We start from the raw sequence: 41,895 nt of genomic DNA, 5'->3' as shown, positions 1-41,895 counted from the left end.
GCTGGGGCGTGGGCTGGGGCGGCCTCGGCCGCGTTGTTTTCGTTCTCGTTCGTATCGGTCATGTCCCCAAGCCTACTTGTGCAACGCACCGAGCATGCCGGCTATCTCGCCGGGCGTGACGGACGGCACATAGGCATGTGTGACGGCCAGCCCGATCTGCGCGAGTTTCGCCGCGTCCGGATAACACACGTACACCGGTTCCTCGCTCGGCTGGAACTTGCGTTTGAAGTTGAACAGCGAATGGAAGCCGTACGCCGGCTCCATCCAGTCGGCCACGAGCTGAAGCGCATGCTGCAGCACCTCCACGCCCTCGTCCATACGCCCGTCGGCGCCTGGCAGCGTGTTGTCGCGCTCCGGGTTCATCCCCGCCAGCGGCGCGGCGGACAGGCTCATGAACTCGACCGCCTGCTCCGGCGCGGCCTCCCCCTCGTCGCGCAACCGTTCCGCCATGCGCGCAATCAGGAACTCCATCACGCCGTTCGGACTGTCCGGACGATGACGCATGAAGTCGAGCGTCCATCCGACAATCCGCCCGTCACGCCACGTGGGCAGCCAGCTGGTCACGCCGAGCACGCGGCCGTCCGCATCCACCGCGTACAACAGGCGCACACGCGGGTCGCGCAGCTCCTCGACGCCGCCCAGCGTGAACTTCATCTCCGGCAGCGCCTTGCCCTGCGCCCACTCCTCGGAGATGTCCTCTATCTGCTCGCGCACGTCGAGCGGCGCGTCGAGGAACGTGGAGCACACGTCCACGACGCCCTGCCGTTTCGCCTTGTTGATGGCGGTGCGGATATCCTGCCATTTCTTGCCGGTGGTCTTCCACTGCCGCGGGTCGACGACCATCTCGCCACCCACTTCGATCGACTGCCAACCCATCGCGAGCAGCCGGTCGCGTTGCTCCCGATGCACCGCATAGAACGCGGGCGTCAACGACCGCGACGCGCAATACCGCGAAAACGCGACCAGATCGTCATCCCACTCGGACGGGTCACCGAACGGACCGGTGCAGGTGAGCGCCACGCCGCCCCACACGCGATACGCGACGGCGGACCGCTTGGAATCGGACATCCAATACTCGTTGCCCTCCCACGTGGTCATGAAACTCATCGATTCGCCGCCGGCTTCGACAAGCCGTTCCGCACGGGCGCGCGCACGCTCGTCGACCGCCGTCACGTCGCCCATCCAACGCACGACGACCACCAGCACGACGATCCAGAACACGAGTCCCACACCCTGGTACACCATCGACGCAAACGGCGTGACCGGCACGAACGCAAGCCGCACGTGACTGAGGAAACCGATCGGCAGGAACCGTCCCGGCAACTCGGCGAGCAGCGCCGCGGCCGTGGCGCGCGGCGCGAACTCGCCGGGCATCGCCAGACCGTACAACAGGTACACGGCCACGCACGCAAGCAGCGCAAGCACGCACGTCGCGACGCCTCCGGCCAACCGCCGCCACCCGACACGCACCGGGAACCGACGCAGGCCCACGAGCAGCGCCACGGCGAACGCGAACGGCGGCAGCGCGTTCGCGACGCACGCGGCGAGCGCGCCATGGTCGACGAGCGAATAGACGCCGTTCGGCGCGAACCGCAGCGGGACGACGAGATAGTAGGCGACGGCGACGCCCGCCGTGACGAGATTGACGGCGACGGAGGCGATCGCGGCGAACCGGCGGCCGCGGTACAGGCCCCACGCGAGCACGAGCGTGACGGCGGTGGGCAGCAGCGAGCGCAGCACCGCGCCGGGCATCGACGTACGCAGCAGGTCGAACTGGAGGAAGCAGTCGGCGCGCGTGGCACCGGCGACGCAGCGGGCGAGCGTGCCGTCATCGGCGGCGGCCGGACTCATGATGAGCCCCAACGTGCTCAACGGTCCGGCATGCGTGTGCGCGGTGATGGCGATCACCGGGCCGAGTGCAAGCACGACGGCGATTGCGGCGTACAGGCGACGGATCTCGTATGAGGTGCCACGCAGCCAATGCCAACGGGTTTCGGCGGCGACGGCATCGGCCGCGGCGGGCGTCGCGTCGAGAACGCCGACACGGCGTTCGTGCTGACGCATCGCCACGCCCGCGACATGTCCGACGACCGCCGCGGCGAGAATGCAGTAGCCGCCGGGATTGCCGCTGTACAGCAACGTGACCAGGATCGCCGCATAGCCGACGAGCCGGATGCGCTGCCGCCACAGATGCGTGCAGTACGCGCTGGCGGCCATCAGCGCGCCCACCGGCAGGGTGAGCGGGCTCAACACGAACAGGATGCGTTCGACGATGCGCGTGTCATGCAGCAGCATGCCGGTCCCGGCGCACAGCGTCAGCCCGACGATCACACCGCCGAGCGCGCAGCCGACCGCGACCGCGACGGTACGGCCGCGCCCCAGCCAACGTTCGGCGATGGACAGCATGACGAGCCACAGCAACGCATCGATGACGAGCTGGACGACGCCGCGCGCGAGGAACAGCGAGCACAGAAGCTTGCCGAGACTGAACTCGGCCATGCTGGTATGCAGACGCAGTGGGAAATCGAATCCGACGACCGCCGCCGCGATCCACGCGACGAGATTCACCGCTACGAACGCCAGAGTCGCACCGACCGCGAACCGATGGGCGTCCACCCACCGCCGTGCGTCCCCGGCGAGCGCATACCACGCCCGGCCGGGCTGTTGGGGCTGGGGGCGCTGCGCCGCCTTTCCGTCCATTCCCGCGTCTTCACTCATTCCTGCGTCTCCGCTCATTCCTGAACCTCCACTTGCGGATAGTCCCCGACGTTCTTCGTCATCGCGCCAAGCCCGGTACGCGCGCCGAACCAGTCGACGCCGGGACGCCACACAGCCTGCACGGCATGCCAGTCATGCCCGGTGCCGGGGACGACGATCTCCGTCACCTCGCTCACGCCGGCCTTACGCGCAGCCGCGGCGATCGTACGCATGTTGCGTACGGAATCGGTGTCGCGCTCCCCCGCGCCGGCGAACAAAGCGAGCCCGCCCGCATCGTCGGGATCGAGCGCGGCGAGCGCGTTGACCGGCACCTGCGCGTCGTAGTCGGCACGACGGCCACGGAAGTAGTTCCTCGTCATCTCGGCCACGGAACCGTTGGTCGGCTTCAGTTCGCCGTCGACGGGCAGCATCGCGCCGTACAGGTCCGGATGGCGCGGCGCAAGCTGCGTCGTGCAGGTGCCGCCCTGCGAGAATCCGCCGATCGCCCACATGCGCGGGGCGGTCGCGACGGGCAGCGTACGTTTCGCCCACGCGACGACGTCGCGCGTCAGATACGTTTCGGCATCGCCTTGGCTGGTGTCGGCGCACAGGCTGTTGTGCGTGTCAGCGCCGTTCTGGTCCGGCACGACGACGACCGGCGCGAGACCGTCATGCGTGGCGGCGTACGCGTTCATCATGCCCGCGATGTCCCCCGCCACAATCAGACGCCCCGGACTGCCCGGCTGTCCGGCGAGCAGTTCCATGACCGGCAGACGCGGCGGCGTCTTCGCGAGCGCGGCCGGCGGCAGATACACCATCGCCTTGCGCGCCTGGAAATGGGATTTCGTGTTCGGGATGGTCACGGTCAGTATGCGGCCGTGCGCGGGATGGTCCGGCGCGTCGTGGCGCGCGGCGGCGGCACGCCACTGCGCGACCGTCATCGACGCATGGTGGACCGTCACCGACTCAAGCGACGCGTAGGGCGTGTACCCGACGAGGCTGCCGACGGTCTGGTATTCGCCGAAGGTCGCGTCGATGCTGAGACCGGTGGCGAGCAGCGTGAGGGGGATGAGGACGACGGCGATCGCACGGGTGACGCGGCGGGCGACGGCGCGGGGCGCGCGGCGGCGGTTCGCGACGACGATCACGGCCGTGAGCGCGCCGAGGCCTGCGAACCCGCAGGCTGCGGCGATGATGACCGGCCAGCCGAGCGAAACACCGAACACCATGATGCCGTCGGAAAGGAACCAAGCGAGGAGAAGACCGACGAGGCCGGCGGCGAGTGCGGCGGCGGGGACGGCGAGCACGGAGCGCACGGGGCGGAATGCGGCGGCGCGGGATGCGGGGGTGCAGGGTGCGGGGGAATCGGCGGAATCAACGAACTTGCCGGGCGCCGAGCGAAAGAGCGCGATGACGAGTGATATGACGAGTGCGACTGCGGCGCATGCGGTGACCGCGAACACGGTCCATGGCAATACGCCGTGCACCAACGACACCTGCAGCAGCCATGCCGATGACGCCGTGTCCGATGTTGCGCCCGACGTTGAGACCGGCGTTGCGCCCAATGGTGCGCCCAACGTCGTGCCCAATGCTGAGACCGAAGCAGAACCCATCCCGATCATCCCCATGACATACTTCGCAATGCGCACGCAAGCCTAACGCGCGATTCACAAAAGTCGGAGGAATCCCATGGATCTCATGGCGAGTTCTCATGATGTCTTCAGCATTATCGGAAGCCTCGGCGGGGACAACCCGGTGCCCCATGATCCGCCCGCTTCGCGAGGCCCGGCCCATGGCTCCGCGAAGCCAACCCAGCCAACCCAGCCGACCCGGCCGAACCGGCCCAACCTCACATAGTCTGGGCGTTCTCGATGAGCGCGGCCTTGAGATCGGATTCGAGCTGACGCATCTTCACCTGCGCGGCGGCGCGGTTGGCCTTGCCTTCGCGCTGGATCTGCACGGTCTCCTTCAGCGTGGCGATGAGCTCGGAGTTGATCTTCTCCAGCGTCTCGATGTCCACCACGGACCGCTGGTTGGCCTTCTCCGCGTCGACGGCGCCCTTGTGGAGGGCGGCCGCGTTCTTCTGCAGGAGCTTGTTGGTCACGTCGTCGGCCTTGTGCTGGAGGTCGAGGGCCTTGCGCTGGTTGGACAGGCCCAGCGCGATCACCATCTGCGACTTCCACACGGGGATGGTGGTGGAGATGGTGGTGTCGATCTTGTCGACGATGGTCTGGTCGGCGTTCTGGATGATCTTGATCTGCGGCGCGGTCTGCAGGGTCACCACGGAGATGCGGTCGAGGTCGTCGAGGCGCTTTTCGAAGCGGTCGAGCTTGGACTTGAAGTCCTTGAGGATCTGCGCCTGCATGGCGTCGCCGCTTTTGGCCGCTTCGGCCTCGAGTCCGGGCAGCTGGTTGGCGCGGAAGTCGGCGAGCGCCTTCTTGCCGGCGAGCACGGTCATCTTGAGTTCGCGGTACTGCTGCGCGTTCTGCTCGTACATGGTGTTGTACATGGAGATGTCGGCGACGAGCCTGGCCTGCGCGGCTTCGAGCTTGGTGATGATCTCGTCGATCTGCGAGTCGACCTTCTGGTAGCGGCGGCGCAGCTTGTCGATGCTGACGGCCACTTGGCCGAGGATCGGGATCTTGCGGAATCCGCCGAGTTCGGCCTCGTCGATGGTGACGAGCATGGTGTTGAGCAGTTCGCCGGCCTCGCCGGTGTCCTTGGAGCGGGTTTCGGAGAGGATTTCGTCGGCGAAGGTGCTGGTGGCGCGTTGCGCGTCCTTGCCGTAGGTGGATTCGATGCCGTCGCGCGTGAAGTCGATCTGTCCGGCCATTTGGACGATGGCCTGCTGGTCGGCGGGCGGGAGTTTGGCGATCTGCTGGTCGGCGTTGAGCGCGGTGTCGGCCTGCGCCTGCGCGGCGGTGGGGACGAGCGCGTTGTCGCCGGCGCCGTCGAGTCCGGCGAGTGCCGGGTTGGTGACGGTGTTGCCTTTGGTGAGGTCGGCGAGTGAGAGTTGTGCCATGGCTGTGTTCCTTTCGTTGCGATGGCGTTGCGATGACGTGATGCGTCTGGTTGCGATGCGTCTGGTTGTGATGCGTCTGTTGCGGTGCGTCTGGTGGTGTCCGTGTCTGTCGGCCGATTATGGGCCGACGGTCGGGGCTTCCCGCCCCGGGGGCAGCGTCACTGCGGCTGCGGCGTCACTCCTTTGAGTATTTCGATGAGCTGCTGCATGGCGTTGTTCCGCGGCAGTTCGGAGACGGCGGTGATCTGGTCGAGCGTGCCGTTCACCTTGAACCGTTTGATGGAGTCGGTGCCCATGAAGTTGGCGGAGCGGAAGCCGTGGCGTTCCCAGGCGAGTTTCTGCACCTTGTTGGATTTGAGCAGGGTGAGGAGCTTCTCGCCTTTCTTGTCCAAGGCCATGAGCGTGTGGGTGCTCCAGACGGTGGGCGTGGGGTAGACGATGACGACGTCGTCTTTGATCTGCTTGTAGGCGTCGGGTTGGTTGACGGCGAGGTCGAGGATCTGGGATTCGTAGCCGACCATCATGGGTTTGGATCCGACGCCCAACGTGAGGAACTGGTTGAACGAGTCTTCGGAGCTGGTCTCCATCCATCCGGATTTGGCGAAGATGCTGGCGATCTTGTCGCCGTCGCGGTCGAGCGAGTCGGTGGTGGCGGGCTGGCCGCCGTTCAGCACGGTGGCGATGAGGGCCGCGTATTCGTTGCCGGAGTTGGATTGGACGGGGTCGGTGGAGTCGATGCGGAACTGTCCGTAGCCGGCGGTGTAGCCGAGGTCGGCCCACGTTTTGTCGGCGAGCATGGCGTCGACGGCCTTGGCCATGTCGATGCTGTAGACGCCGTCCGCGCTTTTGCTCATGATGCCGCCGGAGACGAGGCCTTCGGCCACGGCCTTGTGCGTGTAGAGCACGATGGGCGAGTTGAAGACGATGTCGCTCTGGGTGGCTTTGACGCCTTGCGCCGAGCCGTATTCGACGGCCGCGCGCGAGGAGGGGAACAGGTAGTCCATGCCTTTGGAGTCCGAGGTCATCATGTTGAGGCTGCCGGCCTTGCGGTAGTTGACTTCGAGGCCTTGTTCGGCGGCGGCGTCCTTGAACTTCTGGTCGTCGAACAGCCCGATCTTCTCGCCGCCGAGGTATCCGTTGACCTGGGTGAGTTGGACGGGTGCGGCGGGTTTGGGTTGCGCCTGCCGCCAGACGAGGGTGCCGCCGATGATGGCGACGACGGCGAGCAACGCCACCAGTCCGATGATCTTCGATTTCGACAGTGTCATTGCTTCCTCTCTTGTTCGGACGTGGATTGTGCAGGTTGCGCCGGCTGCGACGCGACGTCGTAGCCGTCCATGCGCGCCAGCCGTTGGATGGCGTCGGAGTCGGCGGCGATGCCGAGCGTCTTGGCGCTGACGGCGCGGCTGAGTTCACCTGCGGCGGTGCGTTCGAGCACCTGCAGCGCCTCGATGGTTTCGACGCGCGCCTTGGCGGCCTGGTCGCGCGCGCCGGACGATTCGACGTCGACGTAGGCGTGCAGCAGCTGTTCAGTCTGTTCGCCGTAGACGGTGGTGTAGTGGCGCAGCGTGGCGTAGGCGGAGGTGTCTTTGGTCACGTAGGCGACGAGCGAGCGTGTGGCGGCGATGAAGTCGTTCGCTTCGGCTTTGACCTGCGGGTCGCGCACCTGTGCGGCGAGGCGTGCGATGGAGGCGAGCCGCGCGTTGGTCTGGTCGATGGTTTCGGCCGCCTTCTGCCCGTTGGGCAGGGCGGAGGCGAGCATGTGTCCGATGCGCCGTTCCGGTTCGGTGAGGGTGGAGCCGGCCACGTAGCCGAGGGCGGCGAGCAGCAGGGCGACGACGAGCCCGAGGATGCCGCCGCCCGCGATGCCGAATCCGAGGGCGGCGAGGATGAGGCCGGCGATGACGCCGCAGACGATCTGGAGCATCAGTTGAATCCCTTGACGGTGCGGAACACGGCCGCGAGGTCGCCGGAGCGGCCGTCGAAGACCTTCGCGTTGGAGAGTTTCGCGATCTGGTTGAGCTGGCTGGGGTCGGCGTCGCCGAACATGATCGGGAAGATCGGCACGTCGAGCTTCTCATCCTTGTATTCGCGGAAGCTGGCTTCGCGCTCGTCCACTTCGGAGCGGCCGTCGGTCATGAGCACGATGGCGACGGTGTATTCGCGCGCCTTGCTGCCGGTGGGCAGCTGCTTGAACGCGGCTTCGAGCCCCTGGTAGATGTCGGTGCCGCCGCTTGCGGCCGTGGCCTGCGCGGTGTGGAGCAGGCTGCCGGTGCTGGTGCCGTCGGCGCGGATGGGGTCGTGCGGTTCGCTTTCGAATGGGATGAGGATGTTGACGTCGCCGTCGCCGGGCTGGATGCGCGCCTTGCGGGCCTGGTCCACATCGAGCGCGGCGTTGAGACCCTGGACCACGCCGTCCTTGCCGTCGCCGGACATGGAGCCGGAGTAGTCGACCACCCAGACGGTCCAGCTGGGCTTGCGCAGCGAGGTCTGGTAGATGTCGAGCGCCTTGGTGATGGTCTTGGCTGCCGGCATGGTGATGGTCTTGAGCATGCTCGGGTCGGTGTCGATGCCCCATTCGGAGCGGAACGATTCCTTGACCTTGGCGTCGGAAGCGTAGGCGAGCGCGCCGCCGAGCCCGGTGCGGCGGCCGGCGCGTTCGAATTCGAGCTTGGATTCCTTCGATTGGAGGGCATTGGCGAAGCTGCTGTACGCCTGCTTCACGTCCTGCTTCTGGCCGCGGTCCACGTAGCCGAGCGGGGAGTCGGAGACGGCGATGCCGTCGGACGGGTAGACGGCGACGAGCGGGTCGTGGCCCTGCTTGGTGAGGGTCTTGTCCGCCTGGATGACGAGCGATTCGTAGTTGACCATGGAGTCGAACCGGTCGGGGTTCTTGACGACCATGTCCTTGAGCCAGTCGGAGGAGCCGGAGGAGCGGTCCACGCCCTTGAGGAGCGTGGTGACGTTGGTCTTGAGCGTGTCGTCGGCGAGGTCCGCGTCACTCAGGGGGCCGTCGCCGCCGCGCAGCGCGGTCATGAACGCCAGGTAGGCGGAGGCTCCGGAGTTCGACTGCGTGGCGGAGGTCATGGAGAATTTGAGGTCGCCGGAGGAGACCTTGGCGAGGATGTCGGCGGTGGAGACGGGCTTGGTCTTGCCGCTCGAGTCCGCCCAGCCGAGCTGTTCGGCCTTGGATTTGGCGATGCCGAACACGATGGGCGTGGTGGAGGTGCTCTTCGCCTCCTTGACGAGATGCTTGGTGTCGCCCATGGAGATCCACATGGAGGAGGCCGGCCAGACGGCGTCGTAGCCGTCGGCGCCGGATTCCAGCACGTTCATGATGTCCAGCGAGCCCATGTACTTCATGGTGACGGTCACGCCGGATTCGTCCACGGCGTGCTGGATGGCGGTGGCCACCTCCTTGTTCTCGGATCCGGAGGCGATGGTGATGTCGCCGGAGGATTTGCCGTTCACGGGGGTGAACCGTTGCGTGTTGGCGTTGGAGGCGCCGTCCGCCTGGTCGTTCTGGTTGTTGCCCGTCGAGCACCCGGCCAGCGTCATCGCGGCGGCGCAGATGAGTGCCGCGACTGCGGCGATGCGACGGTGAATCCTGGATTGCGTTCCCATGTCTCCATTGTCGAACGCCGGTCTTACGCCGCCGGGACCGCCAAGCGACATGCAGGTGAACTCTGGGTGAAAAACTACACCCGACTACATAGTCGCAGCTTCCTCCACTCCTTCCGCCGCGCCGTCTACTCCACTTCGGCGAGCACCGGGTCGCCGAAGAATGCGAGGATGCGTTCCAGATACGGCCCGTACACCGCGTTCGGCATGGAGAACACCTCGTGTTCGGAATCGGCGAGATGCACGATGGCGGCATGCCCGCCGCCGTCCTTCACGCGGTTCACGAACTCGGTCTGCGGCTGGTTGCGCACCCAGATGTCATGCCCGCACTGGAACAGCAGGATGGGCGTCTCGACCTCGGCGCAGGCGGCCGGGCTGAGCACGGCGCGGTTCATATGCATCGCCTGACGCACCCATTCGAACGACGCGCAGTACGTCTGGTATTCGGGATGCTCGCAACGCAGCCGATGGTACCACCGTTCGCGAGGCTCGCTGGACAGCTGGTAGGGGCCCAGGTCGAGCACGCCGTCGAAGTCCTTCTGGCCGAACACGCGGTGACGTCCCAGACCGCACGCGCACAGCGTGCCGACGAGCGCGCGCGTCAGCCACATCGGCATGCCGGTCTGCGGGGCGATCATCGGCGCGGACAGCACGGCCCTGTCGAACAGCGTGGGATACCGTTCCAGCACGGCCGCGCCGATGCCGCCGCCCATCGAATGGCAGAACAGGTTGAGCGGCTGCCCGTTGGCGTAATTCTGGCCCACGGTCTGGGCGAACGCGGCGAGGTCGGCCACGTAGCGACGCCAGTCGTCTATCCACACGAGACTCGGATTGTCCACGTCGCGCGCGGACTTGCCGTGACCGCGATGGTCCATCACGCACACGGAATAGCCGGCGAGGAGGAAGTACCAGACGAGTTCGTCGTACTTCTCGGCGAACTCGGTGAAGCCATGGCTGATGACGATGGCACCGCGGAACGTGGCCGTGGCGCCCTCCTCGCGTTCGCCGTCGAACTTGTTCGCGTCGTAGCACAGGTAATGCAGCTGGCCGGAGCGGCCGCCGGTGTCCATCGTGCCGGACAGGGGCGCGAGACCGGCGGAGCGCTCCGCCTCCGAAGGATCGAACCAGCCCTCCTCGCGGCAGGCTTCGAGCGCGGGGATCACCGTGCGCTCCATCGTCTCGGCGTAACGGCTCTCGTCGATCATGTTCAGCTGCGTCATGGGTTCATCTTAGGACACGGGGTGAGCCGCGCGCATCCGGCACTTCACGCCCGCGTGCGCGGCTCCGACGGACGGGCCGCGCACGCGGCGCGCCGGCCGGCCAGCCAACCCGGCTGACCGGCCGGCTCAATCAACCGGCCCGGTCAGTCGGCGAGCGCCTCCTTCAGGAAGTCGCGCTGCAGGATGAGCAGGTTCTCCGCGACCGTCTCGTCGTTCGTCATATGCGTGATCCCGGTGAGCGGCAGGAACGTGTGCGGACGCCCGGCGGCCATGAGCGCCTGGGACAGGCGCAGGCTGTGGGCGATGGTCACGTTGTCGTCGGCGAACCCGTGGATCAGCATGAGCGGTCGCGTGAGCTTCGGCGCGTCCGCCACGATGGAGTTGCGCTCGTACACCGCCGGGTCGAGGCCGAGATAGCGCTCGGTGTAGTGGGTGTCGTACAGCGTCCAGTCGGTGGGCGGGGCGCCGGCGCACGCGGCCTTGAACACGTCGGGCGCGTCGAGGACGGCGAGCGCGGACAGGAACCCGCCGTACGACCATCCGATCATGCACACCTTGTCGAGGTCCGGAGCGGGGATCGGCGCCGACGACGCGGCGGAACCGCCGCGGGAGGCGTTGAGCGCGGCGACCGCGTCCGGCAGGGCGCGGACGGCCTCGACCTGGTCGGCGAGAGTCACGTCCTTCATGTCCTCGAAGATCTCACGATCCCACTTCGGTCCGCGGCCGGTGGTGCCGCGGCCGTCCGCGGTGACGACGAGGAAGCCCTGATCGGCCCACCATTGCGCGTCCCAGTAGAACGACTGCGCGGCGACGACCTGCTGGAAGCCGGGACCTCCGTACGGTTTCATCAGGACGGGCAGCTTCTCGGCACGCGCGTACGGGCTGTCGGCGGAAGGCGCGACGATCGCCGTGTACAGGCGATGCGCGCCGAGACGCGTGAACGTCACGTTCGGTGCGAACCCGGGTTCGGCGGCGTGGCTGGCGACGGGCGCGGCGAGGATGCTGAGCTCCATGTCGTCGTTCCCCACCGCCACCGCGGACTCGTCGCGCGACACCTCCTCGTCGACCGTGCCGGCCGCGGCGTCGATGTCCGCCGGCGTTTCGGCGGCATCGGACGGCAGCGCGTAGGAGTGCGTCATCGTCGCCTTCGCATGAAGCATGTCGCGGCCGGAGATGACGACGCCCTCGCCGGCACGGCTGGCCGTCCAGACGCCGGGACGCACGGTGAGCGGGGTGACCGAACCGTCGAAGCCGAAACTCACCACGTCGAAACTGCGCGCGTCGTGCGCGCCGACGACGGACTCGTCCGCGTCGGCGGTTTCGGACAGACGCCACTCGACGGGCTCGTCGGGGGCCGTCTCGGGCGTGCGCTGGACGACGGCGAGCACGTCGTCGTCGGTCACGTCAAGCACGTGACGCACCTGCCAGCCGGCGGGCGTGAACGCCTGGCCGCCCACGGTGAGACGGTTCGTATCCGCATCCATGTCGTTCGACGCGCACACCAGACGGCCGTCGGGCGTGAACGCGGGCGTACCCGACACGAGGTCGATCCACTGCTCGTTCTCGTGCCGCTCCAGCACGCGCGGATAGCCGTACCAGCGCTTGCCGGACCTCACCGAAAGCACCTCGTCGCGGGTCTGACGGCGGTTCTGCACGAGCACGAGCGGATCATGGCCCTTCGTCCAGTTCACGGCGGCGACGTACTCATACGACTCGCGGTCCCACTCGACGTCCTTGGTGGCGGTGATGCCGGCGTAGCGGCCGTCCACATCGAACGCGAGCGAAAGCAGGGTGAGATACACGTCGGCGTTGCGGGTGAGCGCACGCGGGTAGCGGCGCGGCGCGGCCGGACGCTCCGGGTCGGCCGGATCGCTGATGTGCCAGACCGGCTCGTCGGCGGTATCGAAGGACTCGAACAGCACCTGACGGGAATCGGGCGACCACCAGAAGCCGTCGTAGCGGTCCATCTCCTCACCGGCGACGAACTCGGCCAGGCCGACACGCCACGTGTTCTCGGCGGGATTGCCGTCCTCGTCCTCGACGGAGACGCCGTAGATGGCGGTGACGCGGTCGTCGAACGGGGCGTCGGGGTCGGCGAGGATGTCTGTGTCGGCGGTGGCGGCGAGGGCGTCGGTGTCGTCGGGGGCGTCGCCCGGCCAATCGCCAATGTCGACGAGCATGAGATGCTCGCCGGTGGTGTACAGCACATGCTCGCCATCCGGGCTGATGCGCGGATTCAGCACCGGCGTATACAGGGCGGGGTCCTCGTCGAGCCATGCGCCGGCGAGCTCGCGCGTGCGGACGGTCGGCTCGCCTTCGGGCAGGCGGGGGGCGTTGATGTTCCTGAACGCCTCGTCGTCCAGGTCATCCGAATCGGTCCCGTTCAGGTCGTCGGAGTCCCACAGGATCTCGGTGAGGAACAGACGTCCGTTGATGGTGAAGACCACACGATCCGCGTCCGCGCACACCGAATACGACACGATGCCCGTGCCGCCCTCGCGTGCACGCTCGCGGCGGGCGCGCTCCTCGGCGGGCACGTCCTCGCCGTCCGCGTGCGCGCCGAGCAGGTCGCGCGGATCGGCCAGCTTGGTTTCATGATGGTCGCCGTACGCGTCGAACCAGCTGAGCCATAGGGCGGTCACCAGGTCCTCGGGACCGTCGGAGCGCAGGAACAGGGCTTGGGAGCCATCGGCCATGACGTGCGCGGAGCGCGGAGAACCGCACGTGAACCGCAGGGTGCGGGCCTTGGCCCGGGGGAAATCATCGAGTGCATTATTCATATGTCTCACGGTACTCCGATTCGCCTCGCGAACCGGTCTCCCCCGCGAAACGACCTCCCCCGCGAAACGACCTCCCCCGCGAAACGGTCCGGCGCGCGGCGGATTGTTGGCACTCTGATTAAGAGGAGCGCCGGCGCATACCGAGGATGTACGCCGTCGCGCAATCGAGATGGTGACTGGACAGGAGCCGTCATGCCGCGAGGCGGCCCGTCAGCGGGCGGCCCGGTCGCTGACGAGCAACTCGGCCATCGCGTCCGCGAGCTTGGCGTGGTTGGCGGCGTCCATGTGCAGCTTGTCGAGTTCGCTCGCCTCGGCAACCTGCGCGGCGTCGAGGAACAGGCAGCCGTGCCGTTCGGCGACCTTGCGGTATTCACCGGCCAATCGGTGCGAGACGGCGACCGCGTCCTCCTCGAACCCGACGAATCCGCTCGTCGAGATGCCAGGCAGCAGATAAATCGGCGACACGACGACGATGCGCGGAGCCGACTGACCGCGGTTGTCGGTGATCTCCACTTCGCGCACGAGCATCTCGAGCCCGGACGCGATGACCCGCTCGTCGGCGTGGAACATCGCCTTCATGTCGTTGGTGCCGAGCGCGATGATCATGTAGTCGAGCGGACGATGCGTGACGAGTGCGACGGGCAGCGCCTCGATGCCGCTGCGATGCGGTTCGATCGGATTGTCGAATACGGTGGTGCGTCCACCCATCCCCTCTTCGATGACGTGCCATCCGTCACCGAGCGTCCGCTGCAGCCGGCCGGGCCACCGCACATCGTACGGGTGGCGTCCGCCCGCGGGATTCGTGCCGTTCGTGTTGGAATCGCCGAAGCATAGGACGTTGATCATGGCGTCTCCCCTTCCGTCGGTTGTCGTGAGGCCTAGGATAGGCGGGATGCGCCGGCGATGGCGTCGGTTGCCGTGTGTTGTCGGTTCGTCGCCGGATGGTCCGATGCCGGGGCTTCCGCCCGTCGCCGTCGGCGGGCGGTCCGGCTTGCGGAGCATGGGCCGCGCCCCGACCGTCGAATCCGGATGATTCCGGTCCGACGATCGGGACACAGCCGTTCACGCGCGTGAATCGCGCGGGCGCCGTTACGGCGATGCCGTCATGCGGCCCGCTGTTCAGGCCGCCTTGCCGACGGTCTGATGGGACGGACGGGCCGACGCCGGTGCGGGCGTCGTGGCAGGGGCGCCGTCGCGCACCGCGGCACGCTTACCGGCGGCCTTGACCAGCGTGACGCTGACCAGCGCCACCGCGAACAGTATGGTGAGCACCGGGATGAGCGCGGCGTAGCGGTGTGCCTGGTAGGGCGCGTGCGTGACCACGAACGAGGCCAGCTGGTTGCCGGACAGTCCGGCGAACGCCCATGCGCTCAGCGTGAGCCCGTGCGTGGTGGACACGGTCTTCGTGCCGAAATGCTGGTCGAGCAGCACCGGCAGCGTGGAGAAGCCGCCGCCGTAGCCCGCGTTGACGAGGAACAGCATGGCGAGCACGGCCCAGAGCAGCGCGTTGTCAATGCTGTTCAGGGCGATCTGCAGCAGGCAGACGGCGATCGACATGACGAAGATCACCTGATACACGGTCTCACGGTGTTTGAGATGGTCGGAAAGCGTGGAGAAGCCCATGCGGCCGGCCGTGTTGAACACCGAATCGACGGCGAGCACCAGGCCGATGACGCCCGCGGAGGCGGCGGCGAACGCGCTCGGGCTCAGCGAGGCGTACCGCGGCAGCGCGGCCAGCACGTCGTGCAGGATGTCTTTCTCCTGGCTGATGAGCGCCAGACCGCAGGTGATGTTGAGGTAGAAGGCAATCCAGATGCCCCAGAACACGGGCTTCCTGAGGATCGAGGCGCGGCTGACATGCGAGGTGGCGGGATCGTAGGCCCATCCGGCCGGTCGGCGGATGAGCAGGAAGCCGGCGAACATCATCACCGCGTAGACCGCGGCGAGCGTGTAGAACATGTTCACGAGACCGGCCGTGCCGATCAGCCATTCCATGAGCGGACTGCCGATCGCCTTGGCGAGGCCGAACCCGGCCACCGCGATGCCGGTGGCAAGGCCCTTGTTGTCCGCGAACCAGAGCATGAGGTTCTTGACTGGCGTCAGATAGCCGACGCCCAATCCCACGCCCATGATTGCGCCGTAGCAGATGAACACGCCCGGCAGGAAGCCCAGGGCGATGCTCACACCGGTGCCGGCGAAGCCGACGACGAAGCAGATCATGGAGACGAACGCTGACTTGCGGATGTCCTTCTCCACCATCGGTCCGGCGAACGCGGCGGACATGCCGAGGAAGAAGATGGCGAGCGAGAACGCCCATTCCACGGAGGCGGAATCGGCGTGCATCTGGTCGGCAATGAGCTGCTTGAACACGCTCCAGCAGTAGACGGTGCCGATGGGGATGTGGATGAGCAGTGCGGGCGCGATCGCACTGCTCCAGCGGTTCGCGGTGAGTCTTGCCATGCCCGGGGTTCCTTTCGTAGCTGGATACGATGGCCTGCCGGCATGGGCAGAGGATGGATGGGCGCCGTTCCGTATGCGACGGTCCTGTGCGATGGCGTGCACCCCGGCCATGCGGCCTTGGACGCGTATGCCGCGCATCATGGATATCCGATAAACAATCGAACATCTCCGATGTGCGCTTCGCCGGCGTCAATGTCCCCTGTCGACGCCGACAAAGAGCACTATATCCGGGAATCGCAACGTGGCATGCGGGGAGGCGGCGGTGCAGTGTGTGAGATTGTTCACACGGCTTTTCCGGGATGGCCTGGACGTCGAGGCGGAGGCCGGTGGACGGCATGGCGCGTTTCATGGCATCCTGCGGGATGGCATACGGCCCTCTTCTCCATCGCCGATTCGTCCGATTCGTCCGATTCGTCCGATTCGTGCCATGTGCGTCGCCTGCGTGCCACAGTCGGCACTCAGGCGACGCCTACGGGTCATCCGGCGTCGGAGTTGCGCCAGCTGTGGCACGGCGCCGACGCTGGGACGTCCTGTAGCGTCGGCAGCACGCCAAGGATGGACAAGAAACGACGGATACGGGCGTGAGACGACGGAGGGCCTCCGCGGAAAACCCGCGAAGGCCCTCGTGAAGGTGGTTCCGGAGCGCCCGAAACGGGCGTTCCGGAACCGGAAATGAAGGGGTGCGATCAGCCCGTGTTCTGCAGGCCGGCGGCGACGCCCGAAACGGTGCAGAGGATGAGATAGATGAACTCCGCCTGCTGGCTCTTCGAGAGCTCCTCCTTATCCACCTTCTTGCGCAGCGAACGCAGCGCCAGCACCTGGGTGACGGACAGCGCGTCCACGTACGGGGAGCGGATGCGGATGGCCTGGCCGAGCACGTGACGGTGCTGGAGCGGCCACTTGTCGCCGACGATGGCCAGCACCCACTTGCGGGTGAGCTCCATCTCGTGCATGACCTTCTCCGGCAGATCGGTGCGGTCGTCCAACGCCAGGTACATCTTCGCGATGCGCTCGTCGGTCTTGGCGAGCGACATCTCGATGTTGTCGATGAACGTGGAGAACAGCGGCCACTCCTCGTAGGCCTGACGCATGGTCTCCAAATCGCCGAACTTCTCGCATGCGGTGCCGAGGCCGTACCAGGCGGCCAGGTTGATGCGGGCCTGGGCCCAGGAGAAGATCCACGGGATCGTGCGCAGGTCGTCGAGCGACTTCGCGCCCAGGCCACGCTTGGCCGGACGGGAGCCAATCGGCAGCAGACCGATCTCGGTGAGCGGCGTCACGGTGGAGAACCACTGCGCGAAGTCCGGCGTGTGCAGCAGGTCGAGGAAGCGGTTGTGCGCCGCCTCGTCGAGCTCGTGCGCCATCTCCGCATACTTGGCGGTCATGTCCGTGTTGCGCTTCTCGACGCTCGGCGCGGACTGGAGCAGGGTCGCCGCCGCGACGGACTCGACGTGGCGGATGGCCAGCACCGGGTTGCCGTAGCGGGCGAAGATGACCTCGCCCTGTTCGGTGAGCTTGAAGCGGCACTTGACGGAGCCGACCGGCTGGGCGAGCACCGCGCGGTTGGCGGGGCCGCCGCCACGGCCGACGGCGCCGCCGCGGCCATGGAACAGGGTCAGGTCGATGTCGTGCGACTTCGCCCACTTGGCGATGCGCTCCTGCGCGGAGTGCAGGGCCAGCGTGGCGGAGGTCGGGCCGGCGTCCTTTGAGGAATCGGAGTAGCCGAGCATGACCTCGAGCTTGTTGCCGGTGGCCTTGAGACGCGCCTGCACTTCGGGGATCTTGATCATGTCCTCGAGCACGTCCACCGAGTTCTGGAGATCCTCGAGCTGTTCGAACAGCGGGATCACGTCGATGGTCGGCACGTCCTCCGGATGCGCGAAGGCGAGGCGGTTCAGCTCGTAGACGTCCTTGATGTTCTGGGCGCTCTTCGTGAACGAGATGATGTAGCGGCGGGCGGCCTTCAGGCCGTTGCGCTTCTGGATGGAGCCGAGGGCACGGAAGGTGTCGAGCACCTCCTGGGTCATCGGCTGCAGGTCGCCGCGTTCGCCGTGCAGGCCGTGCTCGCGGATGTCCGCGAGGGCGCGGGAATGCACCACGGAATGCTGACGGAACTCCATCTCGACCATGTGGAAGCCGAAGGTCTCGGCCTGCCAGATGAGGTCCTGCAGCGGGCCGTAGGCGGAGCGCTTGGCGCCCGCGTCGGACAGCGACCGCTGGACCGTCTTGAGGTCGGCGATGAAGTCGTCGCAGGAGTGATACATGAGGTCGGCGTCGCGCTCGATGGTGTAGTGCAGGCGATCGGCGATCACCAGCATGACGGCGCGGTGCAGCTCCTTGGTGGAGATCAGGGCGGCCTTGTCGGTGAGACGCTCGCTCATCTCCTTCTGGTGGCTCCACAGCACCTTGAGCTCGGCGCTCGGCGGCGTGGTCTCCGCCTCCATGGTGAGGTTGCGGCCCACGGTGCGCGTGGCCTCCTCGAGGGCGGCGAGGACGTGGTCGGAGAACTTGCGGGCCACCTGACGGCTCACCTTGGCGGTGACGTTCGGGTTGCCGTCGCGGTCGGAGCCGATCCAGCTGCCCGGGTGGAAGAACGCGGGGCAGACGGGCTCGACGAGTCCGGCCTTGTCGCCCAGGACCCAGTCGTCGAAGCGGCGGTAGACCTGCGGGATGGTGTGGAACAGCGTGTTGTCGAAGATGTCGAGGATGGTGTCCGCCTCTTCCACCGGCGTCGGCTTCTTCAGCGCGATCGGCGAGGTGCGGAACAGGGCGTCGATCTCGTTGTAGAGGCGACGGCTGTTCTCCTTCTTGTCCGAGCCGCCGAGCGTCTTGTGCGCGGTGAGCAGCTCGGAGATGCGGCGGATCTTGCCTTCGACGGCCTTACGGCGGGCCTCGGTGGGGTGCGCGGTGAACACGGGGTGGAACTCGAGCCGGTCGAGCAGCTCCTTGGCCTTGGCCGGACCCATCTCGTTGATGAGCTGGTGGTAGGCCACGGTGAGCTCGTTGATCGGGTCCACGGCGCTGTCCTCGGTCACCTTGGCCTCGCGCGCGTGCAGCACGGAGACGCGGTAGTCCTCCTCGCACAGGTTGGCGAGGTGGAAGTAGGTGGCGAATGCGCGGGCGAGCAGCTGGGCGTCGTGGAGCTTCATCTTGTCGATGGTCTCCACGGCCTTCTTCAGCCCGTCGTGATCGGGATCGGGGTCGACCATCACGCCTTCGAAGTGTTCGGCGCTGGCCTCGACCGCGTACTGCCGCACCTGATCGAAGGTTGCGAGCAATTTGGGATCGAATTCGCCAAGGACATCGCGCAGGATGCGCAGACATAGATCCATGTCGTTGGCGAGCGATTCAGGGAGATGGCGCTCTTCGGGGCCTTTGGTCCCGGTGCCGGTGGACACGATGGTCGCGTCGGCGGGCGTGATCTGCTGATCGTTATCTGTCATCAGACCTCCTTCTGCCGTACCTAAGGTTGCTCGGTCTGACGGTCGCCCACGGCTCCTCCGCGGTTGTTGAGGCCGTCCGTTGCGAGCCCACAGCCCGTATACGGCGTTTGGTTGTAGTCGGCATTCTAACGTCGCCCAATCGCAACGAATGTTACGGATTCCGGTTTCCGGACGCGGACCGTGACATTTTCGGTGTGCGATTCCGGCGTGTTCCGTCGCGTCCGGAGCGGTTCGCGCCGTCGCCGACGACGCGTCGGAGGGCCGCATTGCGGCCGTCGCGTGTCCGAAACGTGGACCGTCCGAAAGGGCGCGCGTCGCGCGGGGAAGGGAGCGGGGTAGCGTGAGGCCTCGGAATCTCGTCATTCGCAGTCATCGGCAATCGCAAGACACGGGCGGGCATGCGCGCATCGCGCCCCCGCACGGCATCCGAACGGATCAGGGAATCACATGCAGCAGCAGACGGAACATCGCACCACGGCGCAGACCGGACAGGACGACCACAAGGAGCACGGCGCCATCGCCGTGTCGCACTACCACACGCACTCCATCCCGCTGGACATGGAGGACATCGAACGCGACTGGGACAAGCCCATCGCCGAAGCGGGCATCGCCGCCAAGGCGAGCGTCATCGTACGCGTCGGACTGCTCGACCTGTCCGCCGGCACCGGCTCGTTCCGCGTGCGCGAGATGATGCACCGCATCGCCTACCCGCTCGGCGTGCACGTGCGCGCCGACGTCAACCTCACCGACATCGAAGCCGCATGCACCGACGGCAAGGACCGCATCACCGAGGTCATCGACCTGCCGAGCACCGGCGTCAACACCGAACGCATCTGGCTGCTCGAACACTTCGCCGACTGGTTCAGCGTCAACCTCGGCGAGGAAAGCATGTACCACGTGCAGCCCGAGGTCTCGCAGGGACTCATGCAGCACCTCGACGCGAAGGACGCCTCGCAGGTGTCCGCCGACCTGTCCAAGCAGCTGCGCAGGGAGGGGCGCGTCGAAGGCATCGGCGTCGCGGATGCCGCTGACGCCGCGGACGGCCGCGTCGAGCCCGGCCAGGACGCCGTGCTCGACGCGCTGGAGGCCGCGAGCCGCGCCACCGACCCGGGCGACCCGCGCGCCCACCAGCTGCACGTGCACGAGACCGACTGGTCGCAGGCCGCGATGACCCAGTCGCTCGCCGCACGCGCCGCCGACGAACGCGAGCAGGCGCAGGAGCGCGAGGCGGCCGCGAAGCACGGGGAGGAACCGGTCGGAACCGCCGGCGAAACCGGCGTCGGCATCGGCGCAACCTCACAGTCGGAGGCCGCGGGCAAGACACGTCGGCCGAAGACGAAACTCGCCAATCGCAAGCCGCCCAAGGAATACGCCGAACACTTCGACCACCTCGACGGCGAACGCAAGGCGGACGGCCGGACGACGGGCATCACCGTGCGGCAGGCCCACCACCGGCTCGACATGATCGAACACCGCAAACCGCTGTACACGCCCGCCTTCGCCGGACTCGCCTCCGCCATCGCCTGCGCATCCTTCGTGTTCCTGCTCGGCGGCGGCCCCTACGACATGGTCGGCGCGTTCGTCGGCGCCGGACTCGGCCACTGGCTGCGCCGCCGCCTGTTCAAGCACCATCTCAACCAGTTCTTCGTCACGTTCGTGTGCGTCGCGCTCGCCGCGCTCGCCTGCACCGGCACGCTGCGCCTCATCGGCCTGTTCGACCCGATCGCCCTGCAGCACGACACCGCGTACATCGGCGCGATGCTGTTCGTCATCCCCGGATTCCCGCTCATCACCAGCGGCCTCGACATGGCGAAGATCGACTTCCCCTCCGGCATCCAACGCCTCACCTACTTCTTCTGCATCGTGCTCATGGCCACGCTCGCAGGGTGGATGGTCGCCTCGATCGTGCACCTCAACCCCACCGGCTTCGAGCCGCTCGGCCTCAACGTGTGGGTGAACGGCGCGCTGCGCTTCGTGTTCGCGTTCCTCGGGGTCTGGGGATTCTCCATCATGTTCAACTCGCCGCAGCGCATGTGCCTCGTCGCCGCAACCATCGGCGCCATCACCGATACACTGCGTCTCGAGATCGTCGACCGCGGCGTGCCCGCGGAGGCCGGTGCGTTCATCGGTGCGCTACTCGCGGGCCTGCTCGCCACCGCATGGCGTTCGTCCGTGCGCAAGGGCTGGCTCGCGCCCCACTTCGGCTACCCACGCATCTGCCTCACCGTGCCGTCGATCGTGATCATGGTGCCCGGCCTGTACATGTACCAGGCCATGTTCCACCTCGGTTCGTTCGACACCCTGACCGCGCTCGACTGGGCGTTCCGCGCGTTCATGGTCATCATCTGCCTGCCGATCGGCCTGGCGATGGCGCGCGTCATCACCGACAAGTCGTGGCGGTACGACATCTGATCTGCATCTAATCTGCATCTGATTCGTTCGAGCCGCCCGGCCTCCCGACGGCAACCAGCCTCCCGACGGTAACCGGCCCTCTCCGACAATCGGGGTGCGGTTCAATGGCCCTGTTCATGACCCTGTTCATGGCCTTTTCCGCGGCCTCCCGCTCAGCATGCGAGACGCCGTCGTGGGATTGTCCGCACTTTCGGGGAAGGTCGGCGACAGTACTGGAATTCCCAGAGAGCACCCCATGGTCGTCACGTGCGGACCTCACGCGTCCGCACGGCGCCATGGACATCTCGGATAAGGCGGTTAGTGTGGCGAACGATTTCTGGATCCTGCTGGCCATGGTCATCTACTTCGCGGCCATGCTGTCCATCGGATTCGTCTACTCCAAGCGGTCCAACTCCTCCTCCAAGGAGTACTTCGCCGGCGGGCGTGGCGTGGGACCGTGGCTCACCGCGCTCTCCGCCGAAGCCTCCGACATGTCCGGCTGGCTGCTCATGGGTCTGCCCGGCCTCGCCTACTTCACCGGCGCCGCCGACCCGTTGTGGACCGCCCTCGGCCTCGCCATCGGCACCTACCTCAACTGGAAGATCGTGGCCAGGCGTCTGCGCCGCTACTCCGTGGTGGCCGGCGACGCCATCACCATCCCCGACTTCTTCGCCAAGCGCTTCCACGATACGAAGAGCGTCATCTCCACCATCGCGGCCGTCATCATCCTCGTCTTCTTCTGCGTGTACGTGGGCAGCTGCTTCGTGACCGTCGGCAAGCTGTTCGCCGCGCTGTTCGGCTTCGACTACCACCTGATGATGGTCCTCGGCGCGCTCGTCGTGTTCGTGTACACGATCGTCGGCGGCTACCTGTCCGTCGTGATGACCGATTTCATCCAGGGCCTGCTCATGTTCTTCGCGCTCGCCGTGGTGTTCGTCGGCACGGTCGCCTCCGCCGGCGGCATCGGTGAGACGGTCGCCTTCCTGCGCGCGATCCCCGGCTTCATCTCCGGCACGCAGGTCGCCTCCCCGACGCTCGACCCGGAGACCGGCAGGCAGATCGTCGAGGCCGGCAAGGCCGTGTTCGGCGCGCCCACCGACTACGGCATCATCACGATCGTCTCGATGCTTGCGTGGGGTCTCGGCTACTTCGGTATGCCGCAGGTGCTCGTGCGCTTCCTGTCCATCCGCGACGCCGAGGAGGTGCGCAAGTCGCGTATCATCGCCACCTCCTGGTGCGTGCTTTCGCTCGCCAGCGCCGTGTGCATCGGTCTCGTCGGCCGTGCGATGATGCCCACGCATCTGCTCACCGGCACGGACGCGGAGACCATCTTCATCGTGCTCGCGCAGACGCTGCTGCCGAGCTTCGTGTGCGGTGTGGTCGTCTCCGGCATCTTCGCCGCCTCGATGAGCTCCAGCTCCTCGTACATGATCATCGGTGCCTCCGCGATGGGCGAGAACATCTTCCGTGGTCTGTTCCACAAGAAGGCGACCGACCGTCAGGTCATGATCGTCGCGCGCCTCACGCTGGTGGTGATGTTCCTGTTCGGATGCCTCGTCGCCTACGACCAGAACTCCTCAATCTTCCAGGTCGTCTCCTACGCGTGGGCCGGTCTGGGCGCCTCGTTCGGCCCGCTCATGCTGTGCGCGTTGTACTGGCGCCGCGCCAACAAGGCCGGTGCCGTGGCGGGCATGCTCTCCGGCACTGCGGCCGTGCTCATCTGGCATAACGTGATGAAGCCTCTGGGCGGCGTGTTCGCCATCTACGAGCTGCTGCCCGCGTTCCTCATCTCGCTGGCGTTCATCGTGGTGGTGTCGCTGCTCACCGAGAAGCCGAACGAGCAGATGCTCTACGAGTTCGACCACTACATGGACGACCCGCTGCCCGGCTCGCTGCCCTCCGGCACGGTGCTCGTCGACGAGCCGATGGAGACCATGGAGGCCGAGGTCCGAGGCAAGTGACCCGTCGGCGGCGGTCGGTCTGGTCAGGCGGCACGGTTCTGAACGGCTGAGTGCCGAAGGCGGGGCCGGGCCGCGTCACGCCTTTCAGGGCTCCGTGTGTGGCTATCCTGCGGCTGGCCTGCGGCCATTTCGCGGCTATCTTGCGGACAACGCGTGGCCAACGCGTGGATGTCTTGCGGCTGTCTTGCGGCATCTCCGTTACAAGGGGTGTATTCGCGGGTTTGCGGATGTCTATCCTGCTTATGAGGGGTTCTTCGTGCGGGTATATCCATGCGGAAACGGCTTGATTGCAATGAGACCAGGCCGTTTCCGCGGCCTAACGACGAGGGTGCCCACCCCTCATAGGCGAGATGGATGTCCGCACAAACGCAAAAGTACCCCTTGCAACGCAGATAGTCCGGGAGAACCCTGAGATGCTGCGACTCGTTCCGCATACCACGCCGCAAGCCGTGATGGCCCGGCGCATCAGCCCGCAGTCCGGGGATTCAGCAGCGGCGTGAACCCGAGCCGCATGTACAGCGGCCGCCGGCGTGCGCCTCTGGCATCGCATACCTGTCGGATGGTTTTCCGCTTCATCAGTGGCACGACCGCCCCCGTGACCTCGTATATCCGATTCGCCACCCTGCCGGCCAGGATCTCTTCGGCGGCAGGAGCGCCGAGATCCGTCGATGTCGCCTGAACATATTTCCAGCCCGCGTCCTCAAGCGCCTGGCGCCTCTTCACATCGCCCAGCCATCGCCCCGCATGATACGCTCCGTCGTATTCGATGCAGATCTTGAACTCGGGATACGCGAGATCCAGATACAGCGTCCTTCCCCCATGCCCGACGGACACCGGATAATTCACCTGCGGGCAGTCCAGACCGTATCTCATCAGAGCCAGCCGCGTACGGGTCTCCATGGAGGAATCCGTGCCCTCACGGATCATCGGCATGGCTCGACGGCAATCGGCGAACCCCTTGAACAACCGGCATGCATGGCCTTCCTCCCGTTCCTGCCGCACGTACCGTTCGGCGTCGTCGAGGTACAGGGCCAGCCCCTCCTTCGCGGTCCGCCGCAGACGCCCATCCCGTCGCATCATGGAATCTGCCAGCACGATGAGTTCCTCCAGCTCCACATACGCGGCGAACATCGCCCATGTGCACGCCGGGGACGTGCAGACGAACTGCCGGTCGATTGTGATGGTGTCCATCGGGAACCGCCAGACCACCGCATCGATTCCGTTGACGCGATACTTCCGATTCGCATGGGGGACGGCCACCATGACACGTTCGGCGGTTCCCCGACGTTCGTTTCGCATCCGGGCCCTCGGCAGTCGTGGCATCTCGATCGCCATCAGCTCCAAAGCGGTGGACAAGGCGTATGGGGGACGCCAATCGGTGCGGCGCTGGAGTTCGGAGCATATCCCCATGCGACGGTATTTCAGTTCGGTGAGTTCGGCCAATGCCATCGATCCGCCCATGTCTCGTCCTTTCGCTTCATTGCGTCTCGGTGTCCGTTGCCTTTGCATCCGGTGGAGGCTCAGGATAGATGGCATTGGATCGTCCCGTCAGCACCTGTGGATGACTGTGCATAAAATGCCGAACGGTTGTGGATAACTTCCGGGGTTGTGCATACTTCGTGCGTGGTTCTTGCGCATGTCCCGCGCATCGTACATGTCTGGGCATGGCTCGGCGTGCCCTGACGACCGGCCGGCCTGATGCGGTTCGCGTATGGCCCCGATATACAGTGTGTCTACGTTGCCCGAGACGGCCTGTGGCGTGGCTCGGCGTGGGCTGATGCGTGACCTGATTGTGATGTACTTGCGTATGCCCCGACATGGGGCGATGTGAGCCGGCGGTCCGCCGTGTTGTTCTCTCCCTGCGCGCATCGTGCATGCCTGGCGTGGCTCGACGTGCCTCCGATACATGGTGCGTCTGCGTATGACGTGGCTCGGCGTGCCCTGACGATCGGCCGGCCTGATGCGGTTCGCGTGGCTCGCGTGTGACGTGCCGTGTGATTATCGGACATGTCGCCCGGTCCGATGGAATCACACATCCTCCTGCACGTCCAAAAGCGAAGAGATAGTTGGCCTGATCCGCGTGCGCCCTGATGCCCGCATGCCATGCGGAGTTTTCCACGCCACCCGTCTGCGTTTCGTCCGGCGGGAACGGACGCCCCCGCCTGCTCTGACGGTGGCAGTATGGCGGGTATGAGCGATATGAGCAATGACCTGAACATCCTCAACGCGCGCGTGCCCGGCGAGGCCGATGCCGGACGTGTGGACCTCGGCATCCGCGATGGCCGCGTTGTCTCCGTGACGCCGGCCGACCCGGCGGCCCCAACGGGCACCGCAGCTCCCGCAGCTCCCGCAGCCCCCACCGGCTCTACGGCCCCCGCCGCGACGACCATCGACGCCTCCGACCTATGGGTCATCCCCGGCCTCATGGACTGCCACACGCATTTCACCCAGTGGTCGAAGACGCTCGGCCGGCTCGACCTCATCGACGCCCGCTCCGCATCCGAGGCGATGACCATGCTGCGCGCGCATCTCGATGAACGCCGCGCCTCCGGCACGCTCGACCCGAACGCGTTCGTGGTGGGCATGCGCTTCCGTCATTCCCTGTGGTCCGATGACCAACAGCCCACGCTGGTCGCCATCGACGAGGCCGCCGGCGAGCAGCCCGTGGCCCTGTCCAGCGCGGACATGCACTGCGGATGGGTGAATTCGACGGCGGCCCGCCGGCTCGGCGTCCATCCGGACCCGAAGACAGGTCTGGTGGGCGAATTGGAATGGTTCGAGGCGTACAAGGAGTTCGACAAGGCGCCCGGCGCGGCGGAGGAGACCGACCGTCTGCTGCGCGAGGCCGAGGCGGATGCGGCCGGCAAGGGTGTGACCGGCATCCGCGACTACGAGATGGCGGAGAACATCGACACGTGGATCGCCCGGTTCAAGGCGGGCATCAACCGTCTGCGCGTCGCGGCCGGCGTCTATCCCGAGCGTCTGGCCAAGGCCATCGAGGACGGCTGGCATAGCGGCAAACCGTTGCCCGGCAGCCGCGGACTGGGCATGGTGGGGGCGATGAAACTCATCTCCGACGGTTCGCTCAACACCCGTTCCGCCTATTGCTCCACCCCGTATTCCGGCATCGAGCCGCCGACCTGCGGCGTGCTGAGCTACACACCCGAACAGATCGAGGACTACATGCGTCTCGCCACCGGACACGGGTTCGCCATCGCCTGCCATGCCATCGGCGATGAGGCGAACACCATCGTGCTCGACGCGGCGGAACGCACGCACGCGCATGGCTCCATCGAGCATGCGCAGCTGCTCAAGCCGCGGGACATCCCGCGTCTCGCCGCGCTCGGCCTCGAGGCGAGCATCCAACCGCAGCATGCGATGGACGACCGGGATGTGATCTCCCGCTTCTGGGCGGGGCCGGCCGGCGTTCCGTACGCGTTCCGTTCCCTGTATGACGCGGGGACCACGCTGCGTATGGGCTCCGACGCCCCGGTGGCGCCGTTGGACCCGTGGCTGGCGATCTCCGCGGCGGTGTTCGAGACCGAGGATTCGGCCCGCGAACCGTTCCAGCCGGAGCAATGCCTGCCGGTCGACGTGGCTCTGGCCGCCTCCACGGCGACCGGCCGCGTCCGGCCCGAGCCCGGAGATCCGGCCGACCTGGTGTTGTTGGACGCCGACCCCTATGCACAGCTGACCCCTGAGGAGATGCGCGGCATGCCGCGGCATGTGGTGATGACGTTCCTTGCGGGCGAGCGGGTCCACTAGCCGGTGAGCTGCCGGAAGGCCCGATCCATTCGTCGGCCGGCCCGGGCCGAGGTCTTGGCATCGGTGGCGGGCTTGATCGACCATCCTGCGATCCTGGGTCTGGGCGCGGAGCCTATTCGACGGTCCGGGGAAGCAGGCTGGTGAACGACGGGTCGGAAGGACCCGCGGCCGCTCCGTTCATCTGCGTTGCGAGGGGTGCTTTTCCGCTCTTACGGACATCCAACTCACTTGCGAGGGGTGCCCCAGTGGGGTACAAGGACGCGAAAACGGCTTGGCCGCAAGGCAGCCAAGCCGTTTTCGCAGTGGTTTACCCGCGGCGGATACCCCTCGTAAGCAGGATAGACATCCGCAGTGGCGGAGAAATACCCCTCGTGCCGCAGATAGCGGAAATCAGTGAATCATGAATCAGTACTTCATGCCCATGGCCTCGCGCACCTCGTCGAGGGTGGCGTTGGCGATTTCGTTGGCGCGCTTGTTACCGTCGTGCAGCACGTCGCGGATGTAATCCATGTCCTTGGCGAGCTCCTCGCGGCGCTCGCGGTGCGGGGCGAGGAAGTTGTTCACGGATTCGATGACGTACGCCTTGAGCGCGCCGGCGCCCGCGGCGCCGATCTCGTCGGCGATCTCCTTCGGGTCGCGGCCGGTCACGAGGCCCGCGGTGGTGAGCAGCGCGGAGACCTGCGGGCGGTTCACCGGGTCGAAGGTGATGGTGCGCTCGGAATCGGTGGGACTCTTCTTGATGAGCTTGGCGGTCTCCGCGGCGGTGGCACCCAGCATGATGGAGTTGCCGTAGGACTTGCTCATCTTGCGGCCGTCGAGGCCCGGAATCTCCGGGGCGTCGGACAGGATGGCGGCCGGCTCCGGGAACACCGGGTGCTTCTTGGCGTAGCGCTCGTTGAAACGGCGGGCGATGGTGCGCGTGATCTCGATGTGCGGCAGGTTGTCCTTGCCGATCGGCACGACGTTCGCCTTGCAGAAGAGGATGTCGCACGCCTGGTGCACCGGATAGGTGAGCAGCAGGCCGGTGAGCGCGTGGCCGGAGGCCTCCATCTCGGACTTGACGGTGGGGTTGCGGTGCAGTTCGGCCTCGGTGACGAGGGAGAGGAACGGCAGCAGCAGCTGGTTTTCGGCCGGCACGGCGGAGTGCGCGTAGATCATGGTCTTCTGCGGGTCGATGCCGGCGGCCATGTAGTCGAGCACGAGGTTGAGGACGTTGTCCTGGATGTGCTCGGTGGTGTCGCGGTCGGTGATGACCTGGTAGTCCGCGATGATGATGTTGGAGTGGACGCCCTTGTTCTGCATGGCCACGCGTTCCTTGATGGAACCGAAGTAGTGGCCGAGGTGCAGGCGTCCGGTGGGGCGGTCGCCGGTGAGCATCGTGAACTTGTCCGGATTCGCCTCGAGCTTGGCCAGCGTCGCGTCCGAGCGCTTCTTCGCGGCCAGGAAGCTTGCGCTCATTTCGTTGCCGGCCGCGGTGATCTGCGGTTCCTGCGTTTCGTCCGTCATGCTTGTCTCGTCCTTTGGGTCGTGCGGTCCGTGCGGTTCGTGCGATGGGGCGCGATGCCGGCGTGCCGGTTCCGTGGTTTCGACGTCGTCCGACCGTCGCCGGGGCGTTGATGCGTTGGACCGTTGCGCCGGCGCTTCGGTTGTGTCAAAACCGTGCAAAATATCGCTTTTATCGTAAAAGCGCGAGCCGACAAGCCACGAGCGGGGAACAAGTGGTACTCTTCTGTGATGATGAATCGATAGCAAGCAATATTTCAGGGGGTCACATGGGCCGCGGACGTCAGAAAGCCAAGCAGCAGAAGATAGCTCGTAAGCTCAAATATCTGACTACCGACACCGATTACGATGAGCTTGCCAAGGAATTGAGCGGTCAGGAGCCGGGAACGGGCTCCGTCGATCCGTTCGCCGATCTTGAAGACCAGTATGCGGACGCTGCCGCGGACGTTTCCGCGACAGCGGATGCCGCGCCCGCCGCGGACGATGCCGCCGCCTCCGGTCAGGACGATTTGGACGAGTACGCCAAGTGGGCCGCCGAGGCCGCGGCGAAGGCCACGAGCGGCGAGTTCCCGAAGACCAGCGCCAAGCCGGCCGCGCCGCACAAGCCCATTCCGATGCCGAAGCCACGCCCCATCCCGAGCGCGCTCAAGCCGAAGAACGCCTGAGCGGGCGGGCGCCGGTCCGTCGCGCCCGGTGCGCCCGATGCATCCGGTACGTTTTCGCGGACTTCAGGTAGCAGACTTCAGACCCGGTGGTCGCCGATGCACGGCCACCGGGTTTTGCGTCCCGCCGTCCGTCACAGCGGCAGCAGCCACCCGAGGTCGTCGCGTTCGCCCACCGCGCTGATGCGTCCGGCTTCCTTCTCCTCATCCCATGTGGTGATGCCGGCGGCCAGCCGCAGCCATACGTCAGGGTCGAGCTCGATGACGTCCGGCGGCGTGAGGTTGTGCGGGTCCGATTCCGGCCCGTCCAGGATCTTGATGGCGCCCCATGGCGCCACGCGCACTTCGACGCCGGGCCCCGGCGCCTTGCGTTCCAGCAGGAACAGCGAGTAGCGCACGGCCATCGCCATGACCGGCCGCGGCAGTTTCGGCGCGATGGACAGGCGCGTCGCGAGTGGCGCTCCGGTCCGCGTCGCCGCGGTCTTCGATATCTCCGACTCCGTCGCGGCGTCGCATGCGCTCGCCGCCTCCATCGCCGCGTCACGCCACTGTTCGTACGCCTGGCGGCCGCGCGTCAGGTCCTTCTCCAGAATCACTGCCATATCCGTCATTGTGCCACGGGTGTGGCGTGCGATGCGACGTCGTCGTGACCGGTTTCGCCATGCCGACGGATGGTGCCGGACCATCGGTTTGCCGTGATGTCGCCTACGTAGTAAAGTGGCGGATATTGGCCGATGACAACGTATGCACGAAGCGGTGTGGAATGTAACTCACTGTTCATGTATGGGTTGGGGTGCGTCCAACGGCGCGCCGTATCATGGTCAGGGAAGTTCCATCCCGGAAGGAAAAGCAAGAAACATGACCGAGATCACCGCACCGAAGTCTCCTGTCACGGCCGAGCAGTTCGCCGACGAGATTCGTGAGCAACTCAAGTACACCCAGGGCGTCACCGTCGAGCAGGCCACCGCCGCCGACGTCTACGTCGCCGCCTCCAAGGCCGTCCGCAACCACCTCGCGGACTCCTGGTTCAAGACCCAGTCCGACATGGTCAACGGCAGCACCAAGGCCGTCGGCTACCTGTCCGCCGAATTCCTCATGGGCAAGCAGCTCGAGAACGCCCTGCTCAACGCGGGCCTGACCGAGCAGTTCGACGCGGCCGTCGAGGCCCTCGGCTTCCAGCCGAAGGACATCGTCGACGCCGAGTACGAGCCGGGCCTCGGCAACGGCGGCCTGGGCCGTCTCGCCGCCTGCTTCATCGACTCCCTCGCCTCCCTGGGCGTGCCGGCCTTCGGCTACGGCATCCAGTACAAGTACGGCATCTTCAAGCAGAAGTTCGACGAGAACGGCAAGCAGGTCGAAACCCCGGACTACTGGCTCTCCAACGAGGAGCCGTGGGGCCACATCGACTACAACCGCGACCAGAAGGTCTCCTTCGGCGGCGAAGTCGTCGAGGAGAACGGCAAGAAGGTCTGGAAGCCGGCGTGGTCCGTGCGCGCCGTGCCGGTCGACTACCTCGTTCCCGGCTACAAGTCCCAGCGCGTGAACACCCTGCGCCTGTGGACCGCCAAGTCCTACGACGAGTTCGACCTGCTCGCCTTCAACAAGAGCGAGTACATGGACGCCGTCAAGCCGCAGGTCAAGGCCGAGAACATCTCCAAGATCCTCTACCCGGAGGACTCCACCAAGGTCGGCAAGGAGCTGCGTCTCGAGCAGCAGTACTTCTTCGTCTCCGCCTCCCTGCACGACGCCATCCGCGTCTTCTACCCGGGCGAGGCCAAGCCGGACCTGACCACCTTCCCGAACAAGATCACGTTCCAGCTCAACGACACCCACCCGGTCATCGGCATCCCCGAGCTCATGCGCATCCTCATCGATGAGTACGACTACGACTGGGACACCGCCTGGTCCATCACCCAGAAGACCTTCAACTACACCTGCCACACGCTGCTGCCGGAGGCCCTCGAGGTCTGGCCGTCCAGCCTGATCGGCGAGCTGCTGCCGCGTCACCTCGAGATCATCGAGAAGATCAACGAGCAGTTCGAGGACGAGCTCAAGGACAAGGGCGTCGCCGACGAGACCATCGAGAAGATGCGCATCTACACCGGCGACTCCGTCCGCATGGCGTACCTCGCCACCTACGGCGGCTCCCACGTCAACGGCGTGGCCGAGCTGCACTCCCAGCTGCTCAAGGACGTCACCCTCAAGGACTTCTCCGACGCCTACCCGGACAAGTTCACCAACGTGACCAACGGCGTCACCCCGCGTCGCTTCGTCAAGCTCGCCAACCCGGGCCTGTCCGACCTCATCACCGAGGGCCTCGGCACCGACAAGTGGATCTCCGACCTCGAGCTGCTGCAGGGCCTCGTCCCGCTGGCCAAGGACGACGAGTTCGTCAAGAAGTTCGCCGCCGTCAAGCAGGCCAACAAGCACGCCTTCGTCGGCTTCGCCAAGGACCACTACGGCATCGACATCGACGAGAACACCCTGTTCAACACGATGGTCAAGCGCCTGCACGAGTACAAGCGCCAGAGCCTGAAGATCCTCGCCGTCATCTCCAAGTACGCCGCCATCAAGAACGGCTCCGTCTCCGCCGACGACATCCTGCCGCGCACCGTGTTCTTCGGCGCCAAGGCCGCCCCGGGCTACTACCTGGCCAAGATGACCATCGAGCTCATCAACAACGTCTCCAAGGTCGTCAACAACGATCCGGACGTCAAGGGCAAGCTCGCCGTCTACATGCTCCCGAACTACAACATCGAGATGGCCCAGAACCTCATCCCGGCCACCGAGCTCGACGAGCAGATCTCCCAGGCCGGCAAGGAGGCCTCCGGCACCGGCAACATGAAGTTCGCCCTCAACGGCGCGCTCACCGTCGGCACCCTCGACGGCGCGAACGTCGAGATCCGCGAGAAGGTCGGCGCCGAGAACTTCTTCCTCTTCGGCATGACCGTCGACGAGGTCGAGGCCCAGTACGCCAACGGCTACGATCCGGCCAAGTACTACGAGGCCGACCCGCGCCTCAAGCAGGCCATCGACCTGGTCGCCAACGGCACCTTCTCCTACGGCGACCGCAACGCCTACGCGCCGCTCGTCGCCGACTGGCTGACCAAGGACTGGTTCATGACGCTCGCGGACTTCACCGCCTACGCCGACATCCAGTCCGAGATCGAGAAGCTGTACCGTGACCCGCTCGAGTGGAACCGCAAGGCCCTGCTCAACGTCGCCAACTCCGGCTACTTCAGCTCCGACCGCTCCATCGAGGACTACCTCGAGCGGATCTGGCACACCGGCCCGCTCGCCGACTGACGGAGCGTATACCGCCTTTCCTCAGGCTCGACGTACCCTTCGTACGCCTTCGCCTTCGGACGGCGGTCTCCGCACACGTCAGTGAGATGACGGAGCGTCATCCGCGCGGCGAGGACCGCACGTGACCGGCCATGCAAGAGCCCCCGCAATCCATCCGGATTGCGGGGGCTCTGCCGTATGGCGATGGCGGCGATCGGCCGCCATCGCCATCAGTTCCGGAACGTCATCGACGGCCCGTCCTGCGTCGCGCGACGGACATGGCCACGGCCGCGGCGCACAGCAGCGCGACGACGACGAGGACCGCCGCCACGGACGAACCGGTGCGGCTCAGTGCCGTCGCATGGCCCGCGGCGTGCGTCCCATCGCCGGCCGTACCGGAACCGTCGGAACCGTCGCCGGACGGACCCGCATCGTCGCCGGGCTTGCTCGGAATCGACGGCTGCACGACGCCGGAGGACGTCACCGCAATCGCGTAGGACGCGGACACCCCGCGATACGTGACCGTGACGACCTGCCTGGCCGTGGCGGCGTGCGAATCGAACCCGGTGACGGCGAGCTCCGGATCGTCGGCGTCGATGGCCTTCTCGGACGTGCGCTTGCCGTTGGAGTAGACCGCGGCGACCTTGAGGCCGGAACGGTCGAACGAATCACCCACCTGATACGCGGTCTTGCCCGGCTGCACCTTAAGCGCGTCCAGTCGGAGCAGCGGACCGAAGTCGGCCGTGTACGCGACGGCCTTGCCGCCGTCCGCCGGCGTGACCGTCACGACGGCCTTGCCGCCGTTGTCCGAGCTCGGCTGCGTGACGTCGACCTTCGCGGCCGCATCCGTGGCGAACGCCTGCACGAGCGGATACGCGTCCGTGTCGACGTCCACCGTGCCGGACAGGTCGTAGTCGAAACGATCCGACGCGAACCCGTCGACGCGCACGCCGTCGACGCGCAGATCGGCGAGCGTGCCCACCGAGGCGGGCTTCGGCACGATGCTCGCCTCGTACAGGTGCGCCTCCGCGAGCTTCAGGTAGTAATTGGCGTCGCCGTCCGCATACGTGAAGTTCAGACGGATGCCCTTCGTCGCGGGAAGCGCGCTGATGTCCGCGCCGGTGACGTCGCCCGCCTTCACGCGGTCGCCGGTCTCGGCGGTGATGCCGGAATCGACCCACGCGCCGGAATCATCGAGGTACTGCACGGTGAACCGTTTCGGCGTGGCCTCGCCGAAGGAGACGATGTCGACGGTGCTGAACCGTTTCGCCGCGGCGAACGTCCAACTCACCCACGGCGAGGGCTTGTTCGTGCCCTTGGCGGCCCAATCGCCCCACGCGGTGTCGTTGCGCCCGTCGAACAGGTTCGTGACCGGGGTGCGGCCCTGCGCGTACGAAGCGGCAGCGGTGCCTTCGCCGGCCACGTTCCGGCCGTCCACCACGGTCGCTTCGGTGACGAGCACGGTCAGCGTCGCGGGGATCGTGCCGTCCGCGCCGTCAGACGCCTTGCCGGCGACGGTGACCGAACCGGTCTTAGCGAACGTGGCGTCGGTCACGTCGCCCCACTGCCAGGTGACGGGCGTGTCCAGCGCGTCGCCGGTGCCGACGTGCGCCTTGACGGTGTCCGGCGCCGCGTCCTTCACCGCGGACGCGGTCGTGCCGGCGGCGACAGTGATCGACGTCGCGTCGCTGACGGTGAACGCGCCCACGTACACGGTGGCGGTGGCCTTGATGGCGTTGCCGTACAGGTCGGTGGCGGTGCCGTGCACCGTGACGGTGCCGACGCGCTTCACCTGTTCGGCCAGCGCCGCGGTGTCCCACGTGACCTTGGCCGGGGAGCCGTCGCCCCACGGGTACTGCGGCGTCACGACGTCCGGCAGCGACGGCGTCACGCCGACGGCGGTCTGCGCGTGCACGGCCTTGGTGCCGGTGGGCGTGACGGAGCGGACCTGCCAGGTCTGGCTGGTGATCTGCTTGCCGATGTTGCGCGCGCTGTTCGACGTGTTCGCGGTGGTGGATCCCGCGGTGCCGACGGGCGAGCCCGCGGCGGTCTTGCGACCGGTCACGTCCAGTGCGCCGCGCGACAGCGAGTTGACGAGGCTGACGTGCACGCTGTCGTCCGTGTTCAGCGTCCAGACGGCCGAGGCGTCGCCGCCCGCGGCGACGACGGTGCCGCCCTTGAGGCTGACGGTGCCGTTCCTGTCCGCGGTCAGGATCCTGTGGTCGGCCGATTCGATGACGTAGCGGCGGACGGTGGGGCGTTGCGCGGAGGCGGGCAGCTCGTGGAACGTCCACAGCTGGGTGGCGGCGGTGGACGCGTCGGTGGCGAGGTTGTCGATCTGTGCGGTGGTGTTGGTGTCGTCGTTGGTGGTGTCGTTGGTGGTGACGGTGAACGCCTTGCCGGACTGTTGGCCGACGAGCTGGTAGGTGCCGCCGTCGGCGATGGTCTCGGCGTCCTTGCTGACGCCGCTCACGCCGGTCAGCTGCACGGAGGCGATGGATCCGGCCGGAACGGTGAAGGTGGCGGTCTTGGCCGTCGGGTCGACGGTCACGCCGTTCTTCCGCAGTTGGTTGCTGGTCTTGTTGAGCACGGCGGGCGTGGCGGTGTCCGCGGCGTCCTGCTTCGGCGTGGTGGTCAGGTACAGTTTGCCTGCGGCGTCGGCCGCGACGTCGCCGTACTTCGACAGGTCGATGACGACGGTCTCGTCCGTGTCGCCGGCGTTGCGGTGCACGATGGTCTGAGTCTTGTCATCGGCGGAACGGGCGGTCATCGTGTTGAGCATGTCGTTGTTGGCGAGGATGACGTCGTTCTTGTGGATGAACTGCGTGTAGGCGCGCACGGCGTTGTACTTGGTGTTGGCGAGCACCGTGCAGGGCTTCAGGCCGTCGGTCTTGCCGCCGTTCTGGTCGACGCGGCGCTTGGAGAACAGCGCGCCCTTGCCGTCCGCGCCCTTGCCGGCCACGGTGCAGTCGAAGTCGATGAAGACCGTGCCCCAGTTGAGGTTCTCGCCGTTGGGGTTGCTGCCGGTGGTCGGGGTCTGCATGTTGTACAGGTCCTCGACGACCTGCCAGAACGTGAAGTCCTGCGACTGCAGCGCGTACACGTCGTTGTTGATCTCCTCGGCCATGCCCAGCGCGTTGCTGAAGTCATAGGGGTTGAACTGCTTTTCGGACGTGTAGTCGCCGTCCACTTCGCTCATCGACAGGGGTTTGCCGTCCGCCTGCGCGATGTCGCGCACGTAGAACTGGCCGCCCTGGCTGTAGGCGTGCACGTTGTACTGGCCGACGGCGTCGCGCACGTCCTGGTCCCAGCCGTCGTAGGATCCGCCGAACGAGCCGGCGTTCGAGGCGTCGGTGCCGGAGATCGTGGTCGTGCCGTTGGCGTTGAGCCCGTTGGCTTCGATGGCCTGCCTGAGGGAGCGGATAGTGGCCTGCTGCTGGTCGTTGGACACGTACATGCCTTCCTGCGGCTTCTTGGTCCTCAGGTCGTAAGTGGTGACGTTCTTGTCCATGTTCGGGAACAGGGCGTCGTAGCGTTCCAGAAGCTCCTGATGGTCGGTGCCGTAGGCGCCGGCCGCGGTCTTGGCCGCCGAGGCGACCGGTGTGCCGCGGGATTTGTTCTCGGATTCGTTGAACGGTTCGATGGTGCCGATGTTGATGCCGTACGTGTCCTCGAGATGCTTGACGGCCTTGCCGAGGTACTGGCCGAACTTCTCGGCGTCCTGCAGGTCGGACTGGTTCTTGTTGCCGGTTCCGGTGATGGTGCCGTTGTACGTCATGAAGTACGGGGCGGAGTTGGCGAACGCCTCCCAGCTGGTGATGTCGCCGGTCTCCGCGCCGCGCTGCACCCACCATTCCTGGGCCTTGCCCTTGGACCAGTCGTAGCTGCTGTCCTTGGTGGCGTCGAAGGCCTCGTCGAGCTTCTTGTAGTCGCTTTTCCTGGTGGTGACGCCATCGTAGAGGTTCTTGGAGCCGTCGATGTCGTCTGCCCAGTAGCCGGGGACCGCGGCGCCCTGACGCATGTACGGGTATCCGTAGCCCACGTCGGAGGCGTTGCCGCCGCCGATGTTGTAGCGGGCCATGTTCAGATCGAGCCCGTCCTTGCCGAAGATGGACTGGTAGAACTGTTCGCGCAGCGCCTTGCCGTAGGCCAGCGCCTCCGCGTCGGTGGTGGCGTCGCCGGACGATTGGGTGAGGGAACCCTCCTCGCCGTAGGAGCCGGTGGCGTTGGCGAACCAGGCGAGCGAGGTGCCCCAGCCTTGGAACGGGCCGTTCTGGAACCAGGGGTTCGGAGTGATGACCGTGGTGTTGCCGCTCGCGGCGGTCGCCGGTTCGCCGGCGATCGCGGTGGACGCCATGCTTGCGCCGCCGGCGGCGAGCATGGCGATCGCGGCCGTCGCGGCCGCGATGCGTGTGGTGATGGTTGACATGGATTCTCCTTCCCGCTGCCGTGCGGTTGGACACGGCGTTGCATCCTCCTTGCGGAACCGGTACATGTCTCCGACGCCGTGGCGTCGGTTTCCTCGCCGATCAGGGGCGGCGACGGTGCCGATACCGTGGTGGTCGACGGTGACGCGCCTCCGGGGGCCGTTGTGGCACGGCGTTGTGCGCGGGCGTTGCGGGGGCCGTTGTGGTGTCCGCTGTGACGGTTCCTGTGCGGTCCCTGTGGTTGCCCTGGCGTCTGCCCCGGTGGTGCGAAACCGGTGTACTAGTTCCGTTGCGGCTCACGCTATCACCGTCGCGAGGGAGTGGCAACGCAACCATTACCTGTAATGAGAGACGTAACCGGTCGCATTGCGAAATGTTGGGAATCGGTTGGTCTATCTGTGTATCGGGAGTGGCGAAATGGGGCCGTTGCTGATGGTTGCGCAAACAAAACGGAAGTTTTTCGCATGGAACATGCCGCCGCGCGTGTCGCGGAAAGGAGCCATGCGGGCGTCTAACCGGTTCGTGGGTAATGGGCGAGGTGGAGCGGGGCGTGCGCGGAGAAGGGACGCGCGATTGAGCATCAAGAGTCTGTGGCACACAATGCAGCGACGGTGAGCAATCGACTTGGCGTCGATATCATCGCGAATCAATCGGACGACGATTCTCATCTACTCGACGTCGTATGAGCCCCTACGTTTCCGTGACATGAGAAACCGCACCGCCAAGCATCGGCATGAATTGATCCGGTCAGCAATCGGGATGCGGTTCAGCTATGACGACGGGGAGCGCGGTTGTACTCCGGGAATCACTGGTACACGATGCCATGGCGACCAGGGAGCGCGCTTGCGTACCCGGAACCTGTGGTACGCAATGTCATGGCGGCGGGATACGCATTTGCGTACCAACGTTCCGTGGTACACAACATCCGAACCGCCGCCGATCCGCATGCATACCATTCGCAGGTGTCGCAAAAAGCCCGAAATTGCAACGTTCTCAGGAAAACCGTCGCGGCACGCCCTCATAAGGCGATTGGTACATGACGGAGGAAGGCCCGGGAATCACGTCACGTACCCCGGATTGTCGGTACGCAACGGACCGGCTGCCGCAATCGTGCGTTGCGTACCATTTCCCGGCTCGCGCGTGACGCGTCGCGGTGATTCATATCGGCCACATCGCTCCGGCATGATGCAACCGCACCTCCGATCATCGAATCTGGATTACTCCAGTCCAACAATCAGGATGCGGCTCAAAATCGGAAGAGCTGCAAAAGCCGGTTATTGCGTGCGCCGCCCACCCGTCATCGCATACCGGTGCACACCAGCCCGTCATGCTGCGTCCGTTCCTATAGAATCGGGCGTTGCGCAGGCCCGATTCACGAGCGCAGCATCCGTTCCTATAGAACCGGGCGTTGCGCGGGGCTAATCCTCAGGTGACGCGTCCGTTCCTATAGAATCGGGCGTTGCGCGAGCCTAATCCTCAGGTGACGCGTCCGTTCCTATAGAATCGGGCGCCACGCGAGTCTGCGACGCGAACGAGCACGAAAACGAATGTCCCCGCATCCAATCCGATGCGGGGACATTCGGTTCGTCGTCGTTCCACCGGACGGGTGACGCCATCGCTCGACGCGACGCCCGGCGGATATGCGGATGCGATCAGGCTTCGGCGGGAGCGGCCTCGGAGTCCTCAGCCGGCTCGTCGGCCTCGCCCTTGGACTTCTCAAGACCCAGATCCACCGGAGAGGAGCTGTTCTCCCACGGTTCCTCCCACGGATCGTAGTCCGGGTTCTGCTGCTTGTAGATGTACAGGCCCACCAGGCCGGCGAGCAGTGCGCCGAACAGCAGCGCGAAGAACTTCCAACCGTTCGAAGACTTGTTCTCCATGTCGGATCCTTTCCCATTCTCGTCAGCCTGCTCGTTCAGGCCGATCTTCACCCCATCATAGGCCCGAATATGTGGCGATTGGGTAGAACATGCCGCCTCAGACCGACTCACGGTAGCGCTCACAGAAACGCCGCGACGTCTCTATGCCGCGGTCCCGGTGATGCGACCGTTCGCCGCATCCTCCTTCGGCAGAACGGGCGGGCGCGGGAACGGTAGCATGGAGGGCATGCGCATTCCCACGAAACGTCAGATCGCCTACAGCTGGAAGAACAACGGTCCGGTCGTCACCTGGACGATCATCACCCTGTGCGCGGCGGTCTGGGCCGTCGAGATGTTGCTGCGGCTGCTGTCGCCCACGCTGTTCTCCGCGTTCGTGGGATACGGCATGTTCATGCCGATCACGGCGTTCCGCACGCCGTGGACGTGGCTGACGTCGATGTTCCTGCATGCGCCGAATCTGATGCACATCCTGTTCAACATGATCGCCCTGTGGTCCGTGGGCCCGGTATTGGAACGGCTGATGGGCCATTGGCGGTATCTCGCGTTGTATCTCATCTCCGGGCTCGGCGGCGCCGCCGGCATGATGGTGTGGGCACGCCTGACCGGCGACTGGCTGACCTCCGCCTATGGCGCGTCCGGCGCGCTGTTCGGCCTGTTCGCCGCGGTGCTGGTGGTGTATCGCCGCATCGGCGAGGACATCCGTTCGATGCTGGTGTGGATGGCGGTCAATTTCCTGCTGCCGTTCGTGGTGGGCGGCATCGCATGGCAGGCGCATGTGGGCGGATTCATCGTGGGCGGTGTGCTCACCTGGCTGTTGGTGGGAGGTCTGCCCGTGTTGCGGCGTCGGTCATTCACCGTGCGTATGGCGGTGTTCGGCAGCGCGATGACGCTGTTGCTCGTCGTCGTCATGCTGCTGTGCGTGACGCGGTTCTGATTCGACTGTCCTGCGCTGCGGCTTTGTGATGCTTCGGGCGGACTTGGGTCTGCCGTTGGCGGTGCGCTTCCGATGAGGTTGTGGTGAGTGCTTGGACGCCGGCGGCTTGGGCTTGATGGCGCCTTGACCGGGCAGAGGCGTCGCATCTGAGCGATACGGCGGCGGGTGCCGCTGGTGCGGAGCTTCGCCGCCGCTTGACCCGCCGCCGCTTGACCTGCCGCCTGAGCCGCTGACTTCGTGACTGGTTCTTCCGCTTTTGGCCCTTCTGCTTGTCCGTACTCCGATTTCCCCAGGTCCCCATATCTAGTGCTAGGGCCGAGGAACTACACACATGTAGTTTTCCACAATTGTGGAAAACAGTGTGGATAACTTGGGGATAACCCGTCGTCGGAAGTGGACAACTACGTTACCTATGACGTCGAGTTATCCACAATCGGCGTCATTCCAACGATTGTGGATTGTGGACAATGTGCATAACGGTTATCCACAATGGGTTATCCACTGTGGAGAACGGCATGCACGGTGGATTTTCACCGCAGCATTGTGGATAACTCCGCCAAACCGGTGGATAACTTGGGGATAACCAGTGGTGGATAGTGGATAAGTGGTGGATAACCTGTGGGTAACCTCCCACAAACGTTGGAATTCCAACGATGTGGATTGTGGATAACTCAGCTTTGCACTTATCCACCACGACGGTTATCCACTGTGATGTTGATTCGCTGTGCCGCTGATTCACCACGTGCTTATCCACCGTGGCATTTATCCACCGCGACACCGATCATCACGGTGCCCGTATGTCCTCCATCACGGTGGCCCGGAACGTGAATCGGGCTTGGTTCCCCGTTCCGGCCCGGAGACCAGTGGCCCGGAGTACGTAAGAGATCTGGTTTTGTGTTCCGGTGTCACGATTCGTGACCCCGGAAGGTGAATCGGGCCCGTTCCTACGTTCCGGACCAGGAGCCGATGGGCCGGAACGTATGACTGCCCCTGTTGCTCGCTCCGGGGCCATGAGTCTATGGGCACGGTGGCCCCGGAGCGCGGATTGGGATTGATTCCCCGTTCCGGCCCAAGAGCCGGTGGCCCGGTGTGCGAGAGAGACCTGGTTTTGCGTTCCGGTGCCACGATTCGTGACCCCGGAAGGTGAATCGGGCCCGTTCCTACGTTCCGGACCAGGAGCCGATGGGCCGGAACGTATGACTGCCCCTGTTGCTCGCTCCGGGGCCATGAGTCTATGGACACAGTGGTCCCGGAGCGCGGATTGGGATTGATTCCCCGTTCCGGCCCAAGAGCCGGTGGCCCGGAGTACGAGAGAGACCTGGTTTTGCGTTCCGGTGCCACGATTCGTGACCCCGGAAGGTGAATCGGACCCGTTCCTACGTTCCGGACCAGGAGCCGATGGGCCGGAACGTATGACTGCCCCTGTTATTCGTTCCGGGGCCATGAGTCTATGGACACAGTGGCCCCGGAGCGTGGATCAGGCTCGGTTCCCCGTTCCGGACCAAGGGCCGGTGGCCCGGTGTGCGTGAGAGACCTGGTTTTGTGTTCCGGTGTCACGATTCGTGACCCTGGAAGGTGAATCGGGCCCGTTCCTACGTTCCGGACCAGGAGCCGATGGGCCGGAACGTATGACTGCCCCTGTTATTCGTTCCGGGGCCATGAGTCTATGGACACAGTGGCCCCGGAGCGTGGATCAGGCTTGGTTCCCCGTTCCGGCCCAAGGGCCGGTGGCCCGGTGTGCGTGAGAGACCTGGTTTTGTGTTCCGGTGTCACGATTCGTGACCCTGGAAGGTGAATCGGGCCCGTTCCTACGTTCCGGACCAGGAGCCGATGGGCCGGAACGT

At 65.9% G+C, this 41,895-nt stretch carries 22 protein-coding genes; 6 read left to right on the top strand and 16 right to left on the bottom strand.

What is annotated here, in order from left to right:
• Positions 1-72: 72 nt before the first annotated feature.
• The 11 genes from JS531_RS10275 to JS531_RS10225 form a co-directional block, all read right to left on the bottom strand.
• Positions 73-2,700: a DUF2156 domain-containing protein gene (locus JS531_RS10275; protein ID WP_214315714.1), complete on the bottom strand. Its 2,628-nt coding sequence runs from the start codon at positions 2,698-2,700 to the stop codon at positions 73-75.
• A gap of 32 nt (positions 2,701-2,732) precedes the next feature.
• A complete protein-coding gene (locus tag JS531_RS10270) occupies positions 2,733-4,199 on the bottom strand; it encodes an alpha/beta hydrolase-fold protein (RefSeq protein WP_240542179.1) in 1,467 nt (488 codons plus the stop codon).
• A gap of 347 nt (positions 4,200-4,546) precedes the next feature.
• Complete coding sequence (locus tag JS531_RS10265; protein WP_240542178.1) at positions 4,547-5,719, bottom strand: toxic anion resistance protein; 1,173 nt, start codon at positions 5,717-5,719, stop codon at positions 4,547-4,549.
• A gap of 158 nt (positions 5,720-5,877) precedes the next feature.
• Positions 5,878-6,987: a substrate-binding domain-containing protein gene (locus JS531_RS11170; RefSeq protein WP_214315704.1), complete on the bottom strand. Its 1,110-nt coding sequence runs from the start codon at positions 6,985-6,987 to the stop codon at positions 5,878-5,880.
• Positions 6,984-7,646: a 5-bromo-4-chloroindolyl phosphate hydrolysis family protein gene (locus tag JS531_RS10255; RefSeq protein WP_214315702.1), complete on the bottom strand. Its 663-nt coding sequence runs from the start codon at positions 7,644-7,646 to the stop codon at positions 6,984-6,986. The genes JS531_RS11170 and JS531_RS10255 overlap by 4 nt, the downstream gene beginning before the upstream one ends.
• Entirely contained in the window at positions 7,646-9,343 is a 1,698-nt protein-coding gene (locus tag JS531_RS10250) for a VWA domain-containing protein (RefSeq protein ID WP_214315700.1), read from the bottom strand. The genes JS531_RS10255 and JS531_RS10250 overlap by 1 nt, the downstream gene beginning before the upstream one ends.
• Positions 9,344-9,468: 125 nt before the next feature.
• Positions 9,469-10,560, bottom strand: a complete 1,092-nt coding sequence (locus JS531_RS10245; RefSeq protein WP_240542177.1) for an alpha/beta fold hydrolase — start codon at positions 10,558-10,560, stop codon at positions 9,469-9,471.
• Between the two features lie 143 nt (positions 10,561-10,703).
• Complete coding sequence (locus JS531_RS10240; protein WP_214315698.1) at positions 10,704-13,340, bottom strand: prolyl oligopeptidase family serine peptidase; 2,637 nt, start codon at positions 13,338-13,340, stop codon at positions 10,704-10,706.
• A 210-nt stretch (positions 13,341-13,550) separates the two neighbouring features.
• Positions 13,551-14,186: an SGNH/GDSL hydrolase family protein gene (locus JS531_RS10235; protein ID WP_214315696.1), complete on the bottom strand. Its 636-nt coding sequence runs from the start codon at positions 14,184-14,186 to the stop codon at positions 13,551-13,553.
• A gap of 273 nt (positions 14,187-14,459) precedes the next feature.
• Positions 14,460-15,800 carry an OFA family MFS transporter gene (locus tag JS531_RS10230; RefSeq protein WP_214315694.1) on the bottom strand — a complete coding sequence of 447 codons (1,341 nt, stop codon included), beginning with the start codon at positions 15,798-15,800 and terminating at the stop codon, positions 14,460-14,462.
• Between the two features lie 686 nt (positions 15,801-16,486).
• Positions 16,487-19,243 carry a phosphoenolpyruvate carboxylase gene (locus JS531_RS10225; RefSeq protein WP_214315692.1) on the bottom strand — a complete coding sequence of 919 codons (2,757 nt, stop codon included), beginning with the start codon at positions 19,241-19,243 and terminating at the stop codon, positions 16,487-16,489.
• Positions 19,244-19,801: 558 nt separating this feature from the next.
• On the opposite strand from JS531_RS10225, the gene JS531_RS10220 reads away from it, so the two are divergent.
• Positions 19,802-21,655 carry a threonine/serine exporter family protein gene (locus JS531_RS10220; protein ID WP_219132083.1) on the top strand — a complete coding sequence of 618 codons (1,854 nt, stop codon included), beginning with the start codon at positions 19,802-19,804 and terminating at the stop codon, positions 21,653-21,655.
• Positions 21,656-21,957: 302 nt separating this feature from the next.
• Complete coding sequence (locus JS531_RS10215; RefSeq protein WP_214315689.1) at positions 21,958-23,595, top strand: sodium/proline symporter; 1,638 nt, start codon at positions 21,958-21,960, stop codon at positions 23,593-23,595.
• A 465-nt stretch (positions 23,596-24,060) separates the two neighbouring features.
• Here JS531_RS10215 and JS531_RS10210 read toward each other — a convergent pair whose 3' ends face one another.
• Positions 24,061-25,056 carry a hypothetical protein gene (locus JS531_RS10210; RefSeq protein WP_214315687.1) on the bottom strand — a complete coding sequence of 332 codons (996 nt, stop codon included), beginning with the start codon at positions 25,054-25,056 and terminating at the stop codon, positions 24,061-24,063.
• 720 nt (positions 25,057-25,776) lie between these two features.
• Between JS531_RS10210 and JS531_RS10205 the strand changes: the two genes are divergently transcribed.
• Positions 25,777-27,360: an amidohydrolase gene (locus JS531_RS10205; RefSeq protein ID WP_214315685.1), complete on the top strand. Its 1,584-nt coding sequence runs from the start codon at positions 25,777-25,779 to the stop codon at positions 27,358-27,360.
• Positions 27,361-27,765: 405 nt separating this feature from the next.
• Here JS531_RS10205 and trpS read toward each other — a convergent pair whose 3' ends face one another.
• Entirely contained in the window at positions 27,766-28,866 is a 1,101-nt protein-coding gene (trpS, locus tag JS531_RS10200; RefSeq protein ID WP_214315683.1) for a tryptophan--tRNA ligase, read from the bottom strand.
• Between the two features lie 266 nt (positions 28,867-29,132).
• On the opposite strand from trpS, the gene JS531_RS10195 reads away from it, so the two are divergent.
• Positions 29,133-29,528 (top strand): DUF3073 domain-containing protein, encoded by a 396-nt coding sequence (locus JS531_RS10195; protein ID WP_214315681.1) that lies wholly within the window; start codon positions 29,133-29,135, stop codon positions 29,526-29,528.
• Between the two features lie 131 nt (positions 29,529-29,659).
• On the opposite strand, the gene JS531_RS10190 is transcribed toward JS531_RS10195, so the two are convergent.
• Positions 29,660-30,127 (bottom strand): sterol carrier family protein, encoded by a 468-nt coding sequence (locus JS531_RS10190; RefSeq protein ID WP_214315679.1) that lies wholly within the window; start codon positions 30,125-30,127, stop codon positions 29,660-29,662.
• 256 nt (positions 30,128-30,383) lie between these two features.
• Between JS531_RS10190 and JS531_RS10185 the strand changes: the two genes are divergently transcribed.
• Positions 30,384-32,831 (top strand): glycogen/starch/alpha-glucan phosphorylase, encoded by a 2,448-nt coding sequence (locus JS531_RS10185; protein ID WP_214315677.1) that lies wholly within the window; start codon positions 30,384-30,386, stop codon positions 32,829-32,831.
• Between the two features lie 223 nt (positions 32,832-33,054).
• On the opposite strand, the gene JS531_RS10180 is transcribed toward JS531_RS10185, so the two are convergent.
• Entirely contained in the window at positions 33,055-37,239 is a 4,185-nt protein-coding gene (locus JS531_RS10180; protein ID WP_240542176.1) for a bacterial Ig-like domain-containing protein, read from the bottom strand.
• Positions 37,240-38,889: 1,650 nt separating this feature from the next.
• Complete coding sequence (locus JS531_RS10175) at positions 38,890-39,117, bottom strand: hypothetical protein (RefSeq protein ID WP_214315675.1); 228 nt, start codon at positions 39,115-39,117, stop codon at positions 38,890-38,892.
• Between the two features lie 226 nt (positions 39,118-39,343).
• On the opposite strand from JS531_RS10175, the gene JS531_RS10170 reads away from it, so the two are divergent.
• The gene (locus JS531_RS10170; RefSeq protein WP_214315674.1) at positions 39,344-40,051 is read left to right on the top strand and encodes a rhomboid family intramembrane serine protease; all 708 of its coding nucleotides are present in this window, start codon (positions 39,344-39,346) and stop codon (positions 40,049-40,051) included.
• Positions 40,052-41,895: the final 1,844 nt, after the last annotated feature.

Origin of the sequence: Bifidobacterium sp. CP2 (genome assembly GCF_018555635.1) — a bacterium.
Taxonomy (GTDB): Bacteria; Actinomycetota; Actinomycetes; order Actinomycetales; family Bifidobacteriaceae; genus Bifidobacterium; species Bifidobacterium saguinibicoloris.
The sequence above is the reverse complement of the archived record's forward strand: the minus strand, read 5'-3'. Positions and strand labels throughout refer to the sequence as shown.

Bases quoted from the DNA above. Each gene is read 5' to 3' on its own strand.
- JS531_RS10240 (WP_214315698.1), bottom strand. From the start codon at position 13,340: ATGAATAATGCACTCGATGATTTCCCCCGGGCCAAGGCCCGCACCCTG.
- JS531_RS10205 (WP_214315685.1), top strand. From the start codon at position 25,777: ATGGCGGGTATGAGCGATATGAGCAATGACCTGAACATCCTCAACGCG.
- JS531_RS10265 (WP_240542178.1), bottom strand. From the start codon at position 5,719: ATGGCACAACTCTCACTCGCCGACCTCACCAAAGGCAACACCGTCACC.
- JS531_RS10220 (WP_219132083.1), top strand. From the start codon at position 19,802: ATGGAGGACATCGAACGCGACTGGGACAAGCCCATCGCCGAAGCGGGC.
- JS531_RS10275 (WP_214315714.1), bottom strand. From the start codon at position 2,700: ATGGACGGAAAGGCGGCGCAGCGCCCCCAGCCCCAACAGCCCGGCCGG.
- JS531_RS10185 (WP_214315677.1), top strand. From the start codon at position 30,384: ATGACCGAGATCACCGCACCGAAGTCTCCTGTCACGGCCGAGCAGTTC.
- JS531_RS10195 (WP_214315681.1), top strand. From the start codon at position 29,133: ATGGGCCGCGGACGTCAGAAAGCCAAGCAGCAGAAGATAGCTCGTAAG.
- JS531_RS10225 (WP_214315692.1), bottom strand. From the start codon at position 19,243: ATGACAGATAACGATCAGCAGATCACGCCCGCCGACGCGACCATCGTG.
- JS531_RS10235 (WP_214315696.1), bottom strand. From the start codon at position 14,186: ATGATCAACGTCCTATGCTTCGGCGATTCCAACACGAACGGCACGAAT.
- trpS (WP_214315683.1), bottom strand. From the start codon at position 28,866: ATGACGGACGAAACGCAGGAACCGCAGATCACCGCGGCCGGCAACGAA.
- JS531_RS10255 (WP_214315702.1), bottom strand. From the start codon at position 7,646: ATGCTCCAGATCGTCTGCGGCGTCATCGCCGGCCTCATCCTCGCCGCC.
- JS531_RS10250 (WP_214315700.1), bottom strand. From the start codon at position 9,343: ATGGGAACGCAATCCAGGATTCACCGTCGCATCGCCGCAGTCGCGGCA.
- JS531_RS10245 (WP_240542177.1), bottom strand. From the start codon at position 10,560: ATGACGCAGCTGAACATGATCGACGAGAGCCGTTACGCCGAGACGATG.
- JS531_RS10175 (WP_214315675.1), bottom strand. From the start codon at position 39,117: ATGGAGAACAAGTCTTCGAACGGTTGGAAGTTCTTCGCGCTGCTGTTC.
- JS531_RS10170 (WP_214315674.1), top strand. From the start codon at position 39,344: ATGCGCATTCCCACGAAACGTCAGATCGCCTACAGCTGGAAGAACAAC.
- JS531_RS10210 (WP_214315687.1), bottom strand. From the start codon at position 25,056: ATGGGCGGATCGATGGCATTGGCCGAACTCACCGAACTGAAATACCGT.
- JS531_RS11170 (WP_214315704.1), bottom strand. From the start codon at position 6,987: ATGACACTGTCGAAATCGAAGATCATCGGACTGGTGGCGTTGCTCGCC.
- JS531_RS10230 (WP_214315694.1), bottom strand. From the start codon at position 15,800: ATGGCAAGACTCACCGCGAACCGCTGGAGCAGTGCGATCGCGCCCGCA.
- JS531_RS10190 (WP_214315679.1), bottom strand. From the start codon at position 30,127: ATGGCAGTGATTCTGGAGAAGGACCTGACGCGCGGCCGCCAGGCGTAC.
- JS531_RS10180 (WP_240542176.1), bottom strand. From the start codon at position 37,239: ATGTCAACCATCACCACACGCATCGCGGCCGCGACGGCCGCGATCGCC.